The sequence below is a fragment of the Paraburkholderia sp. A1RI-2L genome, from assembly GCF_048957375.1.
Taxonomy (GTDB): Bacteria; Pseudomonadota; Gammaproteobacteria; order Burkholderiales; family Burkholderiaceae; genus Paraburkholderia.
The window spans coordinates 574,028-631,698 of record NZ_JARBTA010000002.1 but is presented as its reverse complement, the minus strand read 5'-3'; the positions used below and the strand labels follow the sequence as shown (position 1 = coordinate 631,698).

Below are 57,671 nucleotides of genomic sequence, written 5' to 3'. Positions count from 1 at the left end.
GGTCCACAGCACGCGGACCTGGGCGAACTGGTCCGGATGCTTTTGTTGCAGGTTGGCGAGCTCTATCGTGTTGTTGGTCGCGATGTCGACCTTGTTGTTGACTACCGCGAGCAGGTTCGCTTCGTGGCTCGACGGCAGCACCGTCTTGAACGTCGACGCATTCACCTGGACGCCGCGCTGCGCGAACAGGTAATAGCCCGGAATCAGCGTGCCCGAGGTGGAATTCGGGTCGCCCCAGCCGAGCGTGAGATCCCTGGTGTTCCTGAATACATCGTCGAGCGTCTTCACGCGGCTGTTGACGTTGGTGATGAGCACCGACTTGTAGCCCGCGGCGCCGTTGGCGTAGAGCACCTTCGCGAAGATCTCGCCGTTCGAGCGGTCCACGGCTTCCATGGCGGAGGCGTTGCCGAAGTAGCCGATCTGCACCTTGTTGAAGCGCATCGCTCCGATGATGCCCGAGTAGTCGGTGGCGAAGAATGCGCTCACGTGCAAGCCGGTCTGCCGGTTCATGTCGTCGATGAACGGCTGCCAGCGCTGCTTGAGCACCGCGGAGGAATCGGTCGAGATAATGCCGAAGTTGATGTCTTCCGCGTGAGCGGCCGCGGCGCCCAGCGAGGCGACCGCGACGGCGCCGGCGGCGCACCAGGAGAGCATGGAACGGAGCAGTTTCATGAGAGGGCGGGTCCGTGTGTGTGAGGGGAAGGTTGGCGTGATCAGACTGCTTTGGGCTGCGCGCCGAAGCACTGCTCGACCGCGTGAGCAGCCGCATCGGCTTCGAGCAATTCGGGCGCGGCGCTGCCGTAAAGTTGTTGCAGCAGGGCGGGCGTGAGCGCGGCGGACGGGCCGTCGTAGACCACGCGGCCATCGCGCAGTGCGACCGTGCGCGGGCAGTACTGCATCGCGATATCGACCTGATGCAGCGACACCACCACCGTGAGCCCGTGATCGCGGTTGAGCATGCGCAGCATGTCCATCACGCGGCGCGACGATTCCGGGTCGAGCGAGGCAATCGGTTCGTCGGCGAGAATCACGCGCGCGCGCTGCACCAGCGCGCGGGCGAGCGCGGCGCGCTGCTGCTGGCCGCCCGAGAGATTCGTGGCGCGTTCGCCGGCCTTGTCGCCGATGCCCACTTGCGCGAGCGCCGCCGCCGAGCGTTCACGCTCGCTGCGCGGAAAGCACCCGGTGAGGCGGCGCCACGGCGGCAGGCGCGCGAGTGCGCCAATCAGCACGTTGGTTTCCACCGTGAGCCGGTTCACGAGATTGAACTGCTGAAACACGAAGCCGATATCGCGGCGAATGCGGCGCACTTCGCGCACGATGCGTCCGTTGCGCTGAATCGGCCGGCCAAGTATTTCGATCTGCGAAGGTTGTGGATCGGCGGCCACGAAGCCAGCGATATGGCGCAGCAGCGTCGACTTGCCCGAGCCCGATGCGCCGATCAGCGCGACCATCTCGCCCACGCTCACGTGCAGATTGATTTCGTCGAGCGCCTTGCGGTTCGCGCCTCCGGCTGAGGCGCCCTGGCCAGGGCGCCCCCGACCAAAGGTCTTCGAGAGACGTTCGATACGGATTGCGTTCATGCCGATTCGTCGTGTGGCCACGCGTCGTTGATTGAGTCCGGGACATTCTAGGAAGCGACTATGACGGTTGAGTGAAGGCATCGCGACGTCTAGACGACTACACGTCTTGCGGGACCGTGCGCTTTTCGAGTGATTTCTGTGCGCTTCGGGCGGGTCCGAAACATGTCGGTCACATGACAGCGCGAGCGCGCGTGACATGTGTGTGACGCCTCTCACGTGTCACGCGCAACGCCCGGCGAACGGGCTATATTGTGGGCAGACGTGCGTGCTGGCCCCGGTTTTTCATGGCAAATCCATTGGACAGAGATGCCCGGACTAAGCTTCCTACCCGATAGCTTCGCGGAATACGAGGACCTGAAAACGCTTCTCGATGCCGGCGCAAACTGGTTCGACATCCGCAGCGCGGGCGAGGTCGAAGTGCGCGGCCGCGCGTTCTCGCTTTACGTGGCTGCGGTGGGCTCGCGCGAACCGGATGCGCCTGCGATCGGCTTTTTCGGCGGCATTCACGGGCTCGAGCGCATTGGCTCGCAACTCGTGCTCGATTACATGCGCGCGCTCATCGGGCGTCTCGCGTGGGACGAACTGCTGATGCGCCAGCTCGAATCGGTGCGGCTCGTCATCATGCCGATCGTCAATCCCGGCGGCATGTGGCTCGCCACGCGCGCGAATCCGAACGGCGTCGACCTCATGCGCAACGCGCCGCAGGACGCCGACGAGCACGTGCCGTTTCTCGCGGGCGGCCAGCGCGTAGGCTCCTGGCTGCCGTGGTATCGCGGCGAGCGCGGCGCGCGCATGGAGCCGGAGGCGGCGGCGCTGCTGAAGGTCGTCGACGAGGAACTCGCGCATCGGCCGCTCGCGTTCGCGCTCGATTGCCACTCGGGCTATGGCTGGAGCGACAGCATCTGGTTTCCGTACGCGCGCACGCGTCAGCTCATGCGCCACTTGCCCGAGATGTACGTGCTCAAGACGATGTTCGAGCGTGCGCATCCGCATCACGGCTATACGTTCGAGCCGCAGAGCCACCAGTATCTGCTGCACGGCGATCTCTGGGATTGCGCGTACGACCGCGCGCCCACGGCCAGCATATTCCTGCCGCTCACGCTCGAATTGGGCTCGTGGCTCTGGATCAAGAAGAATCCGCGCCAGCTTTTTTCCCGCCAGGGCATGTTCAATCCGGTCATGCAGCACCGCACCGCGCGTGTTTTGCGGCGTCACGCGAACCTGTTCGAATTCCTCACGCGCGCCGCGTTTTCGTCGTCGCGCTGGCTGCCGCAGGGCGTGGCGCGCCAGCAGGTGCTGCAAAGCGCGATCGGGCACTGGTACCGGAAGCCGGGTTCATGACGGCGCGCTGGATCCTGCTGCGCGGCCTTACGCGCGAGTCGCGCCACTGGGGCGCGTTCGCGCCTCTGCTCGAAACGCGTTGCGGCGCGGTGCTGCCGCTCGACTTGCCCGGCAACGGCATGCTTGCGCATCTGCGCTCGCCCATCGATGTCGATGCCTATGTGGACGCCGTGCGCGCAGAAGTGCAGCGGCGCGGCGCGCGGCCGCCGCATCGGGTGCTGGCGATGTCGCTGGGCGGCATGGTGGCTTCGGCGTGGGCGCTGCGCTTTCCCGACGAGATCGAGCAGCTCGTGCTCGTCAACACGAGCATGCGGCCCTATAGCCGCTTTTACGAGCGGCTGCGGGCCGCCGCGTGGCCCGCGCTGCTGCGTGCGGCCTGGCACTGGCGCGATGGCGTGGCCGAAGCGGCAATCCACGCGCGCACCTGCGCGCGCTGCGACACGCTCGCCGCCGATCTCGACGACTGGTGCGCGATCCGCGCGAGCGCTCCCGTGAGCCGCGCCAATGCATTGCGCCAGTTGCTGGCGGCGGCGCGCTACGAGGTGCGCGGCGTGCCGCCTTGTCCGGCGCTCGTGCTGTCTTCGCGCGAGGATCGTCTCGTGAATCCCGCATGCTCGGCGCGGCTCGCGCGGGCGTGGAGCGCGGCGCATCGCGAGCATCCGTGGGCGGGCCACGATCTGCCGCACGACGACCCGCAATGGCTCGTGGATGCGGTCTGCGAGGCCGGGCCGCAGCGCGCCATCGCGCCCGCGGGGTTTGCCCCATAATATGCGGACCGTTTTTCCGGCTTTCCCCTGGAACACTCCGCATATGACGCACACGAACGACAACGACCGCCCCGCGCCCGCCGCGCCGCGCCTCACGAGCCTCTCGCACGGCGGCGGCTGCGGCTGCAAGATCGCGCCGGGCGTACTTTCCGCGCTGCTCGCGCGCAGCACGCCGCTCACGGCCACGTTTCCGAACCTGCTGGTCGGCACCGAAACGGCCGATGACGCCGCCGTCTACAAGCTCAACGACGAGCAGGCCATCGTCGCGACCACCGACTTCTTCATGCCGATCGTCGACGATCCCTACGATTTCGGCCGCATCGCGGCCACGAATGCGCTCTCGGACGTCTATGCGATGGGCGGCAAGCCGATTCTCGCGCTTGCGCTGGTGGGCATGCCCATCAACGTGCTGCCGCATGAGGTGATCGCCCAGGTGCTGCGCGGCGGTGAGGACGTGTGCGCGGCAGCCGGCATTCCGGTGGCGGGCGGCCATTCGATCGATTCGGTCGAGCCGATTTACGGGCTCGCCGCGCTCGGCATCGTGCATCCGGAACGCGTGAAGCGCAATGCCTCGGCGCGCGCGGGCGACGTGCTGGTGCTCGGCAAGCCGCTGGGCGTGGGGGTGCTGTCGGCCGCGCTCAAGAAGGACCTGCTCGACGATGCCGGCTACCGCGCGATGGTTGCGGCCGCCACGATGCTCAACAAGCCGGGCGCGGCGCTCGCCGAACTCGACGGCGTGCACGCGATGACCGACGTGACCGGCTTCGGCCTGCTGGGCCATACGCTCGAAATCGCGCGCGGTGCGAATCTCACGGCGCGTGTGCGCTATGCCGATCTGCCGTGGCTGCCGGGCGTGGAGGCGTTCGTGGCGCAAGGTGTGTTCACGGGCGCGTCGGGCCGCAACTGGGCCTCGTATGGCGAGAGCGTGACGCTCGCGGCCCAGTTGCCGGACAGCGCACGCACGCTGCTCACCGATCCGCAGACCTCGGGCGGCCTGCTTGTGGCTTGCGCGCCGGAGCAAGTGGATGCCGTGCTTGCGCGCTTCCACGCGGACGGCTTCGCGGATGCGCGCGTGATCGGCGAATTGACGGACGGGCCCGCACGCGTGGAAGTCGCATGAGCGGAGAGTCGCCGAAGGCCATTATCTACGCCCTCGCGGCGAACACCGGCATCGCGATCTGCAAGTACGCAGCGGCGGCGTTTACGGGCTCGGGCTCGATGTTCGCGGAGGCCATCCACTCGACGGCCGATTGCGGCAATCAACTGCTGCTGCTATTCGGCCTGCGCCAGTCGCGCGAGCCACCCACGCCGCTGCATCCGATGGGCGCGGGCCGCGCGATCAACTTTTATTCGCTGCTCGTGGCGCTGCTGCTGTTCTTCGTGGGCGGCGCGTTCTCGGTGTACGAAGGCATTCACCGGCTGATCGCGCGCGAGCCGCTGCAATACACGTATGTGGCGCTCGCGGTGCTGGGCATTTCCGTGGTGCTCGAAGCGCTCTCGCTTTACGGGGCGCTGCGCGAAATTCGCAAGGGCGCGCCCACGAAGTCGCTGTGGCGCTGGGCGCGCGAAACGCGCGACTCCGACCTGCTCGTGGTGGCAGGCGAGGACATTGCCGCCCTCGCAGGTCTCGCCATTGCGTTCGCGGCGGTGCTGGCGACGGTCATCACCGGCAATCCGGTATGGGATGCGTGCGGCTCGATCGGCGTGGGCGTGCTGCTGATGCTGATCTCATGGTTCATCGCGCGCGAGGTGAAGTCGATGATCGTGGGCGAATCGGCGAGCCCGGAGATGCGTCGCGACATCGAGGCGTTCTTGCGTGCGCGGCCGGAGATTCGCGGCATCATCAGCCTCATCACGCTGCAATGGGGCAAGGAGGTGGTCGTCGCCGTGCAGGCCGAGATGATCGATTACGACCATAGCCGCACGATGGTCGAGGCGATCAATGTAATCGAAGCCGATTTGCAGGCGAGATTTCCGGTGGTGCGCTGGGTGTTCTTCGAACCGGATTTCGCAAAGCGCTAAGCGCGATTTAATTTAATCTGCATGGGCCATGGCGACATCGATGAACGCCATGGCTTTTATTCTGACCCCATCATAGTCCCGCTGTTCGTCACGAATCGGCTGACGACGTCACTTTCGGGCCTCTCCGAATCTCCTTTCATATCCGCCCCTAAATACTTGGGGCGGTGGTGCATTGTCCGCTGCGCCCGACAACGCACCGCGAGTCAAACGGCTTTTGCGGCCGGTTCCTGGACTCCTATATCGAAATAGAAATCGTCTTATTCATTGCCAGGTCCTGTGCGAATAATCTTACAAGCGTAGTCGATGAGCTTCAGTGATCTCCCGTGAGGTGGCGCGCACGAAACGCGCACCCGCCGGATTTCACGGTGATGAAACTATAGCTGTGTTGCAGAAAAAGCAGGACTGCAAATTATTCTTCAAGTAATAAATCGCTGGATTGGCAACTGAGGATTTTGATCCGCGGACGTATTGCGTTCCGCGCGGACCACGCCTGTCCAGTCATTTCCTGGCTCTGGTGGAAAATTATGAATAAGGCATATCGCGTCGTCTGGAATGAAACTACCGCAAGTTGGGTTGCGGCTTCGGAATTGGCTTGTGGGCGCAAGAAGGGCGCTTCGCGCAAGGCTCGACTCTTGTCGTCGTTTGCCGCGATTGCGCTGACGACCCTGACGTTTGGCCTGGCCGCGCCGGGGATTGCCGAGGCCGGTTCGGTGGTGGCCAACGGCACGGCGCTGTACGGCACCTACGACAGCGCCACGACCGACTACTATCAGTATCTCTACCGCAACGGAGCGTACGCACCCACGAAGGGTTGGGACAACCAGTATGCACTGGGCGCCTATGTGTCGATCGGTATCTATGCGTCCACCAAGGTCAACAAGGCCGACGACGCGATCTTCAAACTCGACGGCTACAACGGCAATGGCCGCGGCGGTGGCGTTGCGCTGGGCGACAGCGCTTCGGTGATGGGTGAGACCGGCGTTGCGTTGGGCGCGCATTCCTCCGCAAGCCGAAACTTTTCCATGGCGCTTGGCGGCAACTCGACGGCTGGCGGTCTCGGCGCGATCGCCATGGGCCGTGAGTCTCTCGCCAATGGCAACTACAGCATCGCCAACGGCTTCGTCTCGACCGCTACCGGCACAGGCGCCATCAGCATGGGCCAGTCCGCCAATGCGAGCGGGCTGCGCTCCATCGCCATCGGCACGTCGAATCAGTTATCCGCCGCCGGCAACACCGCGGGCGACGCCACGTTCTTTGCCACCGCCGCCAACGCGGCCGGCACGGATACGGTCAGCATCGGCACCGGCGCTTCGACCGGCGGAAATAACAGCGTCGCACTTGGTTTGCAGGCCAACACCACGAGCACGGGCACCAACGGCGTTGCCGTCGGCAACGGCGCTTCCGTGTCGGGGGGCAATGGCATCGCCATCGGCACGGGTGCGGTGGCAAGCGGCGCGAGCGCACTCAGCGTGGGTACTGGCAACAACGTGTCGGGAAATAACTCGGGTGCCTTCGGCGACCCGAACGTCATTACCGGAAACGGTAGCTACGCCGTCGGCAACAACAGCACCATTGGCGGCGATGGCAGCTTCTCATTTGGCAACAGCAACACCATCAACGGCTCCAACAGCGCCGTCGTCGGCAGCAACGGTAGCGTTGCCGCAGGCCAGAACGATGTTTTCGCGCTGGGCAATAACATCACCAGCACCGCGTCCAACTCGGTGGTGCTGGGCTCCAATTCGTCGACTACGCGCGCCAATACCGTCTCGGTGGGCTCGGACAGCGCACAGCGCCAGGTCGTCAACATGGCTGCGGGCACGGCCGACACGGACGCGGTGAACATGTCGCAACTGAACGCGACGAATGCACAGGTCTCGCAGAACACGAGCGACATTGCTGCGAACACGTCGTCGATCACAAACCTCAATGATCGCGTGACGCAGAACACGACAGATATCGCGGGTAACACGGCTTCGATTACGAACTTGGATGGCCGCGTGACGCAAAACACCACGGACATCACCTCGATTCAGGGCGACATCAGCACGATCAACAACAACCTGAACAGCGGCACGATTGGCATGGTGCAGCAGGCATCGGCGGGCGCGGACCTCACCGTCGGCAAGGACACGGACGGCGCAGCGGTGGATTTCGCCGACAAGGACGGCAACACGCGTACGCTGAGGAACGTGACGGCTGGCGTGGCGGATACGGACGCGGTGAACATGTCGCAACTGAACGCGACGAATGCACAGGTTTCGCAGAACACGAGCGACATTGCTGCGAACACGTCGTCGATCACAAACCTCGATGATCGCGTGACGCAGAACACCACAGATATCGCGGGTAACACGGCTTCGATTACGAACTTGGATGGCCGCGTGACGCAAAACACCACGGACATCACCTCGATTCAGGGCGACATCAGCACGATCAACAACAACCTGAACAGCGGCACGATTGGCATGGTGCAGCAGGCGTCGGCCGGTGCGGACCTCACCGTTGGCAAGGACACGGACGGCGCAGCGGTGGATTTCGCCGACAAGGACGGCAATACGCGCACGCTGAGGAACGTGACGGCTGGCGTGGCGGATACGGACGCGGTGAACATGTCGCAACTGAACGCGACGAATGCACAGGTCTCGCAGAACACGAGCGACGTTGCTGCGAACACGTCGTCGATTGAAGCCAACACGGCTTCGATCACGAATCTTGACGGCCGAGTGACGCAGAACACCACGGATATCGCGGGTAACACGGCTTCGATTACGGACTTGGATGGCCGTGTGACGCAAAACACCACGGACATCACCTCGATTCAGGGCGACATCAGCACGATCAACAACAACCTGAACAGCGGCACGATTGGCATGGTGCAGCAGGCATCGGCGGGTGCGGACCTCACCGTTGGCAAGGACACGGACGGCGCAGCGGTGGATTTCGCCGACAAGGACGGCAATACGCGCACGCTGAAGAACGTGACGGCTGGCGTGGCGGATACGGACGCGGTGAACATGTCGCAACTGAACGCGACGAATGCACAGGTCTCGCAGAACACGAGCGACATTGCTGCGAACACGTCGTCGATTGAAGCCAACACGGCTTCGATCACGAATCTTGACGGTCGCGTGACGCAGAACACCACAGATATCGCGGGTAACACGGCTTCGATTACGAACTTGGATGGCCGCGTGACGCAAAACACCACGGACATCACCTCGATTCAGGGCGACATCAGCACGATCAACAACAACCTGAACAGCGGCACGATTGGCATGGTGCAGCAGGCGTCGGCCGGTGCGGACCTCACCGTTGGCAAGGACACGGATGGCGCTGCGGTGGATTTTGCTGACAAGAGCGGCAACACCCGCACGCTGAAGAGTGTGGCGGCCGGTGCGGTGACTGCCGCGAGCACCGATGCGGTGAACGGCTCGCAGCTCCATGGCGTGGCCAGTTCGACGGCGAGCGCGATGGGTGGCGGTGCAAAGGTCAATCCGGATGGTTCGATCTCGGCCCCGGCGTATGTGGTGGGCGGCAAGACGTTCGACAACGTCGGCGACTCGCTCACGAACCTCGATGGGCGCGTAACCAGTCTTGCCGATGAGATCAGCAGCGGTTCGGTGGGTCTGGTGCAACAGGACGCGGCGACGCGCAACATCACGGTCGCGAATAGCACGGACGGCACGGTCGTGGACTTCGCGGGCACGGCGGGTACGCGCGCGCTGACCGGCGTGTCGGCGGGCAAGGTGAATGCCGCAAGCACCGATGCCGTGAACGGCTCGCAACTCTTCGCACAAGCTGTTTCGACGGCTCGCGCGCTGGGCGGCGGATCGGCGGTGAGCAGCGATGGCACGGTCACCGCGCCTTCGTACGTGGTGGGCGGCATGACGGTCAACGACGTGGGCTCGGCGGTCACGAACCTCGATGGCCGCGTGACGCAGAACACGACCGATATCGCCAGCCTCCAGGGCAACATGTCGAACCTGAGCGGTCAGGTGGCGAATGCAGTGGCGTACGATTCGTCGGCGCACGATTCTGTGACGCTCGGCGGCAACGGCTCGGCCACGGCGGTTGCGCTCCACAACGTGGCGGCCGGTACGGCTACTACCGATGCAGTCAACGTCGGTCAGTTAAACGATGCAATTACCACGGTGACCAACATCGCGCAGAACGGCGGCACCCCGATGTTCGCGGCAACCGGCGACCGCAACAGCGAAGTCGCGGCTGCAACAGGCGCGCACGCGACTGCCGCGGGCGCGAATGCCGTGGCGGCCGGCGGCCAGTCGACGGCGGTCGGCGCGGGCGCGGTGGCGCGGGCGCACAACTCGGTCGCGCTGGGCGCGGGCTCGATGGCCAACCGCGATAACTCCGTTTCGGTTGGGGCGGGCGGCAGCGAGCGTCAGATCACCAACGTCGCGGCCGGCACCGAAGGCACCGATGCGGTCAACCTGAACCAGTTGAACAACTCGATCGCGCAGCAATCGAACACGTTCGGCCAGCAGGTCGGCAATCTGCAGAGCTCGATCAACATGGTTTCGAAGAACGCGTACGCGGGAGTGGCGGCGGCGATGGCCATGCCGAACCTCACGCCTTCGGGTCCGGGGCGCACCGTGGTCGCGGCCGGCGGCGGCTACTACATGGGCGGCAGTGCGGCGGCCGTGGGCGTGACGTATCGTTCGACGAACATGCGCTGGCTCGTGAACGGTGGCGTATCGGTCACCAACACCGGCAATACCGCCGCGCGTGCTCAGGTCGGCTACGAGTTCTGATCGAAACCTGGTTATGCGCCGTCGCGGCCTACCTGTGCGGCGGCGCGTGACCGGGCGGTGCAATCAACACCCCGAAGACTGGATCTCCGTCCAGCCTTTGGGGTGTAGTTCATTTTGACGGGGGCGAATGAGGTCCGCAACCTTCAGCGTTCACGCCGCCCAGCCTATGCCGCCCAGCCTACGCGGCCCAGCCTATGCGGCCCATTCCGAAATCACCGGCGTTTCGAGCGCCGGTGCGTTTTCCCGCTCTTCGAGCGTGCGCATCGTGCAGGTCTTGTCGAGCGAGGCGCGGCCGCTCAACAGCGGGCAACGGTCGAAGACTTCGGCGATCCAGTCGACGAACACGCGCACTTTCGGCGACAAATGCCGGCTATGCGGATACACGGCCGAAATCGGCATGGGCAGCGGCTTGAAGTCGGGAAGCACTTCGACGAGCGCCCCGGACTTCAGGTGCGGCAGCACCATGTAGCGCGGCCCCTGAATCAGGCCGAAGCCTTCGATGCCGCAAGTCACATAGGCGTCGGCGTCGTTCACCGAAACCATGCTCTTGAGCTTGATTTCCACTTCCTTGCCGTCGACGAGAAACGCCCAGTCGATCACGCGCCCCGTGCGCTGCGAAAAATAATTCACGGCGCGATGCTCCGCGAGCTCTTCTAGCGTTTGCGGCGTGCCGTGGCGTTCCAGGTACGAAGGCGACGCACACGACACGCCTTCGAACAAGCCGATGCGGCGCGCGACCAGCGACGAATCCTGCAGCGCGCCCACGCGCACGACGCAATCCACGCCCTCCTGGAGCAGGTCGACGGGACGGTCGGTCAAGCCCAGTTGCAGATCGATGTCGGGATAGCGCCCATGAAATTCGCATAGCGATGGAATCACGATGAGGCGCCCGATCGAACCGGGCATGTCGATGCGCAGCTTGCCGTGCGGCTTGCGATTGCGGTCCTGGAAGGTTTGCTCGGTCTCTTCCACGTCGGAAAGAATGCGCACGCAACGCTCGTAATACGCTGCGCCATCGGGCGTGAGCGAAAGACGGCGCGTGGTGCGGTGCATGAGGCGCACACCGAGAAACGCTTCGAGATTCTGGATGATCGTCGTGACCGAGGCGCGCGGCATGTCGAGCGTCTCGGCTGCGCGCGTGAAGCTGTTGGTATCGACGACGCGGGTGAACACCTGCATGGCCTGAAGGCGGTCCATTGCCACTCTCCGAAAGACATCGGACGCACACCGCGCCGACCCGCACCCGCTTTTGCCGGGCCGGTCGCGCGAATAAAAGGAAACTGATTGTTCAGGTGCGCCGAATTGTGTTGACGGATTATAGGCATTTATTTGTAGATCTGCCGAACCCACAATGCGCATCATTCGAATCTAATCTCGCGCATTGCGCTGTTTCGACATGGATCCCTTCAAACGCTCGACGCCGTGGATTTCCGCTGATTTATCCGTGCTCGCCGATAAACCCGCGCCCGTGCGCCAGGCAGCGGCCTCTTCGGCGAAGACACGCGCGCCCAAGCCCATCGACGTGAGCGAAGCGACGATCCCCGGTCATGCGCAGGACATCGTGCTGCGCATGTACCGCCCGCGCGGCGCGAACAATTTGCCGGTGCTGCTGTATTTCCATGGCGGCGGGTTCGTGCGCGGCACGCTCGACGACGCCGATCGCGCCGCCCGCTTTTTCGCAGAGCACTTACCAGCGCTCGTGGTTTCGGTGGATTATTCGCTCGCGCCCCGGTTTCCGTTTCCGGCCGCGCCCGAAGACGCGTATCTCGCTGCGCAATGGGTGCGCGCACGGGCGCGCGCATTCGGCGGCAACGCGAAGCGCGTCGTTGCGGCGGGGCATGACGCGGGCGGCCAGATCGCCAATGTGCTCGCGTTCATGGCGCGCGATCGCGGCGATGTGCGCCTCGCCGCACAGGCGCTGTTTGCGCCGATGCTCGACCCGAGCCTCACGCGCCTGGGTGACGAAGCACGGCTCGCTTCGGACATTTCCGCGAGCGAATGCGCGGCCTGCTATCGCGCCTATTTGCCTGAAGCCTCGCAGCGCATGCATCCGTATGCGGCGCCGCTGGAGTCTTCGCGCCTCGCCGGCTTGCCGCCCACGTTCATCGTCACGGCGCAAAACGATGTTCTGCATATCGAAGCGGAGAAGTATGCAACGCGCCTGATCGAAGAGGGTGTGCGCACGCACGTAATGCGTTATCCAAGCGTTTCGCATGCGCAGATTGGTGCGCATCCCGAAGCGCTGGCCGAGGCGGTGCGTTTTTTCCGCTGTTGTTTCGAAGCCGGCGTGGTCTGGTAGCGCCGCCGCAGCGTCGCGCAAAAGTATTTATCGAAAAACAATCAATCATTTCGCTGGAGCTAGCTATGTCTCTCAACTCGCATTCACGTACGCGCATTGCACTCGTGGTGGCCGCTGTTCTCGTCGTTGCGGGGCTCGGCTCGCTCGTCGCCATGCGTCTCGATTCGCACCCGGCCGTGGCCGCCGAAGCGCCACCCGCACCCGAGGTGGATGTCGCCGCCGTGCTCAAGCGCAACGTCACCGACTGGCAGAGCTACTCGGGCCGCATGGCCGCCGTCGAGAAAGTCGAGGTGCGCCCGCAGGTTTCCGGCACGATCGTCTCGGTGAATTTCCGTGATGGCGCGCTCGTGAACAAGGGCGACACGCTGTTCGTGATCGACCCGCGCCCGTATCAAGCCGCCGTCGATCAGGCCGCCGCGCAACTGGCCGCCGCGCAGGCGCGCACTGGCTACGCGCAGAGCGATTGGCAGCGCGCGCAGCGCCTGATTGGCGATAACGCCATTGCGAAGCGCGACTACGACGAAAAGCAGAATGCCGCGCGCGAGGCGAATGCGAATTTGAAGGCCGCGCAAGCGGCGCTCGAAGCCGCGCAGATCAACCTCGGCTATACGCGCATCGTCGCGCCGGTGTCGGGCCGCGTTTCGCGCGCCGAGATCACGGTGGGCAACGTGGTGTCGGCGGGGGCGAGCGCGCCGCCGCTCACGACGCTGGTTTCGGTGTCGCCGATCTACGCCGAATTCGACGCCGACGAACAGACCTATCTCGACTACATCAGCCGCATGAAGGACGGCTCCAAAGTCCCCGTTGAACTGGGACTCGCGAACGAAACCGGTTATTCGCGCAGCGGCACGATCGAGTCGGTGGACAACCGGCTCGACACGTCCTCGGGCACGATCCGCGTGCGTGCGCGCTTCGACAACGCCGACGGCGCGCTCGTGCCGGGCCTCTATGCACGCATCAAGGTGAGCGGCAGCGCGCCTCACGCTGCGCTGCTCGTCGACGAAGCGGCCATCGGCACGGACCAGGACAAGAAGTTCGTGTATGTCGTCGATGGCGCGGGCAAGGTCGCGTACCGCACCGTGCGCACCGGCGGGCAGCAGGGCAATTTGCGCGTGATCGTGGGCGGCCTGCAGGCAGGCGAGCGCGTGATCGTGAACGGCACGCAGCGCGTGCGGCCGGGCGAGGCCGTGCACTCCCACGAGGTGCCGATGAACGGCGACCCGGACGCGGGCGTGGCCAATGCGGCTGCGCCTTCGCCTGAAAATTCCCCTGCCAGGGCGGCCAAGGCTTCCTGAAGCGCAGTGCTCGCCCTCTGCGCGAGCGTGAATCTCGCTGCAAGTTAGTCATCCGAAATATAGAGCGACCCATGAACATATCGAAATTCTTCATCGACCGGCCGATATTCGCGGGCGTGCTGTCCGTGCTGATCCTGCTGGCCGGGGTGATCGCACTGTTCCAGTTGCCGATCTCCGAGTATCCCGAAGTCGTGCCGCCTTCGGTGGTCGTCCATGCGCAGTATCCGGGCGCGAACCCCAAGGTGATTGCCGAAGCCGTGGCCGCGCCGCTCGAAGAGCAGATCAACGGCGTCGAGAACATGCTGTACATGCAGTCGCAGGCCAATAGCGACGGCAATCTCACGCTCACGGTCACGTTCCGGCTGGGCACCGACCCCGACAAGGCCACCCAGCTCGTGCAGAACCGGGTGAACCAGGCGCTGCCGCGCCTGCCCGAGGACGTCCAGCGCCTTGGCATCACGACCATCAAGAGCTCGCCCACGCTCACGATGGTAGTGCACCTGATCTCGCCGAACAATCAGTACGACATGACGTACCTGCGCAACTACGCGCTGCTCAACGTCAAGGACCGTCTCTCGAACATTCGCGGCGTGGGCCAGGTGCAGCTGTGGGGCTCGGGCGATTACGCCATGCGCATCTGGCTCGATCCGCAGAAGGTGGCGCAGCGCAATCTCACGGCGCAAGACGTAGTGAATGCGATTCGCGAGCAGAACGTGCAGGTCGCGGCGGGCGTGATCGGCGCGTCGCCGAGCGTGCCCGGCACGCCGCTGCAACTGAACGTGAATGCGCGCGGGCGTCTGCGCACCGAAAGCGAATTCGGCAACATCATCGTCAAGACCAATCCCGATGGCGGCGTGACCTATCTGCGTGATATCTCGCGTATCGAACTCGCCGCGTCCGAATATGGCCTGCGTTCGCTGCTCGACAACAAGCCGGCCGTTGCGCTCGCCATCAACCAGGCGCCGGGCGCGAATTCGCTCGCGATTTCCGACCAGGTGCGCGAGGCGATGAAGGCGCTCAAGGAGGACATGCCCGCGGGCGTGGACTACCGCATCGTCTACGACCCGACGCAGTTCGTGCGCTCCAGTATCGAGGCAGTCGTGCATACGCTGCTCGAAGCCATCGCTCTGGTGGTGGTCGTGGTGATCGTGTTCCTGCAAACGTGGCGCGCATCGATCATTCCGCTCATCGCCGTGCCGGTGTCGATCGTGGGGACGTTCTCGCTGCTGCTGGCGTTCGGTTTCTCGATCAATGCCCTGTCGCTGTTCGGGATGGTGCTCGCGATCGGCATCGTGGTGGACGACGCGATCGTGGTGGTGGAGAACGTCGAGCGCAACATCGCCAGCGGGCTTTCCGCGCGCGACGCCACCTATAAAGCCATGCAGGAGGTGAGCGGGCCGATCATCGCGATCGCGCTCACCCTCGTGGCCGTGTTCGTGCCGCTCGCGTTCATGAGCGGCCTCACGGGCCAGTTCTACAAGCAGTTCGCGATGACGATCGCGATTTCGACGGTGATTTCGGCGTTCAACTCGCTCACGCTTTCGCCGGCGCTCTCCGCGCTCTTGTTGCGCGGCCACGGCGAGAAGGAAGACTGGCTCGCGCGGGTAATGAATACGCTGTTGGGCGGTTTTTTCCGGCGCTTCAACAAGGTGTTTCATCGAGGCTCGGAGGACTATGGGCGCGGCGTGAACGGCGTGCTGCGCCACAAGGGCGCGATGCTTGCGGTGTACGCGGTGCTGATCGGCGCCACGGTGCTGATGGCGCGCGTCGTGCCGGGCGGCTTCGTCCCCGCGCAGGACAAGGAGTACCTGATCGCGTTCGCGCAATTGCCCAATGGCGCTTCGCTCGACCGCACGGAAACCGTGATTCGCGACATGAGCGCAATCGCACTCAAGCAGCCGGGGGTGGAAAGCGCGGTGGCGTTCCCGGGCCTTTCGGTGAATGGCTTCACCAATAGCTCGAGCGCGGGCATCGTGTTCGTCACGCTCAAGCCGTTCAAGGAGCGCAAGAGCAAGGCGCTCGCGGCGGGCGCGATTGCGGGCGCGCTCAACCAGAAATATGGCGCGATCAAGGACTCGTTCATCGCCGTGTTTCCGCCGCCGCCGGTGCTCGGCCTCGGCACGCTGGGCGGCTTCAAGATGCAATTGGAGGACCATGGCGCGCTCGGCTATGAGGCGCTCAATCGCGCAACCGAGGACTTCGTGAAGCGTGCGGCGAAGACGCCCGAGCTGGGCCCGACGTTCTCGAGCTATCAGATCAACGTGCCGCAACTGAATGTCGATCTCGACCGTACCAAGGCCAAGCAGCTTGGCGTGCCGGTCACGGATGTGTTCGAGACCATGCAGATCTATCTGGGCTCGCTCTACGTGAACGACTTCAACCGCTTCGGGCGCGTGTACCAGGTGCGCGTGCAGGCCGATGCGCCGTTCCGCCAGAAGGCCGACGACATCCTGCAGCTGAAGACGCGCAACGCCGCCGGCGATATGGTGCCGCTCTCGTCGCTCGTGACGGTGACGCCCACGTATGGTCCGGAAATGGTGGTGCGCTACAACGGCTACACGGCCGCCGACATCAACGGCGGGCCCGCGCCGGGCTACTCGTCGGGCCAGGCGCAGGCGGCGGCCGAGCGCATCGCGGCTGAGGTGCTGCCGCGCGGCGTCAAGTTCGAATGGACCGACCTCACGTATCAGCAGATCCTCGCGGGCAACTCGGGCATCTGGGTGTTCCCGATCAGCGTGCTGCTGGTGTTCCTCGTGCTGGCCGCACTCTACGAGAGCCTGACGCTGCCGCTCGCGGTGATCCTGATCGTGCCGATGAGCGTGCTATGTGCGCTGACCGGCGTGTGGCTCACCCAGGGCGACAACAACATCTTCACGCAGATCGGCCTGATGGTGCTGGTGGGCCTGGCTTCCAAGAACGCGATCCTGATCGTCGAGTTCGCACGCGAACTCGAACACGACGGACATACGCCCCTTTCGGCCGCTATCGAGGCAAGCCGGCTGCGCCTGCGCCCGATTCTGATGACGTCCATCGCATTCATCATGGGTGTGGTGCCGCTCGTGCTGTCGTCGGGAGCGGGCTCGGAGATGCGTCACGCGATGGGCGTAGCGGTGTTCTTCGGCATGCTCGGCGTGACAGCCTTCGGCCTGTTGCTGACGCCGGTGTTCTATGTCGTGCTGCGCACGATCGCGGGAGGCAAGATCCACGTCGCGCAAAAAGATAACGCACGCACGACACGGTCCACGGTGGACGCGTAAGCAAGGATGATCAAGATGACTAACTATTCAGCCTCGCCCGCGCAACATCGCGGCATGGAAGATATAAGCCGATTCTGGCGCGTGACGCGGCTCGCCGCGGGCGTGGCGCTTTTCGCGTGGCTGGCCGCGTGCTCGGTCGAGCCCACCTACAAGGTGCCCGATGCAGGTGTGCCGAACGCGTACAAGGAAGCGCCGCTGCAAACGCAGGATCAGCCCGCCGGTCCGCACGACGTAGGCACTTGGACGCCCGCGCAACCCGCCGACGATGCGCATCGCGGCGAGTGGTGGAAGGCGTTCGGCGACCCCACGCTCGATCAGCTCGAGGAGCAGGCGCAAGCCGCGAACCAGGACCTCAAGGCTGCAGCCGCGCGCGTGCAGCAAGCGCGCGCGGTGACGCAGGCGGCGCGCGCCTCGTGGTTCCCGTCCATCGACGCAGGCTTCGGGCCGACTCGCGAGCGCGCCTCGCCGGCCTCGCTATATCTGCCGCAGAACGCCAATGTGCCTGCGCAGACGCTGTGGCGGGCACAGGCGACGGCGAGCTACGAAGTCGATCTGTTCGGCCGCGTGAGCTCGAATGTGCACGCGACCCAGGCCGATGCGCAGCAGAGCGAGGCGCTGTTCCGTTCGGTGCAGCTCGCGTTGCAGGCCGATGTCGCGCAGAACTACTTCCAGTTGCGCCAGTTCGACTCCGACGCCGATCTCTACCGGCGCACGGTCGCGTTGCGCGAGGACGCGCTCAAGCTCGTCGAGCGCCGTTTCAAGGAAGGCGACATCAGCGAGCTCGACGTTTCGCAGGCGCGCAACGAACTCGCGAGCGCGCGCGCCGACGCCGTGGGCGTGGCGCGCCAGCGCGCGGCTTCGGAGCATAGTCTCGCGATCTTGCTGGGCAAGGCGCCGGCCGACTTCACGTTCCCCGCGACGCCGCTTGCGCCGGTGGTCGTGCAGGTGCCAGCCGGCCTGCCTTCGACTTTGCTCGAACGCCGTCCCGACATCGCCGCCGCCGAGCGGGCGATGGCGGCCGCGAACGCGCGCGTGGGCCTTGCGAAGGCGGCGTTCTTCCCGAAGCTCGATATCACGGGGGCGTTCGGTTATGAATCCGCGACGCTCGGCGATCTGTTCATGTGGTCGAGCCGCGCGTTCCTGCTCGGGCCGCTCGCGGGCACGGCGCTCACGCTGCCGCTGTTCGACGGTGGCAGGCGCCGGGCCGATCTCGCGCAGTCGCGCGCGAAGTACGACGAGGATGTCGCGCAGTATCGCCAGCAGGTGCTCGTGGCGTTCCGCGAGGTCGAGGACAATCTCTCCGACCTGCGCCTGCTCGGCGACCAGATCGGCGCGCAGGACGATGCGGTGAACGCCTCGCAACGCGCCGCGCATCTCTCGCGCACGCAGTATGAGGAAGGCGAGGTGAGCTATCTGAATGTGATCGACAGCGAACGCTCGGTGCTGGTCTCGCAGTTGCAGGCGAGCCATTTGCAAGGCTCGCAGGCGGTGGCAACTGTCAATCTGATCCGCGCGCTGGGCGGCGGGTGGGGCGATGCGAAGCCTGATTCAGCGCCTGCTGCCGGTGCGCCCGTCGCAAGTTCGGCGACTGCCGCGCCGCTCGCTTCACGCTGACCGCTGCCGTGGCGACATGCGCGCGAGCCGCAAGGCGGCTGGCGCGCACGCGCGGGAACGACCTGAACCGAAACGGTACACTCGAGAAACCGGGCGCGTGACAGCCCGCTTCCCGAGGAACGTTCCGTTGGAGTTCAAACTACCGACCACGGCGACGGCGCCGTTTTGCCCGTCCGAAGTGCAGGGCAGCGTGGAGGTCTCGCCGCGCGCGCCGTTCTGGAAGAAGTTCTGGCAGTTCGCCGGACCCGGCTTGCTAGTGTCGATCGGCTATATGGACCCCGGCAACTGGGCCACCGATATCGAGGCCGGTTCGCGCTACGGTTACCAACTGCTGTTCGTTGTGATGCTGTCGAGCATAGCCGCCATGGCGCTGCAATGCCTCGCGATGCGCCTTGGCATCGTCACCGGGCGCGATCTGGCTGAGCTTTCGCGCACGCGCTACGCCAGGCCGGTTGCGCTCGGGCAGTGGGCGCTGGCCGAAGTCTCGATCATCGCGTGCGACCTGGCCGAGGTGCTGGGCGGCGCGCTCGCGTTTCATCTGCTGCTGGGCTGCTCGCTGCTATGGGGCGTGGTGCTCACCGCGTTCGACACCGTGATCGTGCTCGGCCTCAAGGGCAAGAATTTCCGCACGCTCGAAGCAATCATGGCTGGCCTCATCGCCACCATCGGCTTGGGCTATGTGATCGAGCTGACGCTCGTGAAGCCGCATTGGCCCGCCGTGTTCGCGGGCGCGCTGCCCTCGTGGCAAGCGGTCTCGTCGCAGGAGCCGCTGTATCTCGCCATCGGCATTCTCGGCGCGACCGTCATGCCGCACAACCTCTACCTGCATTCGTCGATCGTGCAGACGCGCGCCGTGAAGCGCGATCACGCGAGCCTCGCGCAGGCTATCGGGCTGTCGCGGCTCGACACCATCGGCTCGCTCATGCTCGCGCTGCTGATCAACGCGGCGATTCTGATTCTCGCGGCGGCGGCCTTTCATGCGACCGGCCACAACCAGGTCACCGAGATCGAAGATGCCTACAAGCTGCTCGCACCCGTGGTGGGCAGCGGCGTTGCGTCCGCGCTGTTCGCCGTGACGCTGCTGGCCTCCGGGCAGAGCTCGACCTTCACCGGCACGGTGGCGGGGCAGGTCGTAATGGAAGGTTTCCTGCAGATGAAGATCCCCTGCTATCAGCGGCGTCTCATCACGCGCGTGCTTGCGCTGATTCCTGCTTTCGTGGGAGTGTGGCTGCTTGGCAATGGCGCGGTGGGCAAGCTGCTGGTCGCAAGCCAAGTGGTGTTGAGCCTGCAATTGCCGTTCGCGCTTTGGCCGCTCATCCGCATGACGAACGATCGCGCGCTGATGGGGGATTTTGCGAACCGGCTGCACACGCGCGTGATTGCGTGGCTGCTTTTCGCCGTGATCACGGCGGCAAATTCCTGGCTCGTCTGGGGGACGCTGAGGGGAAGCTGAAGAAGGGAAAGGCGCTTCGCCGTCCGGCTCTCGTTCCGAGCGCCGGACGGTTTCGCGTCTGATTTGATGCGTCCGGTTTTTGAGCGTGCTCCGCCCGCCGGATCTTTGGTCTCCTACGCTTATGCAGCCTCGGCAATGCCATCCGGTAACTGCTCCGGAAGGTCGCGGTCGGTCTGCTCGGCGCCCCGTCGCGCTGCAGCGGCCTTTTTCGTCTTGCCCGCGCGCGAAGGCGGCTGGCATGCGCCGCACACGACGTTGTGCTGCAAGTCGTGACGGTGCGCGACGAACCTGCCGCTACAGCGGCAGCAAGGCGTCATCTGCAGAATATCGGCATCAAAAAAACGCACCAGGGTCCATGCGCGCGTGAGATCGAGCACCGGCTCGGTCCCGCTGTGGCTGCAGTGTTCCAGATAAAGCCGGAACCCCTTGGTGAGCGCGTCGAGATGCGAGCAACGCGCTTCATTCTTCAAAAACAGGTACGTGTTGTAGAACAGCGATGCATGAATATTCGCCAGCCACGTCATGTACCAGTCTGCCGAAAACGGCAGCATGCCCTTGGGCGGCGACACGCCGCGGATCTCGCGATACAGGCGGATCATGCGGTCGCGCGAAAGCGAGAGCTCGCTCTCCAGCACCTGCATGCGCGCGCCCAGTTCGATCAGCGCAATGGCACGAAAGACTTCTTGCGCGTCTTCGGTGAGGCTGCGCCGGTTCGTCGACATGACCCGTTCCTCAGGCGAACTGCACAGCGGGCTGTCCTGCAAGCAGGATGGCCGTGTGCGTGGCCGCCACGTCGGCATGCCGGGTTGTCTGCGTGAGCGCGGACAGCATGGCGTGATCGTCGAAGCGGAACAAACAAAGGAGCTGGTCGGAAGCGGCCAGCTTCACGATCTGCGCGAGCGACAGACCGGAAAGCAGATCGGCCAGTTCCGACGACAGGCCCAGTCGGAACATTCCGACTGGCTTGTCCTCGCGCAGCATGCGCTGCGCGAGCATCAGGTACGACAAGTTAATTTCGCGGATTGAATCCAGCGTCTCGCTGCTGCGGTCCATTTTCTCTTTTCCGAAGCCCCGATTAACCCCCCGGCGTTGTGCGCCGTTGTAACTTTTATGGCTCTTGGTCGGCCCGCTCATGAGTGGCGCGTCTGACCTTTTGATACAACACGTTACAACTCGTAACATGTTGGAGCGAATTGTATGAGGGGAGATCTCAGAAATCAATCCCTGTGACCAAAAATAATCGCTCTGTTACAAATGAATTCGGTAATTTTTTCTGTTTGCCGGGGAGTGGCTCCGATTGGCATCGCGTTTCCCCTTATTGGATAAGGAGTTTCACGTAAGGTGCCGTAATAAAAGGACTTTTTCGGACGGCTTGCGCGTATGCGAAATGGATTGCGAAAAACACCTTGGCGTGCTTTTTGAAGTAATAGAGCTGAAAGAATTGGGTTGAATCGGAAATAAATTCCCGTTACAAACCCCATCCATCTGACAATAAACTTGTAACAGGTGTATCGACCCTGTGTAACGAGTCATGTCTAAATGTGACGGACGGGACTCCGGCGACGGACGTTGTAACACGGTTTGGTTACACAACCAGGGCAATTGCGGGGTAAGTGAGCTTTTCTGTCAACTTGTATCATGACGTGATATAAATAGTGTAACAGGCAAGCTCGTCAGAGCAGCAGGGAGACAGGGAGAAGTGAAATGGGCGCGTTCAACCGCATTCTGCTGTGTTACGACGCCACGCAGGAAGGGCGCCGCGCGCTGCGCGAGGGCAAGGATCTGGCGCTCGAATGCAGGGCGCAGACGCATTTGCTCGCGGTGCTCGACCAGTCGCCGCTGCAGTGGGGCACCGACATTGCATCCGCGGTGCCCTATGAAGCCGCGGAGGCGGCCGCGAAGGACATTCTGGAAGACGGGGTGGCGCGCCTGAAGGCACTCGGGCTGGAGGCAACGGGGCATTTCGCCGTCGGCCGCGCGATAGACGAGATCGCGCGCGCGAGTGAGTCGTTCAACGCCGACCTCATCGTGCTGGCCCATCACCGCAGAGGTCCGCTCAGGCGCTGGTGGGAAGGCCGGGACGACCGCAAGCTGCTCGACCGGGTGTCGTGCAGCGTGCTGGTGGTGACGGCGCCGGAGGCCGCCGAAGCGGCGGCTGCCTGAGTGCCTGGGTGAGGCGAGCGCGCCTACGAGCGCGCGGGCACGCCGGCTTGCCGGGCTGCTTTGTCGCCGAGAATCGGTGTGCGCTTGACCTCGGTGATATAGAGCAGGATGAGCGAGACCCACACCACGCCGTAGAGCAGCATGAAACAGCTCGAGCGGATCTTCAGCAGGTCGAGCAGGACGCCGAACAGGATCGGCAGCAGGAAGCCGCCCAGCCCGCCCGCGAGGCCCACCACGCCGGTCACCACGCCCATATTGGTGGGAAAGTCGTCGGCCACATACTTGAAAGTCGACGCCATTCCGAACGCCAGCACGCCCCCCAGCACGAACGTGAGCGCGACGAAGCCCGCGAGCGGCATGCTGATATGCAGTGTTTCGGTGCCGTCGATGGTGTGAATCACGAAGTCCGTGGCCGGGTACGAGAGGATGAAGAGGCAGATCCACGCGACCCACAAGCCCCACCATGTGACGCTGTGCGCGCCGAACTTGTCGGCGAGTACGCCGCCCACCGCGCGCAACACCGACCCGGGCAGCGAGAAGCCCGCCGCGAACGCGGACGCCATCACGATCGACATTCCGTACTCGGCTTTCAGATATTGAGGAATCCACAGCGAAAGCGCCGTGAACCCGCCGAACGTGATCGAATGGTACTGGCACAGGCGCCAGACGCGGGAGTCGCCGAGCACTTTGAATGCGTCGAGCCACGAGCCGTTCGTCTTGCCCGCGCCGGGGTCGCGTGCGGAGCCGAGCCAGAAGATCACGGCGGTCACCAGCAGCGCGACCGCATAGCTGCGCGGCACGAAGCGCCAGCCATAAAGCTTCTCGAGTTCCGGCGTGACGAACAGATTGACCGCTGCGCCCACGGTGCCCGCGCCGAAAAAGCCCATCGCGAAGCCACGCTGTTTGGGCGGAAAGAAGCGCGCGACATAGGGCGTGCCCACCGCGAAGGAAGCGCCCACGCAGCCGAGAAAAAGGCCAATCGCGAGGAATTGCCAGAACTGATTGGCGTAGCTGACGATATACACCGGCACTGCGCAGACCATCAGCAGGATCGTCATGACGATGCGCCCGCCGAAGCGGTCGGTCCACGTGCCGAGCGGCAGCCGCATCACCGCGCCGGTCAGCACGGGCGTGGCCGTAAGCAGGCCGAACTCGGTGCTATTGAGCTTGAGCTCTTCGCGCAACTCCACGCCAATCACCCCGAACATCATCCACACCACGAAGCAGACGAGGAACGCGAAGGTGCTCACGAACAGTACAGACCATGCTTGGGCGTCGGCCGTGACAGGCGGGGCGTCGGCATTCGCGGGCTTGAGTGCCGGGATGTTGCGCTGATTCATGACGTCTTCCTCGGTTGCCTGGCTTACTGGACCAGCGGGCTCGTGGCGGCATCGACGGCGGCATTTTCGAGCGTGGCCTCGGAAGCCAGAATCGATACGTATTGCTGAATGGCCTTGTGGCGGACCCGCTCCGCAAGAAAGCGCGCGATGCCGTCGGCGGCGTCCTCGAACGCGACCGGCTCGCCGGCCACGCGGCGCTCGATGCGCACGAGGTGAAACCCGAAGCGCGTGCGCACGAGACGCGGCAGCAGGCCTTCGTCGGCATGGTCGAACAGCGCGCTCTCGAACTCGGGTACGGTGTCGCCGCGCATCAACTGGCCGAGGCTGCCGCCCACGCCCGCCGAGGGGCAGTTCGAAAGTTCGCGGGCGCGCGCCTCGAAGGTCTCCGGCGCGGCCAGCAGCGCATTGAGCGCTTCCTCGGCTTTCTGGCGCAGTAGCGCGAGCGGCACGCGGTCCGTCACGGCAAAGAGAATATGGCTCGCGTAGACGATCTCGTTGCGGATGAAACGCGTGGGGTGTTGTTCGTAGAAGCGCCGGCAGTCTTCGGGCGTCGGCTCCGGCGTGCGCAACTCGCGCGTGAGCAGCGCTTCGAGCACGTCGTCGTCGAGCGGGCTCGCGGCGTCGATCAATTCGAGCTGCACCGCGCGCTGGCGCAGCAGTTCGCGCACCACCAGCGAGCGGCGCGCTGCGAGCTGCGGATCGGGGTCGTCGGCATGATGGCGGCTTTCCTCGGCGATCGCGTTCAGATCGATTTCGACATGGTTCACGCGAGCGGGCGCATCATGTCCGGCGTCCGCCACGGTTTGCGAATCGGCATTCATGGACCTGTCTCCTTGATGTTTCAGCGCTTGCGCACGAGCTGGTACGGACGCAGCAGATAGGCCACCGAAGCGATGCCGCTCCAGATATGCACCATGCGCGTGAACGGCGAAACGAGGAAGATCGTGAAGCCGAGCGCGATGTGCGTCTGGTAGACGAGCGGCACGCCGTCGAGCAGACCGGCGATGTTGCCGCGGAACGTCACGACGCCCTTCACGTAGTCGGTGAGCTGCTCGAACATCGCGCCGTCCATGTGGCCCGCCGAGAGCACCACGGTGCCGAGTCCCAGCGCGAGCTGCACCCACAGCATCAGCACGATCACGATGTCCCACGTCCTGCTGTTGTGGCGGATGCGCGCATCGCCGAGGCGCCGCGCGATCAGCATCGTGAGTCCGATGATGGCGAAGAGGCCCGCGGTGCCGCCGGCGACCATCGCAAGCAGCTGGTGCATGGACGCCGAGATGAACGGCGCCACGAGCCAGTGCGGCGCGAGAAAGCCCACGAAGTGACCCATCACCACGACCAGGATGCCCCAGTGAAAGAGGTTGCTGCCGACGCGCAGCGCGCCGCGCCGCAGCAGTTGCGACGAGTCGCTCTTCCAGGTGTATTGCTCGCGGTCGAACCGTACCAGCGAGCCGAACAGCAGCACCGCCAGACAAATGTACGGATAGATGCCGAACAGAAACTGGTGGAAATATTGGCCCATGACTGCTCCTTGCTGAATGCGCGGCAGGCCGCGCGGTGTACAGGTGCGGCTTTCAGCGCGACGGCCGGCGCGCATGGAACTCCACGGGCGCCACCGCCGGCTGCGCATTGCCCATGAATTTCACCGGCTCCTCGCTCCAGGCAGCATCGAGCGCATCGAGATCCTGGCCGTCGTGCGGCGCGTTCGCGTCGTCGTCGTGCGCCTCCTCAGGCAGCGCCGTTTCGGTGTTGCCCGCGAGCGCGAGCACCGCACCCGTCACATACGCGTAATGGCTGTTGCGGCGGCTCAGCTCGGCAGTGATCGCCTGCAGAATCGCGAGGGTTTCGCAGAGCAGCGAGCGCGCCTCGCCGGCTTCGAGGATCGACAGATATTCGAGGAATACCGGCAGGTAGTCGGGCAGCTGCGCGGGGCCGAGCAGCAGCCCATGGCGTTCGTACATCTGCTTCAGGTCGATCATCGCCTGGCCGCGCTCGCGCGACTCGCCGTGCACATGCTCGAACAGATGCAGCGAGGTGGCGCGGCCGCGGTCGAACAGCGCAACGTAGTTCTCCTGGAGCGAGAGCAGGTCGCGCGAGCCGAGATAGTCGAGAAAGCGCAGCAGATGCTCGCGCGTCTCGCCACGCAGCGCGCGTTCGCCTTGCACGAGTTCGCGCGCCTCGTCGAGCGCGCTGATCAGCGCTTCGGTCGGGTACTCGAGGCACGCGGCAAGCAGCCGGAACGTGAGGCGATTAGGAGGGCGTGGCGCAAACATTCAGATCTCCTGAATCAGAATACGGCGCGAGCCGATCTTGGGGGCAAAAAGGCTGGCCTCGCTGCGGCCGTCCGAGCAGCCGTTGCCGAAGGTGAAGCCGCAACCCGAGCGCAGATCGAAGGCGTCTTCCGCATATTCGCGGTGCGTGGTGGGAATCACGAAGCGGTCTTCGTAATTCGCGATCGCGAGATAGCGGTACATCTCCTCGACCTGATGCAGCGAAAGCCCCGCTTGATCGAGCACCTGGGTGGCATCGACGCGGTCCACGTGACGCGCGCGCATGAACGCACGCATCGCGAGCATGCGCTCGAGCGCCACCTTTACGGGTTGCTCGTCGCCGGCGGTCAGCAGATTCGCCAGATAGCGCAGCGGAATGCGCAGCGACTCCACGTCGGGCAGGTAGCCGTTCATGCCGAGGTCGCCGCTGTTCGCAGCGGAGTTGATCGGCGAGAGCGGCGGCACGTACCAGACCATCGGCAGCGTGCGGTACTCGGGGTGCAGCGGGAACGCGATCTTCCAGTCGATCGCCATCTTGTAGACCGGCGAGCGCTGCGCGCCGTCGATCCACGCCTGCGGAACGCCGTCGCGCGCGGCCTGCTCGATCACGGCCGGATCGAACGGATCGAGGAACACGTCGAGCTGCGCCTGATAGAGGTCCTTCTCGTCGGCCACGCTCGCGGCTTGCTCGATGCGGTCGGCGTCGTAGAGCAGCACGCCAAGGTAGCGGATGCGCCCCACGCAGGTTTCCGAGCACACCGTTGGCTGTCCCGCCTCGATGCGCGGATAGCAGAAGATGCACTTCTCGGCCTTGCCGCTTTTCCAGTTGTAGTAGATCTTCTTGTAGGGGCAGCCGGACACGCACATGCGCCAGCCGCGGCACTTGTCCTGGTCGATCAGCACGATGCCGTCTTCCTCGCGCTTGTAGATCGAGCCGGAGGGGCAGGAGGCCACGCACGCCGGATTGAGGCAATGCTCGCACAGACGCGGCAGATACATCATGAAGGTGTTTTCGAACTGTCCGTAGATGTCCTTCTGCACGTTCTCGAAGTTATAGTCTTTCGCGCGCTTCTCGAACTCGCCGCCCAGAATCTCTTCCCAGTTCGGCCCCCATTCGATTTTTTCCATGCGCTCGCCGCTCACGAGCGAGCGCGGCCGCGCGACCGGCATCGCCCTGGTGTTGCCGGCTTCCTGCAGATGCGCGTAATCGAAGGTGAACGGCTCGTAGTAGTCGTCGATCTCGGGCAGATGCGGGTTGGCGAAGATCTTCGCGAGCAGCCGCCACTTGTTGCCCTGGCGCGGCTCGATCTTGCCGTCGGCCTTGCGCACCCAGCCGCCGCGCCACTTCTCCTGGTTCTCCCACTCCTTCGGATAGCCGATGCCGGGCTTGGTTTCGACGTTGTTGAACCACGCGTACTCCATGCCCTCGCGGCTTGTCCAGACGTTCTTGCAGGTGACCGAGCACGTGTGGCAGCCGATACACTTGTCGAGGTTTAGCACCATCGCAATCTGTGCGCGCACCTTCATGACGTTTCTCCTTCGCGGGCGGCCGCATTGACTGGCGCATTGACGGGGGACGGCAGGTTGCCTACGGGCGTTTCTTCGCTGTCGAGCCAGTCGATCTTCTTCATCTTGCGCACGAGCAGGAACTCATCGCGGTTCGAGCCGACCGTGCCGTAGTAATTGAAGCCGTAAGCCAGTTGCGCATAGCCGCCGATCATGTGCGTGGGCTTGACCGAAATGCGCGTGACCGAGTTGTGAATGCCGCCGCGCGTGCCGGTGATTTCCGAGCCCGGCGTGTTCACGATCTTTTCCTGCGCGTGGTACATCATCACCATGCCGCGCGGAATGCGCTGGCTTACCACGGCACGCGCGCATAGCGCGCCGTTCGAGTTGAAGCACTCGATCCAGTCGTTGTCGACCACGCCGATCTGCGCGGCGTCCTTCTCGGAGATCCACACGATCGGCCCGCCGCGCGAGAGCGTGAGCATGAGCAGATTGTCGGTGTAGGTGCTGTGAATGCCCCACTTCTGGTGCGGCGTGATGAAGTTCAGCGCGATCTCGGGATTGCCGTTCGAGCGCGTGCCTTCCATGTGCGCGTAGCTGCCCGTGTCGATGGGCGGCTTGTACACGCACAGGGCTTCACCGAATGCGCGCATCCATTCGTGATCCTGATAAAGCTGCTGTCTGCCGCTCAGCGTGCGCCACGGGATCAGCTCGTGCACGTTGGTGTAGCCCGCGTTATACGACACGTGTTCCGATTCGATGCCGCTCCACGTGGGCGACGAAATGATCTTGCGCGGCTGGGACTGGATATCGCGGAAGCGGATTTTCTCGTCGGCGCGCGCCTCGGCCAGATGTTCGTGCCGCACGCCGGTGATCTTGCCGAGCGCTTCCCACGCTTTGACCGCCACTTCGCCATTGGTTTCGGGGGCAAGCGAGAGAATCGTTTCGGCTGCGTCGAGCGCGGTTTCGATGCGCGGGCGGCCTGCGGCGTCGCCGGACTTCGGCTCGTTCGGATAGCGATAGTTGAGGGCGCCGAGCTCGTTTACTTCGTCCTCGGTGTTCCAGCTGATGCCCTTGCCGCCATTGCCGAGCTTGTCCATCAGCGGCCCGAGCGAGGTGAAGCGGTGATACGTCTCGGGGTAATTGCGCTCGATCACGGTCACCCCAGGCATGGTCTTGCCCGGCACCGGCTCGCACTGGCCACGTTTCCAGTCGGCCACGCCGAACGGCTGCGCGAGCTCGCCCGGCGCATCGTGCGCAATGGGCGAGAGCACCACGTCGCGCTCCTTGCCGAGGTGGCCCACGCTCAATTCCGAAAAGCGCTTCGCGATGCCCTTGAAGATTTCCCAATCGCTCTTCGCTTGCCAGGCCGGATCGACGGCTGCGGAGAGCGGGTGAATGAACGGATGCATGTCGGACGTATTCATGTCGTCCTTCTCGTACCAGGTGGCCGTGGGCAGCACGACGTCCGAGTACATGCAGGTGGTGGACATGCGGAAGTCCAGCGTGCAGAGCAGGTCGAGCTTGCCGTGCGGCGCTTCATCGTGCCAGACGACTTCTTCGGGACGCGCCGCGCCGTTCTTCGCGACTTCCTCGCCCTGCACGCCGTTAGTGGTGCCGAGCAAATGCTTGAGGAAGTACTCGTGCCCCTTGCCCGAGGAGCCGAGCAGATTGGAGCGCCATACGAACAGGTTGCGCGGGAACGAGGCGGGGTTGTCGGGGTCCTCGCAGGCGAGCTTGAGGCTGCCGTCCTTGAGCTTGCCCGCCACTGCCGCGCCTGCCTGCGTGGCGTCGCCGAGCGTGCGCCCGAGTTCGAGCGGATTGCACCCGAGCTGCGGCGCCGAGGGCAGCCAGCCCATGCGCTCGGCGCGTACGTTGTAGTCGATGGGCGTGCCGTGATACGCCGACTTGTCCGCGAGCGGCGAGAGCAGGTCGGTGGGGTTCATCGGATCGTAGCGCCACTGGTCGGTGTGCGCGTAGAAGAACGAGGTGGCGTTCATGTGGCGCGGCGGGCGGCTCCAGTCGAGCGCGAATGCCAGCGCGGTCCAGCCCGTTTGCGGGCGCAGCTTCTCCTGGCCGACATAATGCGACCAGCCGCCGCCTGACTGGCCCACGCAGCCGCACATCACCAGCATGTTGATGATGGCGCGGTACGCCATGTCCATGTGATACCAGTGATTGATGCCCGCGCCGATGATCACCATCGACTTGCCCTGGGTCTTGTCCGCGTTTTCCGCGAACTGGCGAGCGACGTTGATCACGTCGGCGCGCTTCACGCCGGTGATTGCTTCCTGCCATGCGGGCGTGTACGGCACGTCGTCGTCATAGCTTTGCGCGACGTCCTTGCCGCCGAGGCCCTGATCGAGGCCGTAGTTCGCGATGAGGAGATCGTAGACGGTGGCCACGAGCTTCTCGCCGTCGCGCGTCGCCACGCGGCGCACGCCAATGCGGCGGCTCAGCACCGACTGATGATCGGTATGCGAATAGTGCGCGTGGGCGAGGTTGCCGAAGTATGGGAACGCCACGTCCACCACTTGATCGTGGCCTTTGACCAGCGAGAGCGCCGGCACGAGCGATGCGCCCTGGGCGTTTTCCTCGCGCAGGTTCCACTTGCCGAGGTCGCCGCCTTCCTGCTGGCCCCAGCGGAAGCCTGCCGAGCCGAGCGGCGCCGCGAACGCGCCGTTCGCGGAATCGATCACGACGGTCTTCCAGTCCGGATTGTTGGTCTGGCCAAGAGAATCGGCGAAGTCGGAGGCGCGCAGGTAGCGATCGGGCACGTACTGGCCGTCGCGCTCCGTGAGCGTGACGAGGCACGACATGTCCGTGAAGCGGCGGCAATAATCGGCGAAATATGCGCTTTTGCCGGCGAGATGATATTCCTTCAGGATCACGTGGCCCATCGCGAGCGCGAGTGCGGCGTCGGTGCCTTGCTTGGGATGCAGCCAGATGTCGCCGAACTTCGCGCCTTCGGCGTAATCGGGGAAGATCGACACGATCTTCGCGCCGCGATAGCGCGCCTCCACCATGAAATGCGCGTCGGGCGTGCGCGTTTGCGGCACGTTCGACCCCCACAGCATGATGAACGAGGAGTTGTACCAGTCGGCCGATTCCGGCACGTCGGTCTGCTCGCCCCACGTTTGCGGCGAGGCCGGCGGCAGGTCGCAATACCAGTCGTAGAACGAGAGGCATACGCCGCCGATCAGCGAGAGATAGCGCGAGCCGGCCGCATACGAGACCATCGACATGGCGGGAATGGGCGAGAAACCAACCACGCGGTCAGGACCATGGCGCTTGACCGTATGGACGTTGGCCGCGGCGACGAGCTCGGTCACCTCGCTCCAGTCGGCGCGCACGAAGCCGCCGAGGCCGCGCCGCGACTGGTAGCTCTGGCGCGCCTCGTCGTCGTCGACGATGGCGGCCCACGCTTGCACGGGCGAGAGCGTGCGGCGCTTCTCGCGCCACAGCTTCACGAGCGCGCTGCGCACGAGCGGATATTTCAGGCGGTTCGCGCTATAGAGGTACCAGGAGTACGAGGCGCCGCGCGAGCAGCCGCGCGGCTCGTGGTTGGGCATGTCGGGGCGCGTGCGCGGATAGTCGGTCTGCTGCGTTTCCCACGCGACAATGCCGCCCTTCACATAGATCTTCCATGAGCACGAGCCGGTGCAATTGACGCCATGCGTGGAGCGCACGATCTTGTCATGGGCCCAGCGCGTGCGATAAGCGTCTTCCCATTTGCGGTCTTCGTCGGTCACGGCGCCGTGGCCGTCCGCGAATTGCGGCCTGGCAGTAGTGAAGTAACGCAGACGATCAAGAAAATGACTCATGGCATCTCCAGCTACTGTGGCAGGGACAGGTGTGATTTAAGGGGAAGATCGGAAAGAAGTAAAGAGAATGCAAGAAATAAATTCCATTGCCGATGCGGATTTTTACGCGCCGTGCATGCAATGCAATTTGAATGAATGCTGGTCCCTCGCGGTCATTGTGCACGATCGGGTATTCAGCCGTTTTTTGAATGATCGGGTTTAAATGTTTGGAATCGTTTTCGTTATATTTTTATGGGAATAGCGTGGCAATGATTATTCGAGGAATTTCCGGGATTGCTAGGGGATCGGGGAAGCCCACGGGGGGCGGTCGAGGGGGCGCACACAACGAATCGAAGCCGTCGAACGCGATGAGTCGCACAAAATTCCAAAATCCGCATCGAATCGATTAAGCAACGGTGTTCATGATCTTGATGAATACGTCGGAAATCTGAATTGGCGCTTGGCTCGAATTTTGAATCGAGGCACCACACCATCTATATGGCGCCGAAAACTGATTGCGTGCGCAACGTTTGTGCGGTTTGTGAATCGGCGGGGAAAAACGCTTCAATCGCAAGTTCGGAAAGCGTAATGTCGACGGGCGTGCCGAATACGGTGGTCGTGCTGTAAAACGATAGCTCGCCGTGCGCGGTTCGTATGCGCAGCGGCACGGCAATTGCGTGCTGAACCGGCTCGGCGCTGGCGGGAGTTGCCTGCGGCGGCGCGGGATAGGCGGCCAGTTCGTCGTGGAGTGCGACGAGGGTGGGATCGGCGCTCGCTTCGATCTGCCGCTGCAAGCGCGTGAGCAAATGCGCGCGCCACGCATGCCAGTTGACGATGCGCGGCGCCACGCCCTCGGGATGCAGTGAAAGACGCAGCGCATTTACGGGCGCGGCCAGCAGCGCGGCTGAAGCGTCGCCGACGAGCGGCGCGAGCGAGGCATTGGCCGCCACGATATTCCAGTGCCGGTCGACCGCGAGCGCGGGGTAGGGCTCGTGGCCGCGCAGCACCAGCTCGACGGCTTCGCGCGCCGCCGTGAGCTGCGGGTCGTCGAGCGCGCGCTCCCGGTAGAGCGGCGCATAACCCGCCGCAACCAGCAGCGCGTTGCGTTCGCGCAGCGGCACGTCGAGGCGTTCGGCCAGATGCATGACCATCTCGCGGCTGGGCAGCGAGCGGCCCGACTCCACGAAACTCAGGTGCCGCGTGGAAATGTCCGCTTCGTTCGCGAGCAGCATCTGGCTCATGCGGCGGCGCAATCGCCATTCGCGCAACAGCTCGCCCACGCTGCGGCGCGCCGTGCCGATGGCCGGCTGGAAGGGGGAGGAGGCCACGAAGGCGTTCGCGAGCGGGTTCATGCGGCCGATTCTAGCGAAAAGACGCGCCCGGTCGATTACCGGTGAGGTAATGGTCCCGTGTCGTAAGCAATCCGCGCAAAAAAATGTTTGCGACGTTCGCGCAAGGCGCTTATCGATGTCCCCGCGTTTCGCCTAGAATTCATATCTCACAATTTGGTTGATAGCATGGCGGGCGTTGCATGGGTGGGACCAAGCGCTAAAGCACCAAGTCCCAACGACAGGAGATGGCCATGAGGGAAACGGTTGTTGCTTATCTGCTAGGCCCGATCGTGATGGTGGTGGTGAGCGCCGCCATCTGGGCCGTGTCGCGCCATAGCCGGGGCGTGCTCGAAGAGCGCGTGTCGCGCTGGCTCGACGCACACCGCGGACACGGCATGCGTCATAAGCATTGAGCGTGCCAGCAAGCCGGTCTCCGAAGTCGAGCGCGTGCGGGTAAACGCGGATCGCGGGCGCCGCAAGGGCATTTCCGGCTACCACATAGATGGCAGTGCAAATCAATATCTGCCGGGGCGGCGACTGCTGCCGCCCGATGTCGGTTTCGTTCGCGGGCGCTGACTCGTGGTCCGCCGATCTGTCTGTTGATATACGCGTAATCCATTAAGTAGGGAACTGTAGGAAGAGACCGATGTCACTGCCATATTGCATATCGGAGCCCTTCATGACACGTCCCGCGGATTCCCTGATCATCTTCATCGCCCGAATTGCGCTCGCGATTCTGTTTTTATGGGGCGGCGCCATGAAGCTTTTGGGGTACGCGGGGTTCATCGCTTATCTGCATGCGCATGGCGTGCCTTATGCGCAATTCATGGCGCCCGTTGCCACCGGAGTGGAGTTGCTCGGCGGACTCGCGCTCGTGTTCGGCGTGCGCATGCGCTTCGTGGCATTCGTGCTGGCCGCTTACACCATCGTCACGGCGGTACTTGGGCATGACTTCTGGAATATCACCGAGGCCGCGCGTCAACAGGATGCGGTCGTGCATTTCTGGAAAAACATCGCGATCGCGGGCGGGTTCCTGCTGCTCGCGGTAACGGGCGCGGGACGTGCTTCTTTCGATGGGCTGCGTGCGCCGCGCAGCGGGCTGCGGGGCTGAAGGCTAGCCCGGTTGCCCACACCGTTACATGCGGCACGCCTATAACGAACAAGATCCACCAGGAAACTTGGGAGCCCGCTGTGATAGAACACTTCGAATTCAACGTGGGGGGCCGGGCCGGGCAGTTCTGCGCGAGCCTGGCCGAGGACGGCACGCGCCGCGTGCTGATCAGCACCGCCGATACCGCGAAGACGCTGGTGATACTCGATGCCTCGGGGCTGCTCGGCACACTCAAGGCCGAACTCGAGGAGCCCGACCGGCTGATCGCGCATGCCATTCGCAAGGCGCAAACCGAAGGGCTGATCGAACGTGCGCTGAGCACGGGTGCAATTCAGGAAGCGTCGCTCTAGCCGCGCGCGGCTTCGTTGTCCTCCACGCCTGATTCGTATGCGCGTTTTCCCCGGCGCGGTGCGCTCGTGTGCGTGACGTTGAGAGTGGCAGGGGCCGTCGCGTCCGAGCGCATGCTCCAGGCGAGGCATGCCGCCACCAGAAGCAGCATGGCCGAGATTGCCGTATCCGCGTGCAGGCCGCTCACGACCTGCGCCGCCGCGCCGCTGCCCGTGAGCGCGCCGAACGCCGCCACGCCCACCGCGCCGCCCGCCTGGCGCGCCGTATTGAGCAATGCCGATGCCGTGCCCGCGCGGGCCGGTTCGACCGAGGCCAGCACCGTCGTGGTCATGGCCGGCACTGCGAGTCCCATGCCGCCGGGAATCAGCAGAAACGCCGCGAGCAGCGCGATCAGCGGCGTGTTCGCATCGACAGGAATCAGCAGCGCATAGCCGAGCCCCGCCACCAGCGCGCCGCCGATCATCGGCAAGCGCGTGCCGTAGCGCGCGACCACGTGTCCGCTCGCGATGTTGGAGAGCAGGAAGCCGCCCGTGAGCGGGATGAAGGTGAGCCCGGCCTGCAACGGCGACTGGCCGCGCGCATGCTGCAGGAACAGCGCGAGCACGAACACGGTGCCGTAGTAGGTCAGATTCACGCACACGCCGAATAGCACGGCCGTGCTGAAGATGCGGTTGCGCAGCATGGCAAGCGGCAGCATGGGGGCTTCGATGCGCGCTTCGAGCGTGACGAACGCGGCGCCTGCGGCCAGCGCCAGCACGAAGCCGCCCCACACGGCCCAGTGCGCGAAGCCGAGCGGCCGCCACTCGATCACCGCGCCGGTGAACGCCGTGAGGGCGACGACGGCAAGCAACTGGCCGCGCAGGTCGAGGCTGCGCGGGCGCTGCGCCGGGGCGCTCGCGGCGTTCGCAGCCACGCTGCTTGCGTTGCGCGATGCAGGAATCCACGCCAGCGTGGCCGCGAGGCCTGCCGCGCAGAGCGGCAGATTGACGAGAAAGATGCTGCGCCAGCCGAAGGCGGCGATCAGCAGGCCGCCGGCAATCGGTCCGGCGGCGATCGAAATCGCGCCGGCGGCGGTCCAGAAACCCACGGCACGGGCGCGCAGCGTGCGTTCGTGGCGGCAGGCCTCGTTCAGGAGCGCGAGCGAGTTGGGCAGCATCGCGGCCGCGCCGGCGCCTTGCAGCGCGCGCGCCGCGATCAGCAAGCCCGGATTGGCCGCGAGCCCGCAGGCCAACGAGGCGAGAGCGAACATCACGAGCCCGGCCGCGTACATGCGGCGCACGCCGTAGCGATCGCCGAGCACGCCGCCCGAGAGCATCAGCACGGCGAAGGCGAGCGTGTAGGCGTCGACGATCCATTGCAGCCCGGCGACGTTCGCGTGCAGGTCGGTAGCGATGCGCGCCAGCGCGATGTTGACGATGGTGACGTCGAGTTGCGTCACGACGAAGCCCACGCTCACGGTGCCCACTACGCGCATGAGCGCGGGCGTGAAGTGTGGGGAGCGGGGCGAAGGGGCCGATGGCGTATTCATGCGACGTATCTTAGAACGCGGGCCGCCACGACGTTTCAGTGCGACGTGAAAGATCGAAGCATGGCGGCGCCTGCCATCGTCTCGGCAGCGGGCCTGTCAGGTCTTCACGCCGACGTCGCAGGAATTACCCGCTCCTGGTTGCAATTCAGAGTCCTCTTATGGGCTGCCTTTGCACATCTCCACAGAATTGCTCCCGCTTTGTTCGGAAAAGGGAGGTTTCTATGCGCATCGCAATTCTCCAGCGCGACGCTGGCCAGCGCGGGTTGATCGAGCGGACGCTCACGCAAAGCGGCCACGCATGCATGCCGTTCAGCGACGGCATCACGCTCGCCAAGGCGCTGGCCGCGTCCACCGTCGACATGCTCGTGCTCGACTGGCAGGGATCGCGTCTTTCGGGCGCGGAATTGCTGAAGACGGTGCGCGCCGTGAACGGCAATCAGATTCCGGTGCTGTTCGCTTCCGAGGACGACTCGGACGAGAGCGTCGTGCGCGCGTTCTCGGTGGGGGCGGACGACTACGTGAGCCTGCCGGTGTGTCCGTCGGTGTTTCGCGCGCGCGTGAATGCACTGCTGCGGCGCGCCTTTCCGGATCGTTACGACAACGTGGCGCTCGAGGTCGGCCCGTATCACTTCGACATGCGCCGCCAGACCGTCACGGTGCATGGCAAGCCCGTCGAATTGTCGGGCACGCAGTACCGGCTCGCTTCGCTGTTTTTCGCGAATATCGGCCGCGTACTCTCGCGCGATCATATCTACGCGATGGTCTGGGGGCGCGAGCTGCATACGCTCACGCGCACCATCGACAGTCATGTCTCGCGCCTGCGCGTGCTGCTGGAGATCGAAGAGCACAACGGTTTTCGTCTGCAGCCCGTCTACAAGAGCGGCTACCGGTTGCTGCGCTTGCAGGACGAATCGGTGTCGCTCGACGAACTCGCGGCGGCGTGATGCACGGCGCCCATGACGGAGTGATTCGCGTCACTGGCCAATGAAAAACGGCGGCACGCTTTTGGCGTGCCGCCGTTTTGTTATTTCTTGCTTGCGCCCGCTTGTGAGCAGTATCAGCGCGCGATGCCGAGCCCCTGCAGCACCGCATTGCCCTCGGGCGTCAGGCGGATCAGCGCGTCGCCCGCGGTGGTGTCGCCGGGCACTTGCTCGACGAGACCGGCTTCGCGCAGCGTGGTGATCTCGGGCTTGGCGCTTGCATTGATGGGCGCATGCAGCAACAGCAGCAGCGTGGCGAGCTCGTGATGGCTCAGCAGGCGCCGCAGTATCGTGCGCTTCGCGGGCCGGGCCGGCCGCGCTTCGGTTGCTGCTTGATGCTTCTTCAATCCAGTCCAGTCCACGGGCATCTCCTGCTGCGTTTCTTCCGGGGTGAGGCGATGATGCGGACGAAGACTTAAGCGATTCTTAAATCCCGCTTCTGGAGATATGTCGCCGTACTACATGCCGTTACAGCCCGTAATCAATTTGAACGCGCCCGTAAGCGCGTGTTAAGCAGGCTTGCGCTGCGTGGCGCAAAACACGTTGCCTCAGGGCGCGCAGGTCTTGCTCGCGCTTTCGATCCACAGGTTTCCCGAATGACGCTTGCCGGGGTAGAAGCGATAGGTGGTCGTGCCGTTGTCGGCGCGAATCTTGATGATGTTCGAATCGCCGAAGTCGAGCATTTCGCCCTGCGGCAGCGCGCTCGTCTGGAAGCTCACACCGTGCCTGGTGGCCTGCGCCGTCAGGCACGAGACGACATCCTGAACCGACCGGTTGGTCGTGGAATCGATGACGGGCTGGCCGGAATCCGGATTGCCCTGGAACCAGGCGCAAGCGCCGAGGCTGAGCGAAAGGACGAGGGGTACGGCAAGTTTCTTCATATGTCTCGTTTGCGACCGGGTGGGCGACCGGAACGGGCGGCCGCGAGCGACAAGGAACTGAAGATTATAGCGGCAGCACATCGCGTGCCGGCGTCGTGCGATGTCCGTGGGCCAACGCCATGCGCGCGACACACAGCCCTCATACAGTGGAAACACGAGTAGCGATTCGGGCTCGGCTGTGCAGGGGGGGGGGGGCTGCGCGCCGGGCATGGCTGTTGCGGGCACGCGACTGACGTCGCCGCAGCGCGATACGGCCGCCCACGAATCACCGAGGCGAGATAGACTATCTCAGCGGTGTACCCGCGATCTGGCGCGACGTCAGGGAGAATAACCATGAGCCGCCCGTCGGTCCGTTTTCCTCTTCCTGCCACCCATGCCGGTTCAGTCTGGCGGTGGGTCAAATGGGGTTTCGTCGTCGCGATTCTGGTTGCCATCGCTATCCTGGTGCGCATCGTCCAGATCGAAATCGATACGTCAAGACTTCAGGCGCGCTATTTCTCCGAACTCACGCGCGACATCGGCTTCGCGGTCGAGCCGGGGCAGAGCCACAGCATCCGCTTCCCCACGACGAACGGCCCTTACGACGTGCGGCTCGGTTATGCCCAGTTGCCGGCGTTCACCGCGCGTCTCGAACAGCGCGGCTTCACCGTGGCCGCGCAGGCGCGCGATTCCGCGCGCATGATCGCGCTCGCCGACGAAGGCCTTTTCCTCCCTTATGAAGAAAAGGACCAGGCCGGCATCGTGCTGCGCGATACGAACGGCGCGACGCTGTTCCACACGCGTTATCCGCAGCGCACCTACGAGAACTTCGACGCCGTGCCGCCGCTCGTGCGCGACTCGCTGCTCTTCATCGAAGACAAATACCTGCTCGCCGCCGATCAGCCGAACCGCAATCCGGCCATCGACTGGGGGCGCTTTAGCCGCGCACTCGTCGATCAGGGCGCTCGGCTCGTGAACCGGCATCAGCACACGCCGGGCGGCAGCACGCTCGCCACGCAAATCGAGAAGTTCCGCCATTCCGATGGCGGGCGCACCGCGACGCCGCCCGAGAAGCTGCGCCAGATCGCGTCGGCCTCGGTGCGCGCCTATCTCGACGGCCCGCAAACCATGCCCGCGCGCCAGCAGATTCTCGTGCATTACCTGAATTCCGTGCCGCTCTCGGCGAAGGCTGGCGTGGGCGAAGTCAACGGTCTCGGTGACGGCCTCGCGGCCTGGTACGGGCGCGACTTCCGCGACGTCAACCGCATTCTGCGCGAGCCCGTGTCGGAAACGACGCTCGACGAGCAGGCGCTCGCATTCCGCCAGGTGCTCTCGCTCTTGATCGCCCAGCGCGCGCCCTCGTATTTCCTGCAGAAGAACAACGACGCGCTTGCCAAGCTCACCGACAGCTATCTGCGCCTGCTCGGCAGCGGCGGCGTGATTTCGCCCGCGCTGCGCGACGCCGCGCTCGCGACGCAGCTCACGCTCGATCGCACGAAGTCCAAGCCGCGCGCACCGGCCTCCTACGTTGAGCGCAAGACGGTGCTCACGATGCGCACGCAATTGATGCAGTCGCTAGGGCTGAAGACGATCTACGATCTCGACCGTCTCGATCTGTCCGCCACGTCCACGCTCGACGACGCCGTGCAGCAGGCTGTGAACGACCGGCTCGCCGATGCGGCGACCAAGGACGGCGCGCGCGCGGCGGGGCTGGTGGGCGACAAGATGCTCACGCCCGCCGACGATCCGTCGAAGATCGCCTATAGCTTCGCGCTGTTCGAGCGGCGCGGCAACGAGAACCTCGTGCGCGTGCAGACCGACAGCGTGAACCAGCCGTTCGACATCAATTCCGGCGCGCGGCTGAATCTCGGCTCGACTGCGAAGCTGCGCACGCTCATCACATATTTGCAGATCGTGAGCGCGTTGAACGCGAAGTACGCCAACGAAGATCCCAAGACGCTGCGCGCGATGATCCCGCAGGTCGACCCGAGCGACGCGCTCACGCGCTGGGCGCTCGACTATCTCTCGACGACGCGCGATCATTCGCTGCCCTCGATGCTCGAAGCGGCGGTGCAGCGCAAATATTCCGCGAATCCGGGCGAGACCTTCTACACGGGCGGCGGCGCGCAAAGCTTCACCAATTTCGAGTCGAGCGAGAACGCGCAGATCCTCACCGTGCAGAGCGCGTTCCAGCATTCGGTGAATCTCGTGTTCGTGCGGCTCATGCGCGACATCGTCCACTACGAGATGATCCAGGTGTCGGGGCCGCCCTCGGCTTACCTCGACGATCCGGCGGTGCGCAACCACTACCTCACGCAGTTCGCCGATGGCGAGAGCCAGGTCTACATGAAGCGCTTCTACATGCGCTACGCGGGCAAGAGCAACGACGAGGCGCTGCAGATCCTGCTCAAGCACACGCGCAAGGGGCCTGCGCGGATCGCGACGGTGCTGCGCAGCGCGAACCCGGACGGCGACCCGGCGTGGTTCAACGCGCAGATGCGCGCGCAACTGAAGAACACCAAGTTCCAGTGGCTCAGCGACGACGATCTCGCTGGGTACTACAACAAATATGCGATCGACAAATTCAATCTCAACGACCGCGGCTATATCGCAGGTATTCATCCGCTCGAACTGTGGCTGCTCAACTACCTGCACACGCACCCGGAGGCGACGCTCGCGCAGATCCAGGCGCAGAGCCGCGACGTGCGCCTCTATACCTACAAGTGGCTCTTCAAGACGCGCTATTACGCGACACAGAGCCGGCGCATTCGCCGCATGATCGAAATGAAGGCGTATGCCGAGATCGGCAAGTCGTGGCGTGCGCTCGGCTACCCGTTCGACAACATCACGCCTTCGTATGGCGCGGCGATTGGCGCGTCGGGCGACCGGCCTTCGGCGCTCGCTTATCTGATCGGCCTCATCTCCAGCAACGGCGAGAAGTTGCCGACGCATAGCTTCGAATCGCTCGACTTCGCGCGCGGCACACCGTACGAAACACGCTTCGTGCATGCTGCCACGCCGCCGCAGCCGCTCATCTCGCCGGAAATCGCGCAGGTCGCGCGCGAGTTGCTGGCTTCGGTGGTGGAAGGCGGCACGGCCAAGCGGCTCGCCGACGGCATGGCGTTCCCCGGCGGCAAGACGCTGCCGGTCTACGGCAAGACCGGCACGGGCGATCAGCGCTTTAACGTGTATGCGCCGGGCGCCCGCCTGATCGAGTCGCGCAAGGTGAACCGCTGCGCGACGTTCGTGTTCGTCATCGGCGATCGCTTCTACGGCACGCTCACTGCGTGGGTGCACGAGCCCTATGCGGCCCGCTACTCGTTCACGAGCGCGCTTTCGGTGCAGTTGCTGAAGTCGCTCGCGCCGGTGCTGCAACCGCTGCTGGAGGACAAGGGCGCGCCGGATGGCAAGCTGAGGGCCGGAACCGGCTCGCAGGAGATGACGTTGATCGATCGGCAGACAGGCGCTGTGCAACGCGTGAGCCTGCCGCTTGCGCAACTGCGCGCGGCCGCGGGCGGGGCCAGTACGGCGCGCGGCGCTTATTCGGATGCCGAATCAGTTCAGGTGAAGGCGAGCATGAAATAACGCAGCGCCGATCAATACGAACCCGGGGGCGGCGGCGGCGACCCGGGCGGCGGAGGCGGCAGATAGCGCTGCTGAGGCTGATAGTACGGCTGTTGCGTCTGCATGCCGCCCGGCACGGGAACGCGGTTGCCGGTGGCGTACATGCACTGGAGATACGCGTAGTCGTAACGGCGCTGGACGTCGTAGGCCGAGCCTTGTACGTTGCCCATGCCGACCGCGCTGCCCGCGAGCAGGCCGGCGCCCGCGCCGATGGCCGCACCGTTGCCGCCGCCGAACGCGGCGCCCGCGGCAGCGCCAAGCGCCGTGCCGACCACGGCGCTGCCCACGGCGGTATTGGTCGTGGCCTGGTTGGTGGTGGCGCCGCCCACCTGCTGGAAGGCGAACTGGCGACAGTTGTAGTCGTCGTTGCGGAACTGGTCGAAGCTCTTGCCGGTGCCCGGCAGGGCCATCACGCTCGGTCCGGCCGGGACCACGGCGCATGCGCTCAAAAGGCCCGCAGCGGCGAGCAGCGCGAGACAGGTCGTTTTCATGTGCAACTCGATGTAGTCGGATCAGTTCGAAGGCGCGGGCTGGGCCGGCACGGCGCGCCAGCCTGACGAGCATTGCTTCACATACGGATAGTAGGTTTTCGACGCGTCGCAGTAATACCACGTGTCGCTGTTTTCGCTCTCGTTGTAGTCGTTGCCTGGCGCTTGCGCCTGTTGCTGGCCCTGCTCGATGTACTCGGGCGCTTGCGGGGGCGGCGCGACGATCACGGGCCCCGGCGCATAGTAGTAAGGCACCGGGGCAACCGGGTAGTAATAGGGTACGCCGCCGCCGATGAAAACACCCGCGCGCGCGGCGTTTGCCGCGCCGCTCGCGCCGGCGAGGGCAGCCAGAGCGGCCGTGGCGGCCCCGAACATCCATTTCGACCTTTTCACGACGATCTCCAGAACGGGATTGGGCGGTGCGCTCGTGCCGGTCTGACCTTGCGCGCCCGCGCATCCTGAAACGCTAAGACATAGCGCCCTTCAATGCAATTACGCGAGCGCCACTGATTTTTCGAGTTGTTACAACGATGCGACAGGATGTGACCGTTCGCCAGGGCGGTCCGTGGCCTCTCGTCGCCGTGCCTGAGCACGTCCGCCCCCCGATGAACAGGGGCTTTCAGCGTGTAAGACGCCGATGCGTCGTAATGGCGTGAAGAATTCAAATAGTCATTTCGATTAGCCGGTCACCGTGTGCACGCCGCGACCCGCTTAGACTCGCTCGCACGCTCCGTGCGAGGCGTCGACTATTGATTGCACGTCACCGATTTACTAAGGACTACAACATGAAGGGAATTCTGACGGTGGGTACGGCGGCGGCGATAGGACTCGCCGCTGCGCCCGCATGGGCGGGATTGGGCGGCGCGCCCGCATTTCCTGATGCGCAGCGGACGCCGGCCACGCGCTTGATGGCAGCCGTCAACGCGGCCACCGTGACGTGGACCGTCACGACAACCATGCTCGAAAACGACACCGTGATCCATGAGTATCTCGACGCCAGCGGCACCGTCTTTGCCGTTTCCTGGCGTGGCCCGCGTATCGGCTCGCTCGACGCGCTGCTGGGCAACTACTTTCCCGCCTGGCAAAAGGGGCTGGCGGCGGCGCAGTCGGCACGGCGCGGCGGCTACGGGCCGGTTGCCATGCATCAGCCTGACCTCGTCGTCGAGACGGGCGGCCATATGGGTGCATTGACGGGCCGTGCGTGGTTGCCCAAGACGCTGCCGCAAGGCTTCAACGTCGACCTGATCCAATGAGCTGGGAACGCGCAATGAACAAGATCATGATGGTTTGTGCGCTCAGCGCGAGCATGCTGCTGGCGGGTTGTGGCGGCGGCGGGGACGGCCCGGCCGTATCGAACAGCACAGCCGCAGGGGCCTCGGCGGCGTCGGACGCGGCAAGCGGCGGCGCGTCGGGCGGCAAGAGCCCGAGTTCGGGTGGTTCGGGTGGTTCAGGTTCGGGCGGATCGAGTTCGGGCGGTTCGGGTTCCGGCGGTTCGGGTTCGGGCGGATCGAGTTCCGGGGGATCTGGTTCAGGCGGTTCGGGTTCAGGCGGTTCAGGCTCCGGCACTTCGGACTCTGGCTCAGGCACTTCGTCGGGTGGCGATTCCGTTGCCGATATCGGCAATACGATTCCGGTGCTCGTTTCATCGGCAAGCGCCGTGCGCAACTTCCCGCTCGTGAGCGTTACCGTGTGTCAGCCCGGCAGCGGCGCGCAGACGAATTGCGCGACGATCGACAACGTGTTGCTCGACACCGGCTCATTCGGCTTGCGCCTCTACGCATCGGCGATTCCTGCCTCGACGCTCGCCGCACTGCCCGTGCAAACCGATCCCGCCAGTGGCAAGAACGTGGCGGCGTGTGGCGCGTTCGGCTCGGGCTATACGTGGGGAAGCTTGCGCGCGGCGGATGTGAAGCTGGCGCGCGAGGTGGCTCCCGACGTGCCCATCCAGGTAATTGGCGACGCCGCCATCGCCTCGCCTGCGCCGGCTTCGTGTGTCTGGAATACCGCGCTCACGAGCCCGGCGGTGCTGGGCGCGAACGGCGTACTCGGCGTGGGCGTCGCGCGCTACGATTGCGGCGCGGCGTGCACGCGACCCACGCCGCGCACGGGCTACTACTACGCCGACACCGGGCTCGCCACGCCCATCTCGATGCCGCTTGCGAACCAGGTCACGAATCCGGTGGCGCTCTTTCCGGTCGACAATAACGGCGTGATCGTGGACACCTCGGCGATTGCCGCTGATGGCGCGCCCACGGCGACCGGCACGGTGATCTTCGGCATCGGCACGCAGGCGAACAACCAGTTGGCGGGTGCGGGCGCAACCGTGCTCGCGACCGATCGCTGGGGCAATTTCAAAGGCAGCGTCGGCAACGGCAGCACGGTGCAAACGTTCATCGACTCGGGGTCGAACACGTTGAGTTTCGAGGACTGGTCGATCATCCAGGATAAGGGCTTCTATGTGCCCGCCACGCCGCTCAAGCGTTCAGTCGCGCTCTCCGACACGAACGGCGCGACTGGCGCCGCGGACATCGTCATTGGCAATGCGGATGCGATGTTCGCGTCGCTGAACTTCGCGTTCAGTACGCTTGCCACGTTCCTTGCGCAAACCGTCGATCTGGGCATGCCGTTTTTCTACGGCCGGCGCATCTACTACGGGATCGAAGGCACGTCGTCGGGAGCGGGGGTCACGGGCCCCTATGTTGCGTATCTCTCGCGATAGTTTTTCCGGTCGACTGCCATGAGAAGCGCGCCGCAAAACGGCGCGCTTTTTCTTTAAATGCATAAAAGAAAATATCCGGAGCGGCACCAGCGCAAACGTTTGCCCTGGCGGAAACCCCTGGTCAAGCCGTGTCGCGCAAGCGCCGATATAGCGCTGGTAGGAGCGGCCAATTCGTGAGCGCGAGGGCTGCCGCATGGGATTTCCGTTCTCGATCGGCTCGAAAGCCACGCGCACACAATAACGAGGGTAAAACGATGGAACATGCGACGCCGGACCGTCAGCTCGAACTGGTTGAGTTGAGTGCAGTGAGCGCGGCACTGAACCGTGTGCAGGCCGTGATCGAGTTCGACTTGCAGGGCATCGTCCTGCATGCCAATGATAATTTCCTGGCGGTGCTCGGCTATACGCTCGAGGAGGTGCGCGGCAAGCACCACCGAATGTTTTGTGATCCTGATTATGTGCTGGGCGAAGCGTATCGCCAGTTCTGGGAGCGCCTCGGGCGCGGCGAGTTCGAGCGCGGCGAATACCGCCGCATTGGGCGCGGGGGCCGCGAAATCTGGATCAACGCCTCCTACAATCCCGTGCTGGGCGAGGATGGTCGTCCCTATAAGGTCATCAAGTTCGCCACCGATATCACGGCGGCCAAGGAGCGGCACGCCGAATACGAGGGGCGTTTGCGTGCGATCGACAAGGCTCAGGCCGTAATCGAGTTCGACCCGAACGGAATCGTGCTGCAGGCGAACCAGAATTTTCTCGACACGCTCGGCTACCGCCTCGAAGAGATCCAGGGCAAGCACCACCGCATGTTTTGCGAGGACGCCTACGTCCAGAGCCCCGACTATCGCGAGTTCTGGGCCAAGCTCAATCGCGGCGAGTTCGATTCGGGCCGCTACAAGCGCATCGGCCAGGGCGGGCGCGTGGTGTGGATCCAGGCCACCTACAATCCGATCTTCGACGCAAACGGCCGCGCCTATAAAGTCGTCAAGTTCGCAAACGACGTTAGCGCGCAGGTCGAGCTCGAAGAAAGCGTGAAGCGCCGCGCGCAGAGCGATCAGCTCAAGGTCGAGAAGCTGCTCGCCGTGGTGCGCAACGCCGCGTCGGGCGATTTGACCGGCCACGTGGAAGTGGCCGGGGACGAGCCGATCGATCAGCTTGCCGCCGGCATCAAGAGCATGATGAGCGATCTTTCGGACGTGATCGGCAAGGTCGTGGAATCGGCGGGCACGTTCAAGGACTCGTCGCAGGACATTGCCGCGCGCGCGGACACGGTGGCGGGCGGCGCGCAGTTGCTTGGTGCGACCGTCGAGGAAATGAACGCATCGATCGAGGAACTGACCGCTTCGATCAACTCGATTGCCGACAACTCGCGCGGCGCCGATCAGCTGGCCAAGGACACGCAGCAGGAAGCCGAGCGCGGCGCGAAGGCGGTGACGCGTTCGATCGAAGCGATGGAGCTCATCAATCGCTCGTCGGAAGACATTGGCGAGATCATCAAGGTGATCGGCGAGATTGCGAGCCAGACCAATCTGCTTGCGTTCAACGCCGCAATCGAGGCGGCGCGCGCGGGCGAGCATGGGCTCGGTTTTTCGGTCGTCGCCGACGAAGTGCGCAAGCTCGCCGAGCGTTCCTCGCAGGCGACCAAGGAAATCTCGAAGCTCATCAACGAGTCGGTCAAGCGGGTCGCGCAGGGCAGCGAGATTTCGAAGCAGGCGGGCGAGGCGTTCGAGAAGATCGTGGCGGGCGTGGCCCGCACCACCCAGGCGATCTCCGAGATTTCCTGCGGCGCCGACGAGCAGCTCGTGGCCGCGCGCGAAGTGAGCGCGGCGATCCAGCAGGTGGCGGAGGAGACCGAGAAGTCGGCGGGCGCGTGCGACACCATCGCGCGCGCGGCGGCATCGCTCAAGGGCGGCGCCGAGGGGCTCGACAACACGGTTGCGCGCTTCGTGGTCTAGGACGCCGGGGGAAGTGTGGATATCGATCAGGATGTCGAACCGTCGGTGCAGCGCGCGTTGTTCGAGCAGGTGCGCCGCCACACCGGCATCGCCATGAACGAGCGCAAGTGGACCATGCTCAAGGGCCGCCTGCGCCGCCGCGTGATGGCGCTCGGTTTGCCGGATTACCGCGACTATCTGCAGGTGCTCGATACGAATGCCGATGAGGTGGGCGATTTCATCGACCTCGTGACGACGAACGAGACATCGTTCTTTCGCACGCCCCGCATCTGGGAGTACTTTGCGCAGACCTTTCTGCCGCAATGGCACGCGGCCCATCGCGGCGAGACGCTGCGCGTGTGGTCGGCGGCGGCGTCGAGCGGCGAGGAGGCCTGGTCCACGGCCATGCTCTGCGAGGAGTTCCGGGCGCACGAGGCTGCGTTTCGCTATGCGATCGTCGGCACCGATATCTCGGACGGCATCCTGGCGAGCGCGCGCGCGGGCAGTTACAAGGGGCGCAGTTTCGAAGGCTTGCGCGAGCGGAATGCCGCGCTGCTGCAGAAGTATTTTCGCAGTGACGCGTCGCAGGCGGACGTGGTCGACGCGTTGCGTGCACATGTCGCGTTTCGCCGCCACAATCTCTACGCCGCGCCGCGCGATCTGGGCCAGTTCGATCTGGTGCTGCTGCGCAACGTGCTGATCTACTTCGACCTCGAAGGGCAGCGGGCCGTGCTCGCGAACGTGCGTCGCGCGATGCGCCCCGATGCCGTGCTGATCGTGGGCGAATCGGAGTCGCTGAGCCGCGTGACGACGGGCTTTACGTTCGAGCAACCCCTTGTCTATCGCAACGGCCAGCTTCGCGAGGAGCGCGACCATGAGCACGCGTGACGTGCAGGTGCGGATGTGCGAGATCGCGGTGAGCACCCGCGAAGACGCCCGCATCCTGCGCGCGACGCTGGGTTCGTGCGTGGGCATCGGACTGCTGTGGCGCGCGCGCGGCGCCTGCGGGCTTGCGCACTGCTTGCTGCCGCAGCCGGTGGGCAAGGTGCGCGGGACGGCGGCGGAGCGCGCCGGCCAGGACGCCAAATACGTGGTGGACGCATTGCCCGCGCTGATCTCGATGATGGGCGCGCAGGGCGCGGCCGAAGGAGAAATCGAAGCGGTGCTGGCGGGCGGCGCCAACATGATGCATCACCGCACCACGATTCACGAGCCGATAGGCGAGTTGAACGTGCGCATGGCGCAGCAACTGCTCGCGCATGCGCGCGTGCGCGTGATCCATACCGATGTGGGCGGCGAGTGCGGCCGGCAGTTGACCATCGATTGCGGGCAGCAGGACTACGCCGTGCGCCGCTTTTCGCGCCCGGGGTGAACCATGCGCCCGCCGCGCATTACCGAAGCTCGCGCATCGCGTTCGCCGCTTCTCGTTCTCATTAGCTACGGAGCTTCACGATGAACCATCGAACGCTCGCCACGGGCGGCCAGCTTGAGCTGTACGGGTCGTTCCTGCTGGCCGGCACGGAGCTCGCGCTGCCCGTCGCGGCGCTCCAGGAGGTCGTCAATCACCCCGAGGCGCTGACGCCGGTTCCGCTCGCGCCGCCCTATCTGCTGGGGCTGTTCAATCTGCGCGGCACGCTGATTCCCGTCGTGGATCTGCACCAGTTGCTGCACTTGCCCGACGAAGGCACGGCGCTCGCACGCAAGATCGCCATTGTGGAGGCTTCGGGCATGCGCGTGGGCCTGCGGTTCGACGCGACCGGCGAGATTCTGCGCGTGCCCAAGGACCAGGTGATTGCGATTGAGCCCGTCGAAGGCGGCGCGCCGGCGGCGATCGGCGCGGTGCTCAAGCTCGATGGCGGCGAGCGCATTCTGCAGGTGCTTTCCGCGGCGGCGCTGCTCGGGCTGCGCGACGTGCCGCATTTCGCGCAACCGGTTGCGCGCACAACGGAGCGCAGGGCGCAGCAGGGGCAGCGGCGCCAGAACGTGTCGTTCAAGGTGGGGGGCACCGCGCTCGCGCTGCCGATGGGGGCGATTCAGGAGATCATCCGCGTGCCGGCGCTGCAGCATTCGCCGATGGCCGACGACGTGTGCATCGGCATGCTCAACCTGCGCGGCGCAACCGTGCCGGTGCTCGATTTCGGCGCGTTCCTCGGCTTTGCGCGCGCGCCTGATGTCGCTGCGGCCACAGTGGCCGCCGAGGAGCGGCGCATCGTGGTGCTCAACCGGGACGAGGGATGCTTCGGTCTGCTGGTGGACGAAGTCGCGAGCATCGTCGCGTACCACGAAGACGAGCTATTGCAGATGCCTTCATATGGGGGCGCGCATCGCTCGTTGTTCGCGGGCTACCTCGCAGCGGGGGACTCGACCGGCGTGCTGCTCGTGAACGCCGGCGCGCTCTTTGCGAACGAGCGCATCGCGACGCTGGCGACGACGCATCGCGATCTCTACCGCAACGCGGCGCAAGCGGCCGATTCCGCTCAAAAGCGGGGCGGCACGCGCCAAACCCTCGTGACCTTCCGCATCGGCCAGTTGATCGGCGTGCGCATTGCCGAGTTGCGCGAGGTGATCGACTACCGCGACGACATCGTCAAGACGCCGGGCCTGCCGTCGTTCGTGCGCGGCGTGCTGAACTTGCGCGGTGTGCTCGTGACCGTCATCGACGTGCGTTCGATGTATGCGATGCCGCCCTACGAGGACCTCGCGCGCGCGAAGATTCTGATCGTCGAGCATCGCGGCGAAAAATACGGACTGCTGGTCGATTCAGTGGAGGACATCGTCACGCTCAACGGCAGTGCGCAGTTGACGATGCCCGAGATGTTCACGCGCGCTGCTGGCACACAGACGCGCGGCGACATGCGCGAGGCGGTGGAGTTGCCGGGACAGGGCACCTTGATGCTGCTCGACCCTGTCCCGCTGTGCGAGCGGGTGGCCGAGGAAGCGGCAGCGTTTTGAACGTAGGTTTGCGCGCCGCCGCTGAGCCAGCGGCGCGCGCGATCTGCAATGCGCGGCGCTCAGGCTTCGAGCGCGAGGGTTGCGAAGCTGGCGAGCCAGTGCTCGCCCATATAGTCGCCGGCGACGTGATCGAGCGCTGCGTCCAGGTGAGTCTGCGCCGCTGCGCGCAGGACGTCCGCGCGCGCGTCGCCCGCAGGCAGCGTGCGCGCGAGCGTGCGCTGGCACCACGCGCGGCTCAGGTTCAGGCCGTCGAGATGGGCGATCTTGCCGTCGGTGCGGTCGGTGACCGTGGCGGGTTGAAACAGCGTGGCCGGCTCGCGCGCGGCCAGCGCGGGCAGGAAGCGCCCGAACCACGCGAGGAATTCTTCACGGCTCATAACGCGGCTCATCAGCACGGCTTCCATCAGCGCGGGCGAGAGGAACTCGTCGCCCGACGGCTCCCACGCCTGGCATCCCGCATCGTTCGTATGCCAGCGCCGCGCCGTGTCTTCGATCAGGCGCGCAAGCGCATCGCGCGAGGTCTGGCGCGCGAAGTCGTGCGCGAGCGTGAGCGCGAACGCGGTGTTGAAGTGGGTGCCCACGCGCAGCGGGTACGTCGCTTTCGGCAGGAATTCCTCGAAGCGCTCGACAAACGCCTCGGTGAGCGGCGTGAGCGTGCGCGACCAGCGCTGCGCCTCGGGCAACTTCATGTCGTGCAGTTGCGCCGCGAGCGCGAGCAGCCAGGCCCAACCATAAGGGCGTTCGAAGCCGCGATTATGTTCGAGGTCGAGATAGGCGCGCTCGCCGGCCATCTTCGGATCGGTGAAATGCTCGTCGATCACGGCGACGATGCGCGGCGCTTCGGGCAAGTCCGGGAAGCCCTCCAGCAGATGCGCGACGAGCCAATAGCCATGCACGCACGAATGCCAGTCGTAGCTGCCGTAGAACACCGGATGCAGCGCGCGCGGCCCCTGTACGTCCTGCGGCCCGGCCAGCGAATGGGTGAGCTTGTTCGGATATTCGCGCGTGAGGTGAGCGAGCGCGAGAGATGCGAAGCGGGAGGCGAGCGCAGCGGTGAGCGTAGCGTGCATGGCGGTCTGTGCGTGGCGACTGGGCGACTGGGCGTCGGGGCGCTGGAAGCGCGCGGATGCGAAAGCGCCAGCTTAGCGCGAAACCTGGCCGCCCGCCTTGCGCGGCGCGCGTTCGCTTTCGAGGCGGCGCATCGCCTCGCTCACGTCCTGGCTGAATTGCGCTAGCGCGGCCAGTTCGATATTGGGCGGTTGCAGTGCATTCCACAACACATCGGCGAGCTTCTCTGCCGTGGCGTCGATATCGGTGCGGCGGTTGGCGAGCGTTGCGTCCCAGAGCACATGCTCCATCGGCCCGAAAATGAGGGAGCGCAGCAGGCGCAGCGGCATGTCGTTGCGGATCTGCCCGCATTCCTGACCGCGCGCGAGCACGCGCATGAGCGGCGCCGTGTAGCGGCGCTGCATTTCCGTCAGCGCCTCGCTGAGTTCGTGATGGCGCGTACGCCCTTCCGAGAGCACCAGTTCGCAGATGCCCGTGCCGCTCTCCAGCATCAGACGCAGATGCATGCGCACGATGAATGCAAACTGCTGGCGCACGGTGCCGTCGTGCGGCAGGCCCGCCTCGATAGCCTCGATCGATTCGTCATACCAGTCGCCGATCACGCGCGCGCATAGTTCGCGCTTGCCGCGAAAGTAGCTGAACACCGTGGCTTCGGAAATGGACAGGCGCTGCGCGATCTCGGCTGTGGTGGCGCGCGCGTAGCCCTTTTCGGAAAACACCTCGCGCCCCGCCTCGAGAATCTCCTTGACGCGCTGCTGGGACTTGCGGCCCGCCGGCTGGCGGCGCGACGCGGGCATGAAGGAAGTGGGTGCGGTCGACATTCTGAGCTAAATTCAGTTCTCGGCGGGATTGATGCAGATTATGCACCATGTTTCACGCTTTTCAATGCGGTAATCACGCAGTTAACACGGTGATAGAAGAAATCTGAGTGGAACTCAAAAATACCTATTGACGTTAACGTAAATGTGGCGTGAAATATGTCCCCGAAGGGCCAGACGCGTCACCCGCGAAAACGCCCGCGTCCAATTGAGCTTTGCATGGGATAGGACCTGGCGCTAAAGCGCCAGGACCCATCGACAGGAGACACGCAGATGAGCAACGTACCCGGTTTGCAGTTCCCGCTTGGCGAAGAAGTCGAAATGCTGCGCGACAGCATCGCGAACTTCGCGGCAAAGGAAATCGCCCTGCGCGCGGGCGAGATCGACCGCACCGACCAGTTTCCGATGGACCTCTGGCGCAAGTTCGGAGATCTGGGCGTGCTCGGCATGACCGTCTCCGAGGAATACGGCGGCGCGAACATGGGCTACACCGCACACATGGTGGCGATGGAGGAAATCTCGCGCGCCTCGGCGTCGGTCGGCCTCTCGTATGGCGCCCATTCGAACCTGTGCGTGAACCAGATCCACCGCAACGGCACCGAGGCGCAAAAGCGCAAGTACCTGCCGAAGCTCGTTTCGGGCGAGCACGTGGGCGCGCTCGCAATGAGCGAGCCGAACGCCGGCTCTGACGTGGTCAGCATGAAGCTGCGCGCCGATAAGAAGGGCGATAAATACGTGCTCAACGGCACGAAGATGTGGATCACCAACGGCCCCGATTGCGACACGCTCGTGGTCTATGCGAAGACCGATCTCGAAGCGGGCCCGCGCGGCATCACGGCGTTCATCGTCGAGAAGGGCATGAAGGGCTTCTCCGTGGCGCAAAAGCTCGACAAGCTCGGCATGCGCGGCTCGCACACGGGCGAGCTCGTGTTTCAGGACGTCGAAGTGCCCGAGGAAAATATCCTCGGTCAGCTCAACGGCGGCGTGAAGGTGCTCATGAGCGGCCTCGATTACGAGCGCGCCGTGCTCGCGGGCGGCCCCACGGGCATCATGGCGGCCGTGATGGATGCGGTCGTGCCGTACATTCACGAGCGCAAGCAGTTCGGCCAGGCCATCGGCGAATTCCAGCTCATCCAGGGCAAGGTCGCGGATCTCTACACCACCTTCCAGGCCTGCCGCGCGTATCTCTACGCGGTTGGCCGCCAGCTCGACTCGATCGGCACGGAGCATGTGCGCCAGGTGCGCAAGGACTGCGCTGGCGTGATTCTCTACACCGCCGAAAAGGCCACGTGGATGGCCGGCGAGGCCATCCAGATCCTCGGCGGCAATGGCTATATCAACGAGTATCCGGTCGGGCGCCTCTGGCGTGACGCGAAGCTCTACGAAATCGGCGCGGGCACGAGCGAGATTCGCCGCATGCTGATCGGCCGCGAGCTGTTCGCGGAAACCGCCTGATTCGCAATCCTGAGGATAGACGAGATGCCGATCATCGAATCGAAGCTCAATCCGCGCTCGGATGACTTCAAGACGAATGCCGCCGCGCTCGAGGCGCTGGTCGCGGACCTGCGCGAGAAGATCCAGAAGCTGTCGCTCGGCGGCGGCGAGGCGGCGCGCGACAAGCACGTCTCGCGCGGCAAGCTGCTGCCGCGCGAGCGCATCGCGCAACTGCTCGACCCGGGCACGCCGTTTCTCGAGTTCTCGCAACTCGCGGCCTACGGCATGTATCACGACGCCGCGCCGGGCGCGGGCATCATCACGGGCATCGGACGCATTGCGGGCCAGGAATGCGTGATCGTCTGCAACGACGCCACCGTGAAGGGTGGCACGTACTATCCCGTCACCGTGAAGAAGCATGTGCGCGCGCAGGAAATCGCGCAGGAAAACCATCTGCCGTGCGTGTATCTCGTCGATTCGGGCGGTGCGAATCTGCCCAACCAGGACGACGTGTTCCCCGATCGCGACCACTTCGGCCGCATTTTCTATAACCAGGCGAATCTCTCGTCGCAAGGCATTCCGCAGATTGCCGTGGTGATGGGTTCGTGCACCGCGGGCGGCGCTTACGTGCCGGCGATGAGCGACGAGTCGATCATCGTGAAGAACCAGGGCACGATTTTCCTGGGCGGGCCACCGCTCGTGAAGGCTGCAACCGGCGAAGAAGTGAGCGCCGAGGATCTCGGCGGCGGCGACGTGCACACGCGTCTTTCCGGTGTGGCCGATCATCTCGCGCAGAACGACGCACATGCGCTCGCGATCGCGCGTTCGATCGTCGGCAACCTGAACCGCACGAAAACGCCACCTGTCGTGTTGCGCGACCCGCTGCCGCCGCGCTACGACGCAAAGAGCGTCTACGGCGTGATTCCCGTGGATACGCGCAAGCCTTTCGACGTGCGCGAGGTGATCGCTCGCATCGTCGACGACTCGGCCTTCGACGAATTCAAGGCGCGCTACGGCACCACGCTCGTCACGGGCTTCGCGCATATCTGGGGCCACCCGGTGGGGATCGTCGCGAACAACGGCATTCTCTTTTCCGAGTCGGCGCTCAAGGGCGCGCACTTCATCGAGCTGTGCTGCCAGCGCAAGATTCCGCTCGTGTTCCTGCAGAACATCACGGGCTTCATGGTGGGCCGCAAGTACGAGAACGAAGGCATCGCGCGCAACGGCGCGAAGATGGTGACCGCGGTGGCCACGGCAAAGGTGCCGAAGTTCACGGTCATCATCGGCGGCTCGTTCGGCGCGGGCAATTACGGCATGTGCGGCCGCGCATACTCGCCGCGTTTCCTGTGGATGTGGCCGAATGCGCGCATCTCGGTGATGGGCGGCGAGCAGGCTGCTTCCGTGCTCGCCACGGTGCGCCGCGATGGCATCGAAGGCAAGGGCGGCACGTGGAGCGCGGAAGAGGAAGAGGCCTTCAAGCAGCCGATCCGCGACCAGTACGAGCGCCAGGGGCATCCCTATTATGCGAGCGCGCGCCTGTGGGACGACGGCGTGATCGATCCGGCCCAGACGCGCGACGTGCTCGGTCTCGGGCTGTCGGCCACGATGAACGCGCCGATCGAAGACACGCGCTTCGGCGTGTTCCGCATGTAAGCGCGGAGAACCAGACCATGACGATGCAATACGAAACGCTGCTGGTCGACGTGAAGGCCCAGGTCGCGACCGTGACGCTCAATCGACCCGACGTGCGCAACGCGTTCAACGAGACGATGATTGCCGATGTCACGGCCGCCTTCACCGCGCTCGGCGCACGCGACGACGTGCGTGTCATCGTGCTCGCGGGCAACGGCAAGGCGTTCTGCGCGGGCGCGGACCTGAACTGGATGCGCAAGATGGCCGGCTACTCCGACCAGGAAAACCGCGCCGATGCCCTGCGCCTCGCGCACATGCTCTCCGCTGTCTACCGCTGTCCGAAGCCCGTGATCGCGCGCGTGCACGGCGACGCGTACGCCGGCGGCATGGGTCTCGTGTGCGCGGCCGATGTCGTCGTGGCCGCGCAGACCGCGAACTTCTGCCTTTCGGAAGCGCGCCTCGGGCTCATGCCCGCGACGATCGCGCCGTATGTGATTCGCGCGCTCGGCGAGCAGGCGTCGCGCCGCTACTTCGTCACGGCCGAGGCGCTCGATTGCGCGACGGCGCTGCGCCTCGGCCTCGTGAGCGAGGCGGTGAGCGCGGACGAACTGGACGCCACAGTGGCGCGCATCGCCGGCACGCTTTGTGCAAACAGCCCGAACGCGGTGCGCGAATGCAAGCAACTCGTGCAGGACATCGCGGGCGAATCGATCGACGATGCGCTGATCGAAGACACCGCCATGCGCATTGCCCGCATTCGCGCGAGCGAGGAGGGTCGCGACGGTGTGTCGTCGTTCCTCGAAAAGCGCACGCCGCGCTGGCGTGATCCCGCGTGATCGCAGCGTAATCGACAGGCGAACCCGAGCCAAAAAGCGAGACCTCTCATGTTCAACAAGATTCTGATCGCCAACCGGGGCGAGATTGCCTGCCGCGTCGCGGCCACCTGCCGCCGCCTCGGAGTGAAGAGCGTGGCCGTTTATTCGGATGCCGATGCGAACGCCAAGCACGTTGCCGCATGCGACGAAGCCGTGTACATCGGCGAGGCGAGCGCGCAGCAGAGCTATCTGCGCATCGAGCGCATCATCGAGGCCGCGAAGGCGACCGGCGCGCAGGCCATTCACCCGGGCTACGGATTTCTTTCGGAAAACGAAGATTTCGGACATGCGTGCGAAGCGGCCGGCATCGTCTTCATCGGACCGCCGGTGGAGGCGATCGCCGCGATGGGCTCGAAGGCCGCCGCCAAGGCGCTCATGCATGCAGCCGCGGTGCCGCTCGTGCCGGGCTACCACGGCGACGACCAGGATCCCGCGCTGCTCCAGCGCGAAGCCGACGCGATGGGCTATCCCGTGCTGCTCAAGGCGAGCGCGGGCGGCGGCGGCAAGGGCATGCGCGTGGTCGAGCGCAGCGAGGACTTCGCGGCGGCGCTCGCATCGTGCAAGCGCGAGGCCGCGAGCAGCTTCGGCAACGACCGCGTGCTGATTGAGAAGTACCTTATGCGCCCGCGTCACGTGGAAGTGCAAGTGTTCGCGGATAAGCACGGCGGCGCGGTGTATCTGTTCGACCGCGATTGCTCGGTGCAGCGCCGTCACCAGAAAGTGCTCGAAGAAGCGCCAGCGCCGGGTCTCGATGCGAGCGTGCGGCGCGCGATGGGCGAAGCCGCGGTGGCGGCGGCGCGCGCGGTGAACTACGTGGGCGCGGGTACCGTCGAGTTCATCATGACGGGCGCGGACTTCTACTTCATGGAGATGAATACGCGCTTGCAGGTCGAACACCCGGTGACGGAAATGGTCACGGGCCTCGATCTCGTCGAATGGCAATTGCGCGTGGCAGCGGGCGATCCGCTGCCGCTCGAACAGTCGCAGCTCACGGTGACGGGGCACGCCCTGGAAGCGCGCATCTATGCAGAGAATCCGGCGCGCGGCTTTCTGCCGTCGACGGGCACGCTCAAGCATTTGCGCATGCCTGCGGGCGTCGAGTTCAGCATCGGCAATGGTGGCGATGGCAGCGAGCGCGCAAGCGTGCGCATCGACAGCGGTGTGCGCGAGTGCGACACCATCACGCCGTTCTACGACCCGATGATCGCCAAGCTCATTGTGCACGGCGCAACGCGCGACGATGCACTCGCGCGCATGCGGCGCGCGCTGGAAGAGTGCGAGGTTGTCGGCCCGCATACGAACGTCGAGTTCCTGCACCGGCTCGTGACTTGCGAGCCGTTCGCGAACGCGGATCTCGACACGGGCCTCATCGAGCGTCATCACGATGCGCTGTTCGCGCCTCAAGCGAAGCCGTTGCGCGAGGCGCTCGCGCTGGCCAGCGCGGCGCTGATCGCGCGCGAGGGTGGCCTGGGTCGGGGCGCATCGCCGTGGCAGGCGCTCGCGCACTGGCGTCTGAATGGCGGCTTCGAGCAGACCTTCGGATGGCGCGACATCGAAAGCGATAAGACATTGTCGACGGTGTTTACCCATGACGGCGGCGCACAGACGCTCGCATGCGTAGGTAGCCAGGAGCGCTACACGTGGTGGCGTGGTGAGGGCGCGAACGAATACGGGGCGGCGATCGGCAACAATCGCGTGACGGGCCGCGTGTTCATCGACGGCGACGTGTTCCACGTGTTTTGCCTTGGCGCGAGCATGGCGTTCGAGTGGCAAAACCTGCTTGCGCACGCAGCGGATGCCGAGCACGGCGAAGGCCGCCTCACGGCGCCCATGCCGGGCAAGGTAATTGCTGTGCTCGTGGAGGCGGGCGCGGTGGTGGAGAAGGGCGCGCCGCTCATCGTGATGGAAGCCATGAAAATGGAGCACACCATCGGTGCGCCGGCGGCTGGCAAAGTGACCGAAGTGCTTTATGCAGTGGGCGACCAGGTGGCCGATGGCGCCCAGCTGCTGGTGCTCGAAGCCGGCTGAACGGAGCGGTGAGCGAGTTGTTACGATCGGTTTCAAAATTGTCCAAACTGTGAGCTGACAAAAAGCTATGCTTCGCGCACCAACAACAAGAGGGAGGCGAACATCATGAACGCAACGTGGAAGGCTTTAGCCCTCACAGGCCTGATTCCGCTCGCACTTGCAGGGTGTGGCGGTGGAGGCGGCAGCGATAGCGGCAGCACCGCGCAGACCGGCACGCTGAAGGTCGCCATGACCGACGCACCGTCTTGCGGCTTCGATCACGTGTTCGTCACGGTCTCGCAGGTTCGGGTAAACGCGAGTGCAAACGCGGGTGACAACGACGCCGGCTGGTCGACCATTACGCTGGCGACGCCTGAGAAGATCGACTTGCTGTCGCTGACCAACGGCGCGCTCGCCGACCTTGGCCAGACCGCGCTGCCGGCTGGCCAATATCAGCAAGTCCGTCTTGTGCTCGTGCCGAAC

46 protein-coding genes (2 of these 46 running past the window's edge) are annotated in these 57,671 nt (G+C 64.7%); 27 read left to right on the top strand and 19 right to left on the bottom strand.

Going from position 1 to position 57,671, the window contains the following annotated elements:
* Positions 1-672: the 5' portion of a phosphonate ABC transporter substrate-binding protein gene (gene phnD / locus PWP93_RS17720; protein ID WP_421045333.1), read on the bottom strand. The gene continues 315 nt to the left of window position 1, outside the view; 672 of the gene's 987 nt are visible here — the first part of the coding sequence; the start codon lies at positions 670-672; its stop codon lies beyond the left edge, outside the window.
* Positions 673-713: 41 nt separating this feature from the next.
* Positions 714-1,580, bottom strand: coding sequence for a phosphonate ABC transporter ATP-binding protein (gene phnC, locus PWP93_RS17715; RefSeq protein WP_421045332.1), 867 nt, complete (start codon positions 1,578-1,580; stop codon positions 714-716).
* Positions 1,581-1,886: 306 nt separating this feature from the next.
* Between phnC and PWP93_RS17710 the strand changes: the two genes are divergently transcribed.
* From PWP93_RS17710 to PWP93_RS17690, 5 genes are all read left to right on the top strand, one after another.
* Positions 1,887-2,921 carry a M14 family zinc carboxypeptidase gene (locus PWP93_RS17710; protein ID WP_421045331.1) on the top strand — a complete coding sequence of 345 codons (1,035 nt, stop codon included), beginning with the start codon at positions 1,887-1,889 and terminating at the stop codon, positions 2,919-2,921.
* Complete coding sequence (locus tag PWP93_RS17705) at positions 2,918-3,688, top strand: alpha/beta fold hydrolase (protein ID WP_421045330.1); 771 nt, start codon at positions 2,918-2,920, stop codon at positions 3,686-3,688. The genes PWP93_RS17710 and PWP93_RS17705 overlap by 4 nt, the downstream gene beginning before the upstream one ends.
* Before the next feature lie 43 nt (positions 3,689-3,731).
* Positions 3,732-4,808: a selenide, water dikinase SelD gene (selD, locus tag PWP93_RS17700; RefSeq protein WP_421026127.1), complete on the top strand. Its 1,077-nt coding sequence runs from the start codon at positions 3,732-3,734 to the stop codon at positions 4,806-4,808.
* On the top strand, positions 4,805-5,710 hold the full coding sequence (locus PWP93_RS17695; RefSeq protein WP_421045329.1) for a cation diffusion facilitator family transporter: 906 nt from the start codon (positions 4,805-4,807) through the stop codon (positions 5,708-5,710). The genes selD and PWP93_RS17695 overlap by 4 nt, the downstream gene beginning before the upstream one ends.
* 524 nt (positions 5,711-6,234) lie before the next feature.
* Positions 6,235-10,479, top strand: coding sequence for an ESPR-type extended signal peptide-containing protein (locus tag PWP93_RS17690; protein WP_421045328.1), 4,245 nt, complete (start codon positions 6,235-6,237; stop codon positions 10,477-10,479).
* Positions 10,480-10,671: 192 nt separating this feature from the next.
* Here the strand turns inward: PWP93_RS17690 and PWP93_RS17685 are convergent, their stop codons facing one another.
* Complete coding sequence (locus tag PWP93_RS17685) at positions 10,672-11,676, bottom strand: LysR family transcriptional regulator (RefSeq protein ID WP_421026124.1); 1,005 nt, start codon at positions 11,674-11,676, stop codon at positions 10,672-10,674.
* Positions 11,677-11,875: 199 nt separating this feature from the next.
* On the opposite strand from PWP93_RS17685, the gene PWP93_RS17680 reads away from it, so the two are divergent.
* The 5 genes from PWP93_RS17680 (at position 11,876) to PWP93_RS17660 (ending at position 20,397) form a co-directional block, all read left to right on the top strand.
* Positions 11,876-12,778 carry an alpha/beta hydrolase gene (locus tag PWP93_RS17680; protein ID WP_421045327.1) on the top strand — a complete coding sequence of 301 codons (903 nt, stop codon included), beginning with the start codon at positions 11,876-11,878 and terminating at the stop codon, positions 12,776-12,778.
* Between the two features lie 65 nt (positions 12,779-12,843).
* Positions 12,844-14,073, top strand: a complete 1,230-nt coding sequence (locus tag PWP93_RS17675) for an efflux RND transporter periplasmic adaptor subunit (RefSeq protein WP_421045326.1) — start codon at positions 12,844-12,846, stop codon at positions 14,071-14,073.
* Between the two features lie 71 nt (positions 14,074-14,144).
* Entirely contained in the window at positions 14,145-17,330 is a 3,186-nt protein-coding gene (locus PWP93_RS17670) for an efflux RND transporter permease subunit (protein ID WP_421045325.1), read from the top strand.
* 54 nt (positions 17,331-17,384) lie between these two features.
* A complete protein-coding gene (locus tag PWP93_RS17665; RefSeq protein ID WP_421046107.1) occupies positions 17,385-18,944 on the top strand; it encodes an efflux transporter outer membrane subunit in 1,560 nt (519 codons plus the stop codon).
* A gap of 127 nt (positions 18,945-19,071) precedes the next feature.
* Positions 19,072-20,397: an Nramp family divalent metal transporter gene (locus tag PWP93_RS17660; protein WP_421045324.1), complete on the top strand. Its 1,326-nt coding sequence runs from the start codon at positions 19,072-19,074 to the stop codon at positions 20,395-20,397.
* A gap of 119 nt (positions 20,398-20,516) precedes the next feature.
* Here PWP93_RS17660 and flhC read toward each other — a convergent pair whose 3' ends face one another.
* Both flhC and flhD read right to left on the bottom strand, forming a co-directional pair.
* A complete protein-coding gene (flhC, locus tag PWP93_RS17655) occupies positions 20,517-21,119 on the bottom strand; it encodes a flagellar transcriptional regulator FlhC (RefSeq protein ID WP_421026119.1) in 603 nt (200 codons plus the stop codon).
* Positions 21,120-21,129: 10 nt separating this feature from the next.
* A complete protein-coding gene (flhD, locus tag PWP93_RS17650; RefSeq protein WP_175195331.1) occupies positions 21,130-21,450 on the bottom strand; it encodes a flagellar transcriptional regulator FlhD in 321 nt (106 codons plus the stop codon).
* 651 nt (positions 21,451-22,101) lie between these two features.
* Between flhD and PWP93_RS17645 the strand changes: the two genes are divergently transcribed.
* The gene (locus PWP93_RS17645) at positions 22,102-22,560 is read left to right on the top strand and encodes a universal stress protein (RefSeq protein ID WP_421026118.1); all 459 of its coding nucleotides are present in this window, start codon (positions 22,102-22,104) and stop codon (positions 22,558-22,560) included.
* A gap of 23 nt (positions 22,561-22,583) precedes the next feature.
* On the opposite strand, the gene PWP93_RS17640 is transcribed toward PWP93_RS17645, so the two are convergent.
* From PWP93_RS17640 to PWP93_RS17610, 7 genes are all read right to left on the bottom strand, one after another.
* Positions 22,584-23,900 carry an MFS transporter gene (locus PWP93_RS17640; protein WP_421045323.1) on the bottom strand — a complete coding sequence of 439 codons (1,317 nt, stop codon included), beginning with the start codon at positions 23,898-23,900 and terminating at the stop codon, positions 22,584-22,586.
* A 23-nt stretch (positions 23,901-23,923) separates the two neighbouring features.
* A complete protein-coding gene (locus tag PWP93_RS17635) occupies positions 23,924-24,721 on the bottom strand; it encodes a peptidylprolyl isomerase (protein WP_421045322.1) in 798 nt (265 codons plus the stop codon).
* 20 nt (positions 24,722-24,741) lie between these two features.
* The gene (gene narI, locus PWP93_RS17630; RefSeq protein ID WP_421045321.1) at positions 24,742-25,425 is read right to left on the bottom strand and encodes a respiratory nitrate reductase subunit gamma; all 684 of its coding nucleotides are present in this window, start codon (positions 25,423-25,425) and stop codon (positions 24,742-24,744) included.
* Between the two features lie 52 nt (positions 25,426-25,477).
* Complete coding sequence (gene narJ, locus PWP93_RS17625; RefSeq protein WP_421045320.1) at positions 25,478-26,176, bottom strand: nitrate reductase molybdenum cofactor assembly chaperone; 699 nt, start codon at positions 26,174-26,176, stop codon at positions 25,478-25,480.
* Entirely contained in the window at positions 26,177-27,700 is a 1,524-nt protein-coding gene (narH, locus tag PWP93_RS17620) for a nitrate reductase subunit beta (RefSeq protein ID WP_421045319.1), read from the bottom strand.
* A complete protein-coding gene (locus PWP93_RS17615; RefSeq protein WP_421045318.1) occupies positions 27,697-31,503 on the bottom strand; it encodes a nitrate reductase subunit alpha in 3,807 nt (1,268 codons plus the stop codon). Before PWP93_RS17615 ends, narH begins: the two co-directional genes overlap by 4 nt.
* Before the next feature lie 473 nt (positions 31,504-31,976).
* Positions 31,977-32,834 carry a helix-turn-helix domain-containing protein gene (locus PWP93_RS17610; protein WP_421045317.1) on the bottom strand — a complete coding sequence of 286 codons (858 nt, stop codon included), beginning with the start codon at positions 32,832-32,834 and terminating at the stop codon, positions 31,977-31,979.
* 230 nt (positions 32,835-33,064) lie between these two features.
* On the opposite strand from PWP93_RS17610, the gene PWP93_RS17605 reads away from it, so the two are divergent.
* The 3 genes from PWP93_RS17605 to PWP93_RS17595 all read left to right on the top strand — a co-directional run bounded on the left by PWP93_RS17605 (position 33,065) and on the right by PWP93_RS17595 (position 34,274).
* Positions 33,065-33,226 (top strand): hypothetical protein, encoded by a 162-nt coding sequence (locus PWP93_RS17605; protein ID WP_421026110.1) that lies wholly within the window; start codon positions 33,065-33,067, stop codon positions 33,224-33,226.
* Between the two features lie 266 nt (positions 33,227-33,492).
* Positions 33,493-33,924 carry a DoxX family protein gene (locus PWP93_RS17600; protein WP_421026109.1) on the top strand — a complete coding sequence of 144 codons (432 nt, stop codon included), beginning with the start codon at positions 33,493-33,495 and terminating at the stop codon, positions 33,922-33,924.
* Positions 33,925-34,004: 80 nt separating this feature from the next.
* Positions 34,005-34,274 (top strand): hypothetical protein, encoded by a 270-nt coding sequence (locus tag PWP93_RS17595; RefSeq protein WP_421026108.1) that lies wholly within the window; start codon positions 34,005-34,007, stop codon positions 34,272-34,274.
* Here the strand turns inward: PWP93_RS17595 and PWP93_RS17590 are convergent.
* Entirely contained in the window at positions 34,271-35,800 is a 1,530-nt protein-coding gene (locus PWP93_RS17590; protein WP_421045316.1) for an MFS transporter, read from the bottom strand. The two genes, PWP93_RS17595 and PWP93_RS17590, sit on opposite strands and share 4 nt — an antisense overlap.
* Before the next feature lie 221 nt (positions 35,801-36,021).
* Between PWP93_RS17590 and PWP93_RS17585 the strand changes: the two genes are divergently transcribed.
* A complete protein-coding gene (locus PWP93_RS17585) occupies positions 36,022-36,744 on the top strand; it encodes a response regulator transcription factor (RefSeq protein ID WP_421026106.1) in 723 nt (240 codons plus the stop codon).
* A 113-nt stretch (positions 36,745-36,857) separates the two neighbouring features.
* On the opposite strand, the gene PWP93_RS17580 is transcribed toward PWP93_RS17585, so the two are convergent.
* Both PWP93_RS17580 and PWP93_RS17575 read right to left on the bottom strand, forming a co-directional pair.
* Entirely contained in the window at positions 36,858-37,127 is a 270-nt protein-coding gene (locus PWP93_RS17580; protein ID WP_421027040.1) for a hypothetical protein, read from the bottom strand.
* A 201-nt stretch (positions 37,128-37,328) separates the two neighbouring features.
* The gene (locus PWP93_RS17575; RefSeq protein ID WP_421045315.1) at positions 37,329-37,661 is read right to left on the bottom strand and encodes a hypothetical protein; all 333 of its coding nucleotides are present in this window, start codon (positions 37,659-37,661) and stop codon (positions 37,329-37,331) included.
* A 333-nt stretch (positions 37,662-37,994) separates the two neighbouring features.
* Between PWP93_RS17575 and PWP93_RS17570 the strand changes: the two genes are divergently transcribed.
* The gene (locus tag PWP93_RS17570; RefSeq protein WP_421045314.1) at positions 37,995-41,225 is read left to right on the top strand and encodes a transglycosylase domain-containing protein; all 3,231 of its coding nucleotides are present in this window, start codon (positions 37,995-37,997) and stop codon (positions 41,223-41,225) included.
* Between the two features lie 11 nt (positions 41,226-41,236).
* Here PWP93_RS17570 and PWP93_RS17565 read toward each other — a convergent pair whose 3' ends face one another.
* Complete coding sequence (locus PWP93_RS17565; protein WP_421045313.1) at positions 41,237-41,755, bottom strand: YMGG-like glycine zipper-containing protein; 519 nt, start codon at positions 41,753-41,755, stop codon at positions 41,237-41,239.
* A gap of 21 nt (positions 41,756-41,776) precedes the next feature.
* Positions 41,777-42,145: a hypothetical protein gene (locus PWP93_RS17560; protein WP_421045312.1), complete on the bottom strand. Its 369-nt coding sequence runs from the start codon at positions 42,143-42,145 to the stop codon at positions 41,777-41,779.
* 392 nt (positions 42,146-42,537) lie between these two features.
* On the opposite strand from PWP93_RS17560, the gene PWP93_RS17555 reads away from it, so the two are divergent.
* The 6 genes from PWP93_RS17555 to PWP93_RS17530 all read left to right on the top strand — a co-directional run bounded on the left by PWP93_RS17555 (position 42,538) and on the right by PWP93_RS17530 (position 49,354).
* Entirely contained in the window at positions 42,538-43,005 is a 468-nt protein-coding gene (locus tag PWP93_RS17555) for a DUF2844 domain-containing protein (RefSeq protein WP_421045311.1), read from the top strand.
* Positions 43,006-43,019: 14 nt separating this feature from the next.
* The gene (locus tag PWP93_RS17550; RefSeq protein WP_421045310.1) at positions 43,020-44,471 is read left to right on the top strand and encodes a DUF3443 family protein; all 1,452 of its coding nucleotides are present in this window, start codon (positions 43,020-43,022) and stop codon (positions 44,469-44,471) included.
* A gap of 254 nt (positions 44,472-44,725) precedes the next feature.
* Positions 44,726-46,423 (top strand): methyl-accepting chemotaxis protein, encoded by a 1,698-nt coding sequence (locus PWP93_RS17545; protein ID WP_421045309.1) that lies wholly within the window; start codon positions 44,726-44,728, stop codon positions 46,421-46,423.
* Between the two features lie 15 nt (positions 46,424-46,438).
* Positions 46,439-47,290: a CheR family methyltransferase gene (locus PWP93_RS17540; RefSeq protein WP_421045308.1), complete on the top strand. Its 852-nt coding sequence runs from the start codon at positions 46,439-46,441 to the stop codon at positions 47,288-47,290.
* The gene (locus PWP93_RS17535) at positions 47,277-47,774 is read left to right on the top strand and encodes a chemotaxis protein CheD (protein ID WP_421045307.1); all 498 of its coding nucleotides are present in this window, start codon (positions 47,277-47,279) and stop codon (positions 47,772-47,774) included. Before PWP93_RS17540 ends, PWP93_RS17535 begins: the two co-directional genes overlap by 14 nt.
* A gap of 80 nt (positions 47,775-47,854) precedes the next feature.
* Positions 47,855-49,354 carry a chemotaxis protein CheW gene (locus tag PWP93_RS17530; RefSeq protein WP_421045306.1) on the top strand — a complete coding sequence of 500 codons (1,500 nt, stop codon included), beginning with the start codon at positions 47,855-47,857 and terminating at the stop codon, positions 49,352-49,354.
* A 59-nt stretch (positions 49,355-49,413) separates the two neighbouring features.
* Here PWP93_RS17530 and PWP93_RS17525 read toward each other — a convergent pair whose 3' ends face one another.
* Positions 49,414-50,424, bottom strand: a complete 1,011-nt coding sequence (locus PWP93_RS17525; protein WP_421045305.1) for a DUF2891 domain-containing protein — start codon at positions 50,422-50,424, stop codon at positions 49,414-49,416.
* A 72-nt stretch (positions 50,425-50,496) separates the two neighbouring features.
* Positions 50,497-51,243 (bottom strand): TetR/AcrR family transcriptional regulator, encoded by a 747-nt coding sequence (locus tag PWP93_RS17520; RefSeq protein WP_421045304.1) that lies wholly within the window; start codon positions 51,241-51,243, stop codon positions 50,497-50,499.
* Between the two features lie 270 nt (positions 51,244-51,513).
* On the opposite strand from PWP93_RS17520, the gene PWP93_RS17515 reads away from it, so the two are divergent.
* The 5 genes from PWP93_RS17515 to PWP93_RS17495 all read left to right on the top strand — a co-directional run.
* Positions 51,514-52,695: an isovaleryl-CoA dehydrogenase gene (locus PWP93_RS17515; RefSeq protein WP_421045303.1), complete on the top strand. Its 1,182-nt coding sequence runs from the start codon at positions 51,514-51,516 to the stop codon at positions 52,693-52,695.
* Between the two features lie 24 nt (positions 52,696-52,719).
* A complete protein-coding gene (locus PWP93_RS17510) occupies positions 52,720-54,327 on the top strand; it encodes a carboxyl transferase domain-containing protein (protein WP_421045302.1) in 1,608 nt (535 codons plus the stop codon).
* Between the two features lie 23 nt (positions 54,328-54,350).
* Entirely contained in the window at positions 54,351-55,142 is a 792-nt protein-coding gene (locus PWP93_RS17505) for an enoyl-CoA hydratase/isomerase family protein (protein ID WP_421027038.1), read from the top strand.
* A gap of 48 nt (positions 55,143-55,190) precedes the next feature.
* Entirely contained in the window at positions 55,191-57,209 is a 2,019-nt protein-coding gene (locus tag PWP93_RS17500; protein ID WP_421045301.1) for an acetyl/propionyl/methylcrotonyl-CoA carboxylase subunit alpha, read from the top strand.
* A 105-nt stretch (positions 57,210-57,314) separates the two neighbouring features.
* Positions 57,315-57,671 carry the 5' end (the start) of a DUF4382 domain-containing protein gene (locus tag PWP93_RS17495; RefSeq protein ID WP_421045300.1) on the top strand. Its footprint extends 810 nt past the window's final position, so the window shows 357 of its 1,167 coding nt (coding positions 1-357); its start codon is at positions 57,315-57,317; its stop codon lies off the right edge, out of view.

What these genes read in the sequence shown, in the direction of transcription:
- phnC (WP_421045332.1), bottom strand. Translation starts at nt 1,580, where the DNA reads ATGAACGCAATCCGTATCGAACGTCTCTCGAAGACCTTTGGTCGGGGG.
- PWP93_RS17710 (WP_421045331.1), top strand. Translation starts at nt 1,887, where the DNA reads ATGCCCGGACTAAGCTTCCTACCCGATAGCTTCGCGGAATACGAGGAC.
- PWP93_RS17705 (WP_421045330.1), top strand. Translation starts at nt 2,918, where the DNA reads ATGACGGCGCGCTGGATCCTGCTGCGCGGCCTTACGCGCGAGTCGCGC.
- selD (WP_421026127.1), top strand. Translation starts at nt 3,732, where the DNA reads ATGACGCACACGAACGACAACGACCGCCCCGCGCCCGCCGCGCCGCGC.
- PWP93_RS17695 (WP_421045329.1), top strand. Translation starts at nt 4,805, where the DNA reads ATGAGCGGAGAGTCGCCGAAGGCCATTATCTACGCCCTCGCGGCGAAC.
- PWP93_RS17690 (WP_421045328.1), top strand. Translation starts at nt 6,235, where the DNA reads ATGAATAAGGCATATCGCGTCGTCTGGAATGAAACTACCGCAAGTTGG.
- PWP93_RS17685 (WP_421026124.1), bottom strand. Translation starts at nt 11,676, where the DNA reads ATGGACCGCCTTCAGGCCATGCAGGTGTTCACCCGCGTCGTCGATACC.
- PWP93_RS17680 (WP_421045327.1), top strand. Translation starts at nt 11,876, where the DNA reads ATGGATCCCTTCAAACGCTCGACGCCGTGGATTTCCGCTGATTTATCC.
- PWP93_RS17675 (WP_421045326.1), top strand. Translation starts at nt 12,844, where the DNA reads ATGTCTCTCAACTCGCATTCACGTACGCGCATTGCACTCGTGGTGGCC.
- PWP93_RS17670 (WP_421045325.1), top strand. Translation starts at nt 14,145, where the DNA reads ATGAACATATCGAAATTCTTCATCGACCGGCCGATATTCGCGGGCGTG.
- PWP93_RS17665 (WP_421046107.1), top strand. Translation starts at nt 17,385, where the DNA reads ATGGAAGATATAAGCCGATTCTGGCGCGTGACGCGGCTCGCCGCGGGC.
- flhC (WP_421026119.1), bottom strand. Translation starts at nt 21,119, where the DNA reads ATGTCGACGAACCGGCGCAGCCTCACCGAAGACGCGCAAGAAGTCTTT.
- flhD (WP_175195331.1), bottom strand. Translation starts at nt 21,450, where the DNA reads ATGGACCGCAGCAGCGAGACGCTGGATTCAATCCGCGAAATTAACTTG.
- PWP93_RS17645 (WP_421026118.1), top strand. Translation starts at nt 22,102, where the DNA reads ATGGGCGCGTTCAACCGCATTCTGCTGTGTTACGACGCCACGCAGGAA.
- PWP93_RS17640 (WP_421045323.1), bottom strand. Translation starts at nt 23,900, where the DNA reads ATGAATCAGCGCAACATCCCGGCACTCAAGCCCGCGAATGCCGACGCC.
- PWP93_RS17635 (WP_421045322.1), bottom strand. Translation starts at nt 24,721, where the DNA reads ATGAATGCCGATTCGCAAACCGTGGCGGACGCCGGACATGATGCGCCC.
- narI (WP_421045321.1), bottom strand. Translation starts at nt 25,425, where the DNA reads ATGGGCCAATATTTCCACCAGTTTCTGTTCGGCATCTATCCGTACATT.
- narJ (WP_421045320.1), bottom strand. Translation starts at nt 26,176, where the DNA reads ATGTTTGCGCCACGCCCTCCTAATCGCCTCACGTTCCGGCTGCTTGCC.
- narH (WP_421045319.1), bottom strand. Translation starts at nt 27,700, where the DNA reads ATGAAGGTGCGCGCACAGATTGCGATGGTGCTAAACCTCGACAAGTGT.
- PWP93_RS17615 (WP_421045318.1), bottom strand. Translation starts at nt 31,503, where the DNA reads ATGAGTCATTTTCTTGATCGTCTGCGTTACTTCACTACTGCCAGGCCG.
- PWP93_RS17610 (WP_421045317.1), bottom strand. Translation starts at nt 32,834, where the DNA reads ATGAACCCGCTCGCGAACGCCTTCGTGGCCTCCTCCCCCTTCCAGCCG.
- PWP93_RS17605 (WP_421026110.1), top strand. Translation starts at nt 33,065, where the DNA reads ATGAGGGAAACGGTTGTTGCTTATCTGCTAGGCCCGATCGTGATGGTG.
- PWP93_RS17600 (WP_421026109.1), top strand. Translation starts at nt 33,493, where the DNA reads ATGACACGTCCCGCGGATTCCCTGATCATCTTCATCGCCCGAATTGCG.
- PWP93_RS17590 (WP_421045316.1), bottom strand. Translation starts at nt 35,800, where the DNA reads ATGAATACGCCATCGGCCCCTTCGCCCCGCTCCCCACACTTCACGCCC.
- PWP93_RS17585 (WP_421026106.1), top strand. Translation starts at nt 36,022, where the DNA reads ATGCGCATCGCAATTCTCCAGCGCGACGCTGGCCAGCGCGGGTTGATC.
- PWP93_RS17575 (WP_421045315.1), bottom strand. Translation starts at nt 37,661, where the DNA reads ATGAAGAAACTTGCCGTACCCCTCGTCCTTTCGCTCAGCCTCGGCGCT.
- PWP93_RS17570 (WP_421045314.1), top strand. Translation starts at nt 37,995, where the DNA reads ATGAGCCGCCCGTCGGTCCGTTTTCCTCTTCCTGCCACCCATGCCGGT.
- PWP93_RS17565 (WP_421045313.1), bottom strand. Translation starts at nt 41,755, where the DNA reads ATGAAAACGACCTGTCTCGCGCTGCTCGCCGCTGCGGGCCTTTTGAGC.
- PWP93_RS17555 (WP_421045311.1), top strand. Translation starts at nt 42,538, where the DNA reads ATGAAGGGAATTCTGACGGTGGGTACGGCGGCGGCGATAGGACTCGCC.
- PWP93_RS17550 (WP_421045310.1), top strand. Translation starts at nt 43,020, where the DNA reads ATGAACAAGATCATGATGGTTTGTGCGCTCAGCGCGAGCATGCTGCTG.
- PWP93_RS17545 (WP_421045309.1), top strand. Translation starts at nt 44,726, where the DNA reads ATGGAACATGCGACGCCGGACCGTCAGCTCGAACTGGTTGAGTTGAGT.
- PWP93_RS17535 (WP_421045307.1), top strand. Translation starts at nt 47,277, where the DNA reads ATGAGCACGCGTGACGTGCAGGTGCGGATGTGCGAGATCGCGGTGAGC.
- PWP93_RS17530 (WP_421045306.1), top strand. Translation starts at nt 47,855, where the DNA reads ATGAACCATCGAACGCTCGCCACGGGCGGCCAGCTTGAGCTGTACGGG.
- PWP93_RS17525 (WP_421045305.1), bottom strand. Translation starts at nt 50,424, where the DNA reads ATGCACGCTACGCTCACCGCTGCGCTCGCCTCCCGCTTCGCATCTCTC.
- PWP93_RS17520 (WP_421045304.1), bottom strand. Translation starts at nt 51,243, where the DNA reads ATGTCGACCGCACCCACTTCCTTCATGCCCGCGTCGCGCCGCCAGCCG.
- PWP93_RS17515 (WP_421045303.1), top strand. Translation starts at nt 51,514, where the DNA reads ATGAGCAACGTACCCGGTTTGCAGTTCCCGCTTGGCGAAGAAGTCGAA.
- PWP93_RS17510 (WP_421045302.1), top strand. Translation starts at nt 52,720, where the DNA reads ATGCCGATCATCGAATCGAAGCTCAATCCGCGCTCGGATGACTTCAAG.
- PWP93_RS17505 (WP_421027038.1), top strand. Translation starts at nt 54,351, where the DNA reads ATGCAATACGAAACGCTGCTGGTCGACGTGAAGGCCCAGGTCGCGACC.
- PWP93_RS17500 (WP_421045301.1), top strand. Translation starts at nt 55,191, where the DNA reads ATGTTCAACAAGATTCTGATCGCCAACCGGGGCGAGATTGCCTGCCGC.